This is a genomic window from Mesorhizobium silamurunense (genome assembly GCF_014843905.1).
Lineage (GTDB): Bacteria > Pseudomonadota > Alphaproteobacteria > Rhizobiales > Rhizobiaceae > Mesorhizobium > Mesorhizobium silamurunense.
Genome location: NZ_LPVS01000081.1, coordinates 57,672 through 113,469 on the forward strand (window position 1 = coordinate 57,672; position 55,798 = coordinate 113,469).

54 protein-coding genes (1 of these 54 running past the window's edge) are annotated in these 55,798 nt (G+C 64.9%); 13 read left to right on the plus strand and 41 right to left on the minus strand.

All coding sequences use genetic code 11. The features are described from left to right. Positions 1-173 precede the first annotated feature (173 nt). The 3 genes from AU465_RS23365 to AU465_RS23375 form a co-directional block, all read right to left on the minus strand. Positions 174-2,549 (minus strand): aldehyde dehydrogenase family protein, encoded by a 2,376-nt coding sequence (locus tag AU465_RS23365; protein WP_192253624.1) that lies wholly within the window; start codon positions 2,547-2,549, stop codon positions 174-176. A gap of 163 nt (positions 2,550-2,712) precedes the next feature. Next, the gene (gene deoC / locus AU465_RS23370) at positions 2,713-3,765 is read right to left on the minus strand and encodes a deoxyribose-phosphate aldolase (protein ID WP_192253626.1); all 1,053 of its coding nucleotides are present in this window, start codon (positions 3,763-3,765) and stop codon (positions 2,713-2,715) included. A 166-nt stretch (positions 3,766-3,931) separates the two neighbouring features. Further along, positions 3,932-4,759 (minus strand): ferredoxin--NADP reductase, encoded by an 828-nt coding sequence (locus AU465_RS23375; protein WP_192253628.1) that lies wholly within the window; start codon positions 4,757-4,759, stop codon positions 3,932-3,934. Positions 4,760-4,978: 219 nt separating this feature from the next. Between AU465_RS23375 and AU465_RS23380 the strand changes: the two genes are divergently transcribed. Both AU465_RS23380 and AU465_RS23385 read left to right on the plus strand, forming a co-directional pair. Continuing rightward, a complete protein-coding gene (locus tag AU465_RS23380; RefSeq protein WP_192253630.1) occupies positions 4,979-7,051 on the plus strand; it encodes a hydantoinase/oxoprolinase family protein in 2,073 nt (690 codons plus the stop codon). A gap of 1 nt (position 7,052) precedes the next feature. Further along, positions 7,053-8,747: a hydantoinase B/oxoprolinase family protein gene (locus AU465_RS23385; RefSeq protein WP_192253632.1), complete on the plus strand. Its 1,695-nt coding sequence runs from the start codon at positions 7,053-7,055 to the stop codon at positions 8,745-8,747. On the opposite strand, the gene AU465_RS23390 is transcribed toward AU465_RS23385, so the two are convergent. From AU465_RS23390 to AU465_RS23415, 6 genes are read right to left on the minus strand one after another with little or no spacing between them, the layout of a single operon-like run. Next, complete coding sequence (locus tag AU465_RS23390; RefSeq protein ID WP_192253634.1) at positions 8,748-9,209, minus strand: MarR family winged helix-turn-helix transcriptional regulator; 462 nt, start codon at positions 9,207-9,209, stop codon at positions 8,748-8,750. After that, positions 9,206-9,790, minus strand: coding sequence for an amino acid synthesis family protein (locus AU465_RS23395; protein WP_192253636.1), 585 nt, complete (start codon positions 9,788-9,790; stop codon positions 9,206-9,208). Before AU465_RS23395 ends, AU465_RS23390 begins: the two co-directional genes overlap by 4 nt. Beyond that, on the minus strand, positions 9,783-10,664 hold the full coding sequence (locus AU465_RS23400; protein ID WP_192253637.1) for a UPF0280 family protein: 882 nt from the start codon (positions 10,662-10,664) through the stop codon (positions 9,783-9,785). The genes AU465_RS23395 and AU465_RS23400 overlap by 8 nt, the downstream gene beginning before the upstream one ends. Then, entirely contained in the window at positions 10,664-12,205 is a 1,542-nt protein-coding gene (locus AU465_RS23405) for a 6-hydroxynicotinate reductase (RefSeq protein WP_192253639.1), read from the minus strand. Before AU465_RS23405 ends, AU465_RS23400 begins: the two co-directional genes overlap by 1 nt. After that, positions 12,202-15,135 (minus strand): molybdopterin-dependent oxidoreductase, encoded by a 2,934-nt coding sequence (locus AU465_RS23410; RefSeq protein ID WP_192253641.1) that lies wholly within the window; start codon positions 15,133-15,135, stop codon positions 12,202-12,204. The genes AU465_RS23405 and AU465_RS23410 overlap by 4 nt, the downstream gene beginning before the upstream one ends. After that, a complete protein-coding gene (locus AU465_RS23415; protein WP_192253643.1) occupies positions 15,132-15,989 on the minus strand; it encodes an FAD binding domain-containing protein in 858 nt (285 codons plus the stop codon). Before AU465_RS23415 ends, AU465_RS23410 begins: the two co-directional genes overlap by 4 nt. A 249-nt stretch (positions 15,990-16,238) precedes the next feature. On the opposite strand from AU465_RS23415, the gene pncA reads away from it, so the two are divergent. The 3 genes from pncA to AU465_RS23430 all read left to right on the plus strand — a co-directional run bounded on the left by pncA (position 16,239) and on the right by AU465_RS23430 (position 19,535). Beyond that, positions 16,239-16,853, plus strand: a complete 615-nt coding sequence (pncA, locus tag AU465_RS23420; RefSeq protein ID WP_192253645.1) for a bifunctional nicotinamidase/pyrazinamidase — start codon at positions 16,239-16,241, stop codon at positions 16,851-16,853. 58 nt (positions 16,854-16,911) lie between these two features. Beyond that, a complete protein-coding gene (locus AU465_RS23425; protein WP_192253647.1) occupies positions 16,912-18,312 on the plus strand; it encodes a sodium:proton antiporter in 1,401 nt (466 codons plus the stop codon). Positions 18,313-18,572: 260 nt separating this feature from the next. Continuing rightward, positions 18,573-19,535 carry an ornithine cyclodeaminase family protein gene (locus AU465_RS23430; RefSeq protein WP_192253649.1) on the plus strand — a complete coding sequence of 321 codons (963 nt, stop codon included), beginning with the start codon at positions 18,573-18,575 and terminating at the stop codon, positions 19,533-19,535. 44 nt (positions 19,536-19,579) lie between these two features. On the opposite strand, the gene AU465_RS23435 is transcribed toward AU465_RS23430, so the two are convergent. The 8 genes from AU465_RS23435 to gcvA all read right to left on the minus strand — a co-directional run bounded on the left by AU465_RS23435 (position 19,580) and on the right by gcvA (position 28,740). Further along, the gene (locus AU465_RS23435) at positions 19,580-20,296 is read right to left on the minus strand and encodes an ABC transporter ATP-binding protein (protein ID WP_192253651.1); all 717 of its coding nucleotides are present in this window, start codon (positions 20,294-20,296) and stop codon (positions 19,580-19,582) included. After that, complete coding sequence (locus tag AU465_RS23440; RefSeq protein ID WP_192253653.1) at positions 20,289-21,017, minus strand: ABC transporter ATP-binding protein; 729 nt, start codon at positions 21,015-21,017, stop codon at positions 20,289-20,291. The genes AU465_RS23435 and AU465_RS23440 overlap by 8 nt, the downstream gene beginning before the upstream one ends. Next, positions 21,014-21,976 carry a branched-chain amino acid ABC transporter permease gene (locus AU465_RS23445; protein ID WP_192253655.1) on the minus strand — a complete coding sequence of 321 codons (963 nt, stop codon included), beginning with the start codon at positions 21,974-21,976 and terminating at the stop codon, positions 21,014-21,016. Before AU465_RS23445 ends, AU465_RS23440 begins: the two co-directional genes overlap by 4 nt. Then, positions 21,973-22,854 carry a branched-chain amino acid ABC transporter permease gene (locus AU465_RS23450; RefSeq protein WP_192253657.1) on the minus strand — a complete coding sequence of 294 codons (882 nt, stop codon included), beginning with the start codon at positions 22,852-22,854 and terminating at the stop codon, positions 21,973-21,975. Before AU465_RS23450 ends, AU465_RS23445 begins: the two co-directional genes overlap by 4 nt. A 158-nt stretch (positions 22,855-23,012) precedes the next feature. Further along, positions 23,013-24,317 carry an ABC transporter substrate-binding protein gene (locus tag AU465_RS23455; protein ID WP_192253659.1) on the minus strand — a complete coding sequence of 435 codons (1,305 nt, stop codon included), beginning with the start codon at positions 24,315-24,317 and terminating at the stop codon, positions 23,013-23,015. A gap of 148 nt (positions 24,318-24,465) precedes the next feature. Continuing rightward, entirely contained in the window at positions 24,466-25,926 is a 1,461-nt protein-coding gene (locus AU465_RS23460; protein WP_246506332.1) for a hypothetical protein, read from the minus strand. A gap of 306 nt (positions 25,927-26,232) precedes the next feature. Continuing rightward, positions 26,233-27,537, minus strand: a complete 1,305-nt coding sequence (pncB, locus tag AU465_RS23465) for a nicotinate phosphoribosyltransferase (protein ID WP_192253663.1) — start codon at positions 27,535-27,537, stop codon at positions 26,233-26,235. A gap of 228 nt (positions 27,538-27,765) precedes the next feature. Next, a complete protein-coding gene (gcvA, locus tag AU465_RS23470; protein WP_192253665.1) occupies positions 27,766-28,740 on the minus strand; it encodes a transcriptional regulator GcvA in 975 nt (324 codons plus the stop codon). Between the two features lie 215 nt (positions 28,741-28,955). Here gcvA and speB point away from each other — a divergent pair, with 215 nt between their 5' ends. The 4 genes from speB to AU465_RS23490 all read left to right on the plus strand — a co-directional run bounded on the left by speB (position 28,956) and on the right by AU465_RS23490 (position 32,285). Further along, positions 28,956-30,011 carry an agmatinase gene (gene speB, locus AU465_RS23475; protein WP_192253667.1) on the plus strand — a complete coding sequence of 352 codons (1,056 nt, stop codon included), beginning with the start codon at positions 28,956-28,958 and terminating at the stop codon, positions 30,009-30,011. Positions 30,012-30,085: 74 nt separating this feature from the next. Continuing rightward, entirely contained in the window at positions 30,086-30,886 is an 801-nt protein-coding gene (locus tag AU465_RS23480; protein ID WP_192253669.1) for a transporter substrate-binding domain-containing protein, read from the plus strand. 89 nt (positions 30,887-30,975) lie between these two features. Beyond that, positions 30,976-31,644 carry an amino acid ABC transporter permease gene (locus AU465_RS23485; RefSeq protein WP_192253671.1) on the plus strand — a complete coding sequence of 223 codons (669 nt, stop codon included), beginning with the start codon at positions 30,976-30,978 and terminating at the stop codon, positions 31,642-31,644. Further along, on the plus strand, positions 31,641-32,285 hold the full coding sequence (locus AU465_RS23490; protein ID WP_192253672.1) for an amino acid ABC transporter permease: 645 nt from the start codon (positions 31,641-31,643) through the stop codon (positions 32,283-32,285). The genes AU465_RS23485 and AU465_RS23490 overlap by 4 nt, the downstream gene beginning before the upstream one ends. Before the next feature lie 37 nt (positions 32,286-32,322). Here AU465_RS23490 and AU465_RS23495 read toward each other — a convergent pair whose 3' ends face one another. The 10 genes from AU465_RS23495 to AU465_RS23540 form a co-directional block, all read right to left on the minus strand. Continuing rightward, positions 32,323-33,726: an MATE family efflux transporter gene (locus AU465_RS23495; RefSeq protein ID WP_192253674.1), complete on the minus strand. Its 1,404-nt coding sequence runs from the start codon at positions 33,724-33,726 to the stop codon at positions 32,323-32,325. 153 nt (positions 33,727-33,879) lie between these two features. Then, positions 33,880-35,466: an FGGY-family carbohydrate kinase gene (locus tag AU465_RS23500; RefSeq protein WP_192253676.1), complete on the minus strand. Its 1,587-nt coding sequence runs from the start codon at positions 35,464-35,466 to the stop codon at positions 33,880-33,882. After that, positions 35,463-36,146 carry an HAD family hydrolase gene (locus tag AU465_RS23505; protein ID WP_192253678.1) on the minus strand — a complete coding sequence of 228 codons (684 nt, stop codon included), beginning with the start codon at positions 36,144-36,146 and terminating at the stop codon, positions 35,463-35,465. The genes AU465_RS23500 and AU465_RS23505 overlap by 4 nt, the downstream gene beginning before the upstream one ends. Positions 36,147-36,166: 20 nt before the next feature. Continuing rightward, positions 36,167-37,645 (minus strand): mannitol dehydrogenase family protein, encoded by a 1,479-nt coding sequence (locus tag AU465_RS23510; RefSeq protein WP_192253680.1) that lies wholly within the window; start codon positions 37,643-37,645, stop codon positions 36,167-36,169. Positions 37,646-37,835: 190 nt separating this feature from the next. Then, positions 37,836-38,606 (minus strand): L-iditol 2-dehydrogenase, encoded by a 771-nt coding sequence (locus tag AU465_RS23515; protein ID WP_192253682.1) that lies wholly within the window; start codon positions 38,604-38,606, stop codon positions 37,836-37,838. Then, the gene (locus tag AU465_RS23520; RefSeq protein ID WP_192253684.1) at positions 38,603-39,607 is read right to left on the minus strand and encodes an ABC transporter ATP-binding protein; all 1,005 of its coding nucleotides are present in this window, start codon (positions 39,605-39,607) and stop codon (positions 38,603-38,605) included. Before AU465_RS23520 ends, AU465_RS23515 begins: the two co-directional genes overlap by 4 nt. Before the next feature lie 36 nt (positions 39,608-39,643). Further along, entirely contained in the window at positions 39,644-40,468 is an 825-nt protein-coding gene (locus AU465_RS23525) for a carbohydrate ABC transporter permease (protein WP_192253686.1), read from the minus strand. An 11-nt stretch (positions 40,469-40,479) separates the two neighbouring features. Beyond that, positions 40,480-41,352 carry a carbohydrate ABC transporter permease gene (locus tag AU465_RS23530; protein ID WP_192253688.1) on the minus strand — a complete coding sequence of 291 codons (873 nt, stop codon included), beginning with the start codon at positions 41,350-41,352 and terminating at the stop codon, positions 40,480-40,482. Between the two features lie 140 nt (positions 41,353-41,492). Further along, the gene (locus AU465_RS23535) at positions 41,493-42,803 is read right to left on the minus strand and encodes an ABC transporter substrate-binding protein (RefSeq protein WP_192253689.1); all 1,311 of its coding nucleotides are present in this window, start codon (positions 42,801-42,803) and stop codon (positions 41,493-41,495) included. Positions 42,804-42,973: 170 nt separating this feature from the next. After that, positions 42,974-43,882 (minus strand): LysR substrate-binding domain-containing protein, encoded by a 909-nt coding sequence (locus AU465_RS23540; protein WP_192253691.1) that lies wholly within the window; start codon positions 43,880-43,882, stop codon positions 42,974-42,976. Positions 43,883-43,992: 110 nt separating this feature from the next. Here AU465_RS23540 and AU465_RS23545 point away from each other — a divergent pair, with 110 nt between their 5' ends. Continuing rightward, on the plus strand, positions 43,993-44,178 hold the full coding sequence (locus AU465_RS23545; protein ID WP_192253693.1) for a hypothetical protein: 186 nt from the start codon (positions 43,993-43,995) through the stop codon (positions 44,176-44,178). Positions 44,179-44,218: 40 nt separating this feature from the next. Here AU465_RS23545 and AU465_RS23550 read toward each other — a convergent pair whose 3' ends face one another. Beyond that, positions 44,219-45,178, minus strand: coding sequence for a sugar-binding transcriptional regulator (locus AU465_RS23550; protein ID WP_192253695.1), 960 nt, complete (start codon positions 45,176-45,178; stop codon positions 44,219-44,221). Positions 45,179-45,382: 204 nt separating this feature from the next. On the opposite strand from AU465_RS23550, the gene AU465_RS23555 reads away from it, so the two are divergent. Beyond that, the gene (locus tag AU465_RS23555; protein WP_192253697.1) at positions 45,383-46,015 is read left to right on the plus strand and encodes an HAD family hydrolase; all 633 of its coding nucleotides are present in this window, start codon (positions 45,383-45,385) and stop codon (positions 46,013-46,015) included. Positions 46,016-46,100: 85 nt separating this feature from the next. Here the strand turns inward: AU465_RS23555 and AU465_RS23560 are convergent, their stop codons facing one another. The 8 genes from AU465_RS23560 to ureC all read right to left on the minus strand — a co-directional run bounded on the left by AU465_RS23560 (position 46,101) and on the right by ureC (position 52,291). Then, the gene (locus tag AU465_RS23560; RefSeq protein ID WP_192253699.1) at positions 46,101-46,865 is read right to left on the minus strand and encodes a class II aldolase and adducin N-terminal domain-containing protein; all 765 of its coding nucleotides are present in this window, start codon (positions 46,863-46,865) and stop codon (positions 46,101-46,103) included. 82 nt (positions 46,866-46,947) lie between these two features. Beyond that, positions 46,948-47,580, minus strand: a complete 633-nt coding sequence (gene ureG, locus AU465_RS23565) for an urease accessory protein UreG (RefSeq protein ID WP_192253701.1) — start codon at positions 47,578-47,580, stop codon at positions 46,948-46,950. Next, positions 47,577-48,017 (minus strand): DUF3995 domain-containing protein, encoded by a 441-nt coding sequence (locus AU465_RS23570; RefSeq protein WP_192253703.1) that lies wholly within the window; start codon positions 48,015-48,017, stop codon positions 47,577-47,579. Before AU465_RS23570 ends, ureG begins: the two co-directional genes overlap by 4 nt. Then, on the minus strand, positions 48,014-48,736 hold the full coding sequence (locus AU465_RS23575; RefSeq protein ID WP_192253705.1) for an urease accessory protein UreF: 723 nt from the start codon (positions 48,734-48,736) through the stop codon (positions 48,014-48,016). Before AU465_RS23575 ends, AU465_RS23570 begins: the two co-directional genes overlap by 4 nt. Then, positions 48,678-49,235, minus strand: a complete 558-nt coding sequence (locus AU465_RS23580) for an urease accessory protein UreE (RefSeq protein ID WP_192253707.1) — start codon at positions 49,233-49,235, stop codon at positions 48,678-48,680. The genes AU465_RS23575 and AU465_RS23580 overlap by 59 nt, the downstream gene beginning before the upstream one ends. Beyond that, positions 49,232-49,837, minus strand: coding sequence for a glutathione S-transferase family protein (locus AU465_RS23585; protein WP_192253709.1), 606 nt, complete (start codon positions 49,835-49,837; stop codon positions 49,232-49,234). The genes AU465_RS23580 and AU465_RS23585 overlap by 4 nt, the downstream gene beginning before the upstream one ends. Positions 49,838-49,895: 58 nt before the next feature. Beyond that, positions 49,896-50,489 (minus strand): hypothetical protein, encoded by a 594-nt coding sequence (locus tag AU465_RS23590; RefSeq protein WP_192253711.1) that lies wholly within the window; start codon positions 50,487-50,489, stop codon positions 49,896-49,898. Positions 50,490-50,578: 89 nt separating this feature from the next. After that, the gene (gene ureC, locus AU465_RS23595; RefSeq protein WP_376774890.1) at positions 50,579-52,291 is read right to left on the minus strand and encodes an urease subunit alpha; all 1,713 of its coding nucleotides are present in this window, start codon (positions 52,289-52,291) and stop codon (positions 50,579-50,581) included. A gap of 182 nt (positions 52,292-52,473) precedes the next feature. Here ureC and AU465_RS23600 point away from each other — a divergent pair, with 182 nt between their 5' ends. Both AU465_RS23600 and AU465_RS23605 read left to right on the plus strand, forming a co-directional pair. Continuing rightward, positions 52,474-52,860 (plus strand): hypothetical protein, encoded by a 387-nt coding sequence (locus tag AU465_RS23600; protein WP_192253713.1) that lies wholly within the window; start codon positions 52,474-52,476, stop codon positions 52,858-52,860. Positions 52,861-53,013: 153 nt separating this feature from the next. Beyond that, positions 53,014-53,454 carry a hypothetical protein gene (locus AU465_RS23605; RefSeq protein ID WP_246506334.1) on the plus strand — a complete coding sequence of 147 codons (441 nt, stop codon included), beginning with the start codon at positions 53,014-53,016 and terminating at the stop codon, positions 53,452-53,454. Between the two features lie 20 nt (positions 53,455-53,474). On the opposite strand, the gene AU465_RS23610 is transcribed toward AU465_RS23605, so the two are convergent. The 5 genes in view from AU465_RS23610 to AU465_RS23630 are tightly spaced (at most 36 nt apart) and all read right to left on the minus strand, a layout consistent with a single transcriptional unit that may run on beyond the window. Further along, positions 53,475-53,780, minus strand: a complete 306-nt coding sequence (locus AU465_RS23610; protein ID WP_192253721.1) for an urease subunit beta — start codon at positions 53,778-53,780, stop codon at positions 53,475-53,477. A gap of 7 nt (positions 53,781-53,787) precedes the next feature. Beyond that, positions 53,788-54,381, minus strand: a complete 594-nt coding sequence (locus AU465_RS23615; RefSeq protein ID WP_192253723.1) for a HupE/UreJ family protein — start codon at positions 54,379-54,381, stop codon at positions 53,788-53,790. Positions 54,382-54,412: 31 nt separating this feature from the next. Beyond that, on the minus strand, positions 54,413-54,667 hold the full coding sequence (locus AU465_RS23620; protein WP_192253725.1) for a DUF1272 domain-containing protein: 255 nt from the start codon (positions 54,665-54,667) through the stop codon (positions 54,413-54,415). Between the two features lie 25 nt (positions 54,668-54,692). After that, complete coding sequence (locus tag AU465_RS23625) at positions 54,693-54,995, minus strand: urease subunit gamma (protein ID WP_095805092.1); 303 nt, start codon at positions 54,993-54,995, stop codon at positions 54,693-54,695. A 36-nt stretch (positions 54,996-55,031) separates the two neighbouring features. Then, positions 55,032-55,798, minus strand: partial view of an urease accessory protein UreD gene (locus tag AU465_RS23630; protein WP_210325220.1) — the 3' portion only. It continues 76 nt past the right edge of the window; 767 of the gene's 843 nt are visible here — the last part of the coding sequence; its start codon lies off the right edge, out of view; it ends in the stop codon at positions 55,032-55,034.

The window sequence follows — 55,798 nt, forward strand, 5'->3', positions numbered from 1 at the left end:
GCCGGCGTCGTGCGGCCTACGCTGTTGCTGGTTTCACATATAAAGATGTTTTTTCTCGTTAAAGAACACGAGCACAAGCGTCAAGTCCTAACGCGACCACCTTCGCGGCGGCCAAATGTCTCCGGCGCACCGAATACCGTTGCCCCAAAAGGCGCTGCCGCGCTTCAAGTGATTCAGTCGCCGTAAGGCACCCAGACGTTCTTGACCTCGATGGCGCGGCGCAGGAAGGCCTCGCCGGCGGCTTCGCTCGAGGCCCAGTCGAGGCTGCGGCCATCGCCGGTCCAGACGCGCTTGAGATTGCCGATGGAATCGGCCTCCGCCTTGGCGCAGGTGTCGGCATCGGCAAAGACCCACAGGCCGTCGACGTCGTCATGCTTGGCCAGCACGCCGCAAAGCTCGGCACTGCGGCCGGTGACGATGTTGATGGCGCCGGCCGGGATGTCCGAATACTCGATCACCTGGTAGAGGTCGGTCGCAAGCAGCGGGTGGCGCTCTGACGGGACGGCCACCACCGTGTTGCCCATGGCAAGTGCCGGCGCCACCAGCGAGATGAAGCCCAGCAGAGGCTGGTTGTCCGGCGCCACGATGCCGACGACGCCCACCGGTTCATGCAGCGCAAGCGTCACGACGCGGGCCGGTGGCTGGTGGACGCGACCCTCGAACTTGTCGGTGAGGCCGGCATAGAGGAACAGCCGTTCGATCGACTGCTCGACCTCCTCGCGCGCGGCCTTCGCCGTAACGCCGGTCAGTTGGACGAGGCGCGCCGCGAATTCGTCGGCGCGGCCCGAAAGGTTTTCGGCGAAATAATAGAGCACCTGGCTGCGATTGAAGGCCGTCGCGTCCGGCCAGGCCTTGCAGGCGCGCGCGGCGGCGACCGCATCGCGGATGTCCTTGCGGTTGCCGAGGCCGACCTCGCCGGCAAGCTTGCCCTTGGCGGTGGCGACAGCCAGCGAATAGTTACCGTCCGGCCGCACCTGCTTGCCGCCGATGAACAGCTTTGCCGTGCGGTCGATGGCCGTGCCGTCGGCCTGCTCGACAGGTTGGGCCGAGGCTCGCGCCGCCGGCTTGATAGAAGGCGCCACGGGCAGCTTTGCCGTGAGATATTCGAACATGCCTTCGCGCCCGCCCTCGCGGCCAAAGCCACTTTCGCGATAGCCGCCGAAGCCGCAGGCAGCATCGAACATATTGGTGCCATTGACCCAAACGACACCGGCCTTCAGTTGCGGGGCGACGTGCAGCGCAAGGTTGACGTTCTCGCTCCACACAGAAGCGGCAAGGCCATAGCGCGTGTTGTTGGCAAGCTCGATCGCTTCCTCGGTGTTGCGGAAGCTCATCGTCGCCAGCACCGGGCCGAAGACCTCTTCCTGCGCTAGGATATTAGCCGGCGAAACAGAAGTCGCGAGCGTCGGCAGGTGATAATAGCCTGTTGTCGGCAGTGCGGCGTCGGGCTGCCAGCAGACGGCACCCTGCCTGGCGCCTTCGGCGATCAGGCCCCTGACGCGGTCGAGTTGGGTGCGGTCGACGAGCGGGCCGATGTCGGTGTTCTTGTCGAGCGGGCTGCCGACGCGCAGCCGGCTCATCCTGACTTTGACCTTGGCGATGAAGGCCTCGGCGACGCCTTCCTGCACCAGGAGGCGCGAGCCGGCGCAGCAGACCTGGCCCTGGTTGAACCAGATGCCGTCGACCAGACCTTCGACGGCGCTGTCGAGATCGGCATCCTCGAAAACGACGAACGCCGACTTGCCGCCAAGCTCCAGCGACAGCTTCTTGCCCGATCCGGCCGTCGCCTTGCGAATGATCTTGCCGACTTCCGACGAGCCGGTGAAGGCGATCTTCTGGACGCCGGGATGATTGACGATCGCAGCACCCGCCTCGGGCCCGCCCTGGACAATGTTGACGACGCCTTTCGGCACGCCTGCCCGCTCGCAAATCTCGGCAAAGAGGATCGCGGTAAGCGGCGTGAATTCGGCCGGCTTCAGCACCACGGTGCAGCCGGCGGCAAGCGCGGGCGCGATCTTCCAGGCCAGCATCAGCAGGGGGAAATTCCACGGGATGACCTGGCCGACAACGCCAACCGCCTTCTGATCGGGAAAATCCTTCTCAAGCGTCTGCGCCCAGCCTGCATGATGGATGAAGTGGCGGATCGCCAAAGGCACGTCGATGTCGCGGCTCTCGCGGATCGGCTTGCCGTTGTCGATCGATTCCAGCACGGCGAACAGGCGCTGGTGGCGCTGCATGGCGCGGCCGATGGCATAGAGCACCTTGGCTCTACTGTAACCCGAACTGGCGCTCCATTTGGGCAACGCCCTTGCGGCCGCCGCGACCGCGGCGTCGATATCGGCGGCGCCCGCATCCGACACCTTGGCGAGCAGCTTGCCGGAGGACGGTTCGCTGGTATCGAAGGTCTTGCCGCTCGCCGCCGCCTTCCAGGCGCCGTCGATGAACAGCGCTTTTGCGAAATCGCGCGAGGCTAACCAGGCATCGGCTTCGTTGCGGGCTTCCGGCGCCGGGCCGTATTCCATGGCGCGATAGCGTTCGAGGATGTTCATGGGGCGGCTCCTTTACCCTCCCCCTTGTGGGGAGGGTCGATCGGCAGAGCCGATCGGGGTGGGGGTAAATGGCTAGTGGATTGGTGCATTTGACAGGTTGATTTGTTTTCTTGACCCCCACCCCGCCGCTTCGCGGCGACCCTCCCCACAAGGGGGAGGGCGCTCAAGCCATCGCGTGGCGATGGTTGGCCGAGTAGTGGCCGGTCAGGTGATGCTCGAGCTGGCGCTCGATGTCGGTAAGCAGGCTGGACGCGCCGAAGCGGAAGAGGTCCGGCTCGAGCCAGGGCCGGCCGAGCTCTTCCTTCATCAGCACCAGCCAGTCGAGCGAGACTTTCGCTGTCGAAATGCCGCCCGCCGGCTTGAAGCCGATGAGATAGCCGGTCTCCTCGAAATAGGCGCGGATGGCGCGCACCATGGCGAGGCCGATGGGAAGCGTGGCGTTGACGCTTTCCTTGCCGGTCGAGGTCTTGATGAAATCGGCGCCCGCCATCATCGCCACCATGGAGGCCAGCATCACGTTGCGCAGCGTGGCGAGGTCGCCGGTGCCGAGGATGACCTTGAGATGCGCCTCGCCGCAGGCGGCTCGCATGGCGACGATCTCGTTGAACAGCTCGCGCCACTTGGCGCCGTAAACCAGGCCGCGCGGGATGACCACGTCGATCTCGTCGGCGCCGTCGCGCACCGAGGCTTCGATCTCCTGCAGGCGTGTCGAGAGCGGCGCAAGCCCGTGCGGGAAGGCGGTGGAAACGGCGGCGACATGGACGCCGGTGCCGCGCAGCGCGTCGACCGCGGTGGCGACGAAGGGATGGTAGACGCAGACCGCTGCCGGGCGGATCGTCTCGCCGGCGATGCCGAGACCCTCGACGATATCCTTGCGTAGCGGATTGATCGCCTTGGCGCAGAGCCGGCGCACGCGCTCGTCGGTATCGTTGGAGTTCAGCGTGGTGAGGTCCATGCAGGCGATCGCCCGCAGCAGCCAGGCCGCCTGGTTGTCGGCCTTGATCGAGCGCCGTTTGGTCAGCGTGGCGACACGGCGTTCCAGCGCCGAGCGATTGACGCTGCGCACCGATTCGAGGAAGCCGAGATCGAGCTTCATGCCGGGATTGCGGGCGATGCCATGCTCGGATGGCATCGGCATGTTGGCGGCGGCACGCGCCGGCAGCGGCATAACCTTGGACGCACCGGCGCCTGCGCCGGCCTCGCGGATCGTGCTCATCTCCTGCCCTTTCACTCAGCGACCTCAGCCGAAGATAACCCGCGAAGGTGTCCTTCACGAGTCCTTCAGTGGCTCATAGCGGAAAAAGACAGCAAAAGCAGTAGATTTTTGACCGTATGGTCAAAACACCGATATTGACTGGATGGCGACTGGATGGCGACGCGCCTCAGCCGACGAAGGCGCGCTCGACGACGAAGCTGGCCGGATGGCTGAGCGAGCCCTCCTGGAAGCCGAGGCTCTCGGCAAGCTCCTTGACGTCCTTCAACATGTGCATCGAGCCGCAGATCATGATGCGGTCGGTCTCGGGATTGAGCTTGTCGATGCCGAGGTCGGAATAGAACTTGCCCGAGCCAATCAGCGCCGTGATGCGGCCCATGCGCGCCGATTCCTCGCGGGTCGTCGAATTGTAGAGCGTGACCCGGCCGCCGGTCAGCTCGCCGATCAGCGGATCGGTCTCGAGCGCGGCCACCAGCTCCTGGCCGTAGGTGAGCTCGGCATTGTCGCGGCAGGTGTGGGTGAGGATGACCTGGTCGAACTTCTCATAGGTGTCGGGATCGCGAAGCAGGCTGGCGAAGGGCGCGATTCCGGTGCCGGTCGAGATCATGAACACGCGCTTGGCGGGCGTCAGCGCATCGAGCACCAACGTGCCCGTCGACTTCTGGCGCATGATGACCGTGTCGCCGACCTCAATCTTCTGCAGCTCGGAGGTCAGCGGACCATCCGGCACCTTGATCGAGAAAAATTCGAGCTCGTCATCCCAGGCGGGGCTGGCGACAGAATAGGCGCGGAAGATCGGCTTCTCGGCATTGGGCAACCCGATCATGACGAACTCGCCGGAGCGGAAACGCAGCGACTGCGGGCGAGTGATGCGGAACGAGAACAGCCGGTCGGTGTAATGCTTCACCGACACCACGGTCTCGGCATAGACATTGGCCGGGATCGGGAACTGCAGTGGCTTTGCGCCGGCAACATTCAACGCGGATGTCGTGTTCATCAACCCAACTTTCCGGCGCGGACGCGAGACGCTGGCGCCAAACTTTCTCCTGCGCGCCCGAACGGTCAGGTTCCGGCGTGCCCTTCGCACACTGCCAAGCGGTAAGCTCTTGTGTCGGGAATTTATTAGTATACAAATGATCTTCAGGTCAAGATGGCAGCGTAAAACGCCTTTCCAAACCGAGGCATATCCGTAGTCCTGGCATTTCGGGTTTCGGCAATGAATGAGAAATTTTCGGCGTTGGCGGGAAGCGTCGTTGCCGGCATCGATGTCGGCGGAACCTTCACCGATCTGCTTTTGATCGATGGCAAGGCGGGCGGCAAGGTGCATATCGCCAAGACGCCGACGACAGTTGAAAATCAGGCCTTTGGCGTGGTCGCTGCGCTTGGCGCCACCGGCTTTCCGGTCGACGGCATCGACCTCATCGTGCACGGCACGACCACGACCACCAACGCCGTGCTGGAGCGCCGGCTGGCGCGAACCGGCATGATCACCACGCGCGGCTTCCGCGACGTGATCGAGCTTGGCAGGCGCACCCGACCGCAGCCCTACGGCATGACCGGAACCTTTGTCCCTATCATCTCCCGCGACCTGCGGCTCGAAGTGTCGGAGCGCGTCGAGGCCTCCGGCGCTGTCCGCGCCCCGCTCGACGAGGCGGAAATGCGCGATGCGGTGAAGCGGCTGCTCGTCGCCGGCTGCGAGTCGCTCGTCATCCATTTCCTGCACTCCTACGCCAACCCCGCGCATGAGCGGCGCGCGGCGGAGATCGCGGCGGAACTCTGGCCGAACGGCCACATCACCACCGGCCATGCGCTGCTTTCGGAGGCGCGGGAGTTCGAGCGCGGCGTAACGGCCGCGGTCAACGCCTCGGTGCAGCCGATCCTGGAACGCTACGTCGAGCGGCTGCGCAAGGAACTCGCCGCGAAGGGCTATGGCCGCGACTTCCTGATCATGAACGGCAATGGCGGCATGATCTCGGCCCGTTTCGTCACGCTGGAATCAGCAAAGACCGTGATGTCCGGGCCGGCCTCCGGCGTGATCGCCGCCGCCTATACCGGAAAGCGCGCCGGCTTCGGCAATCTCGTCACCTACGACATGGGCGGCACCTCGACCGACGTGGCGCTGATCCGCAATGCCGAGCCCGCCGTCTCGAACGAGATCGAGATCGAATATGCGATGCCGATTCACGTGCCGATGGTGGCGGTGCACACCGTCGGCGCCGGCGGCGGCTCGATCGCCCGCGTCGATGCCGCCGGACTGATCCAGATCGGCCCGGAAAGCGCCGGCGCCAATCCCGGTCCGATCTGCTACGGGCGCGGCGGCACCGAGCCGACCATCACCGACGCCAATCTTGTGCTGGGGCGCCTGGCGCCGAAGAAGTTGCTCGCGGTCGACAATCCGGTCACCGTCGAGCGGGTCACGGGCATATTCGAGGACAGGATCGGCAGGCGGACCGGCCTTTCCGGCGTCGACGCGGCGGGTGCGGTGCTGAGGCTCGGCAACATGAAGATGGCGGGCGCCATCCGCATGGTTTCGGTGTCGCGCGGCCACGACCCACGCGACTTCGCCCTGTTCGCCTTCGGTGGCGCCGGGCCGCTGCATGCGACGGCGCTCGCCCGCGAACTCGGCCTGCCCCGGGTGCTGGTGCCGGCGCGCCCCGGCATCACCAACGCCCTCGGCTGTGTCGTCGCCGACCTCCGCCACGACTTCGTCAATACGGTCAACCAGCCGGTGGCGAGCCTCGACGAAGCGAAGCTTCGCGAGGTATTGGAACGGCACCGGAACGAAGGCGAGGCGCTGATCGCCAAGGAAGCGGTGAAGCCGGACGCGATCCGCGTCACCCATTCCGCCGACATGCAGTTCGTCGGCCAGACGCATATCATCAACGTGCCGCTGCCCTCCTCTTCGGTCACTCGGGCAACGCTGCAGCAGCTGTTCGAGAAGGCCTATTTCGCCCGCTTCAAGGTCGAGTTGCCGGAGATCCGCGCCAACCTCGTCAACCTCAACACCTCGGTGACCGGCGTGCGGCCGCAAATCGACCTGTCGAAGCTGATCGACCCGGCGGGGCGCGCGGCGATGCTCGATGACGCGCGGCGCGAGATCCGGCCGGTCTGGTATCACGGCAGCTGGCACGACACGCCGGTCTATGCCCGCGAAAAGCTGCCGCTCGACGCCGTCATCGAGGGGCCCGCGATCCTGGAACAGATGGATGCCACCACCGTATTGGAGCCCGGCGACCATGCGCGCTCGGACGCCGACGGCAACATCATCATCGACATCGGCGAGGCCTAATATGGCAAAGCTCGACACGATCACGCTTTCGGTGCTGCAGGCTGCCCTGCAGCAGGTCTGCGACGAGATGGATTTGACGTTTTCCCGCGCCGCCTTCTCGCCGGTCATCGCCGAAGCCAATGACCGCTCGGACGGTATCTATTCGGCGGTCGATGGCTCTCTGATCGCGCAAGGCAGCCAGGGCCTGCCGGTGTTCGTCGGCGTGATGCAGTATTCGACGAAGACGGTGATCGAGATGATCGCCGACGGCCGTTGCCTGCGGCCGGAACCCGGCGACATCTACATCGTCAACGACCCCTATCTCGGCGGCACGCATCTGATGGATGTGCGCTTCGTCATGCCGGTCTACAGGGACGGCAAGATCTTTTGCTGGCTTTCCAACACCGGCCACTGGCCGGACATCGGCGGCTCGGTGCCGGGCGGCTTCTCGGCTTCGGCCACCGCGGTCGAGCAGGAAGGCTTGCGCCTGCCGCCGGTAAAACTGTTCAAGAAGGGCGTGCTCGATCCGGAGATCTACGCCATCATCTGCTCGAACATCCGCGTCGCCGACCAGCGCATCGGCGACATCCGCGCGCAGGCGGCGGCCTTGCTGATCGGCCAGGACAGGCTCAATGAAATCCTTGACCGTTACGGTGACGAAACTGTTGTCGAAGCGATCGCCGAACTGCGCCGGCGCGCCGCCGACCAGATGCGCGCCTCGATCGCGGTGATACCGGACGGCGTCTACCGCTCAAAGGCCTTTGTCGATTCCGACGGCGTGGTGAACGAACCGCTGATCATCAATCTGGCTGTCGAGAAGAAGGGCGATACGCTGACCTTCGACTTCGCCGGCTCGTCAAAGCCCTGCGCCGGGCCGATGAACAGCGTGCTGGCGACGACCTTGTCATCGGTCTATCTCGCCATGCGCCATATCTTCCCGGAAGTGCCGATCAGCGCCGGCGCCTTCGAGCCGCTGAATGTCAAGCGGCCGGAGGGCACCTTCCTCGACGCGAAATATCCGCGTCCGGTGTCGGGCTGCGCGGCTGAGGTTTCGCAGCGCATCGCCGAGGCGGTGTTCGCGGCCATGGTGCAGGCGCTGCCGGACAAGGTGACGGCGGCGCCCGCCGGCTCCAGCGGCAATTTCGCGCTCGGCGGCAACGATCCGGCGCGCGGGCGCGACTATGTCATGTACCAGATCTCAGGCGGCGGCTATGGCGGCAATGCCAACCATGACGGCTTGAGCAATGGCTGCTCGACCATCGGCATCTCCAAGTCGCCGCCGGTCGAGATCATGGAGCAGGCCTTTCCGGTGCTCTACCGGCATTATGCGCTGCGCGAAGGCTCGGGCGGCGCCGGCAAGCATCGTGGCGGCTTCGGGCTTGCCTATGAGGTCGAGATCCTGCGCGGCGAGGCACGCGCCTCCTTCGTCATGGACCATGGCCGCTTCGGGCCGCAAGGCGCGCTCGGCGGCAGGGACGGCGCGCCGAACAGCGTAACGGTGTTTAGAGGCGGCGAGGCGCATGTGCCGCCGCATCTTTCGAAGGAACAGGACATCGCGCTCAAGGCCGGCGACCGCGTGCGCGTCGGCACGCCAGGCGGCGGCGGCTATGGCGATCCGCGCCAACGCGACCCGCAGCTGATCGCCGAGGATGTCAGGCTCGGCTACTATACGGCAGAGCAGGCCAGCGAGATGTTCGGGATCGATCCCACCGGTTAATCAAGCCAGCTTCGCCAGCAGCCGCAGGAAGGTCGCGGATTCCTTGGCGGTGAGTGGCGCGAGAGTCTCCTCGGTGATGGTGCGGGCGAGCGGGATCAGCCGTTCGATCGCCTCGCGGCCTTCCGGCGTCAGATTGACCAGCAGCCGTCTTTTGTCGACCTCGTGCTTGGAAAGCTCGACCAAACCGCGCGCCTTCAGCCGGTCGATGACGCCCTTCACGGTGGCGGCGTCCATGGCGATCAGCGTGCCGAGCTGGTTCTGCGAGGTCTCGCCGATGTCGTAGAGCTTGGCGAGGGCAGCGAATTGCGGCGGCGTCAGGTCGGCGATGTGCGAAGCAAAGATCGCGACATGGCGCTGATGCGCCTTGCGCAGGATAAAGCCGACCTGGTCCTGCAGGTGATAGTTGTTTTCGTCCGGTTCATCGGCCTCGACAAGCCGCAGCAGATTGTCCTCGCCGCTCATCTCAAACCGTCCCATGCCTTGATGTCGCTTGCAGCGAGACCGCCCATGCGGTTGTGGACGCGCGGCCCGCAGGTCATGGCCAGGCAGAACAGGATCTCGTCCGGGCGCGGGCCATCGCTGAGGCCGACCTCCATGGCGTCGAAATGGCTGCGCACATAGGCGGCGTTGATGTGGCCGAGCGGCACGTCGAGCCGCGCGCCGAAAGCGCCGACCTTCTTTGCCGAGGGCACGATCGCCTTGGCGTCGCCCAGACGTTCCCGCATGGCGTAGCCGCCCGGCACATGCCACAGCGCGCCGTGCTCCAGTTCGCCGGCGCAACCGACGATGGCGCCCTTGCCGTAGCCGTCGATCTTCTTCACGTCGCCGCCAAGCGCTGCGATCAGTCTGTCGGAGAGCAACAGCCCGAGCGGCTTCAGGTCCTCCATCGCGCCCTGCAGGTCCTCGACATAGCGGCCGGCGAACGGATTCTTGACCACGGCGAGAGCGGCCGCGCGGCGGCGCGGTTCTTTCGCCACGGGGCCACCGTCATGGAAAATCTCCTCGGTCAGAACCGAGACCTTGCGGATCGGGAATTCAGGCATGGGCAGTTTCCTTCGCTTTATGCTTGTTGGGCGCGGCGAGCGCCACTGAACCACTGATGCGGGTTTGACCGGCAAGGAACAGCGCTGAGGCGGCGATCAGGCTGCGTCGGCGAAAATCTTCAGCGACGGCAAGGCCGATGTCCAGCGCCCGCGCCGCCTCGCCGGGTAAAAGCGCGCCTACGCTTTGCGTGACCAGCCGGTCACCGAGATCGCTGTCGGGCGCCAGATCACGTGCCGGCACGCGCTGGATCGCCGGATGTCCAGGCAGGTCGACGGCATTGGCAATCAGCGTCGCCGCCGCATCAGCCTCGGCGCCGGTCCGTGCCAGCACGGTGACCGCGTCGGCGATGCCCAGCGAAAATGAACGGCCGCGCCAGCCGCTGGTGGCGATGCCGCACACGCCATCCTCGGCGTGGATGGTGATGCGGTCAGCGAGGCCGTGCCCGGTGCCGGCGATCGCCAGCGTCATCGACTGGGCTTCGCTGAGATGGATGGCGCTGTCACCGCCATTGTTGACATAGGCGCGATCGAGCCGGCGCCCGGCGCGCAGCGAGCTTAGAATTTCGTCGGCTACCGAACCTGCTACGGCAGCCATGGGCGTGATGAAGCTTTCCGCCAGCGGCACGACGGCAGCCTCCATGCGCCGTGCCGTCGGGCCGGCGAATGTTCGTGGTTTCAATGATGCCGGGCGACGCAGTTCGGAAAGCTCCTCGACCAGCTCGGTCAGGATCGTCTGGAAGCGCGCGACGGCCTGCGCATAGGCGGCACGGCATTCAGCCACCTCGCCAAAGACCTCGACGATAAGGTCGATCGGCCCATGGTTGAGATGAAGCCGCCTGCCGTCGGCAAGCCAGTGCGCCTGTGGGCCGTTCATCAGCCGGCCCCGTTCGCCGCGGCACGCCGCAGCTGCGCCAGCGGCGGCCAGGGGTTGTTGACCGGCGCGCCGGTGCCGCGGCGCGGATTGAGGTACTCGCCGCCCCTGGCGAGGATGTCCTCGACGCTCCGGATCTCGTTCTCATAGCCGCCGAGCCGGACATAGTCGTCGCGGCGCATGGTGAATTCGATCGGCGCGACCAGCGCCGGCGTCGGCACATAGCCGAAGCCGCCTTCCGGCACGCGGGTGACGTCGACCATCAGCGTGATGCCGCCGCCCGGCCAGACATAAACCGGCGCGCCGCCGACCGTCACATAGGTCTTCAGGCCCTGCACCGAGCGGGTGAGGTTGATCGGGTTTTCGGTGACGCCGGCGCGCAGCGAACCGCCGGCGCCGCCAATGAAGAGAACGGTGCAAAGCGCCGGCTCGCAATTGTCCTCGATGAGGCCGACGGATTTCTGCAGCCGCTGCGGGAACGCCTTCTCGACCGGCTTCAGCTGATCGTCGAGCTCGTAATAGGCGAATTGCTCGCCGGTGGTCGAAACCATGAGCAGCGACAGGCCAGGACGCGCGCCCTTCTTGGCGTTCCAGTCGCCAAGGATCGACAGCGGGTCGGAAATCGTGGTGCCGCCCCAGCCGAGGCCGGGCTCCGAGACCTTGAAGTAGCGGCCCGGGGTCGAGCGGCGGCCGATGATTTTTATGCCCGTGTCCTCCCAGCCCAGCACCTTACCGGCCTGATGCTCGGAGACGACGCCGGTGATGTGGTCGTCGACCACCACCACCTCGTCGACCAGCCCGCGCCATTGCGTGGCGAACATGCCGATGGTGGCCGAGCCGCAGCCGACGCGCATGCGGTGCTCGATCTTGCCGTCGATGACCGGCGCCTTGCCGGCCTCGACGATGACCGTGGCCCCACCATCGATGGTGAGCTCGACCGGCTTCCTGTTGCAGAGGTTGAGCAGCGCATCGCAGGTAGCGCGTCCCTCCGCCTTCGAGCCGCCGGTGAGGTGATGGACGCCGCCGAGCGACAGCATCTGCGAGCCGTATTCGCCTGTGGTGACGTGGCCGATCGCCTCGCCTTCCGACCGCACGGTCGCCGTCTCGTCGCCGATGTGGCGGTCGGTGTCGATCTTCACCTTGACGCCGCAGTAGGAGAAGATGCCTTCGGTGACGACGGTGACCAGATCGACGCCTTCGACCTCCTGGCTGACGATGAAGGGCGCCGGTTTATAGTCGGGATAGGTGGTGCCGGCGCCGATCGCGGTAACGAAGCGCCGGCCGGTGTTCACCAGTTCGCCGTTCCACGCTTCGCCCTCGGCGACGAAAGGCACGACCGCGCCGCCGGTCTCGGCCGCATGATCGAGGATGGTCAGCGGATCCATGCGCACGATGCGGCCGCCGACATTGCCGTAGCGGTCGCAGGCGCCGGTGCGGCCGTCGGCGATGTAGCACATCACCGGGCAGGCATCGCAGCGGATCTTCTCCGCCACCTGCTTCTCGCCCGGATCATGGGTTTCGAATCGTTCGGCAAGCTCGCTCATCGGCGCGCCTCCTTCTCGCGGATCGCCGCCAGGATGCGGCTCGGCGTCGCCGGCACCTTGGTGACCAGAACGCCGGCGGCGTGACGTATGGCGTTGAGGATCGCCGGCGCGGTCGGGATCAGCACATGCTCGCCCAGGCCCTTGGCGCCGAAGGGTCCTTCCGGATCCGGAACCTCGATGAGGATATGCTCGACCGGCGGCACGTCGCCGATTGTCGGGATGAGATAGTCGTGCAGGTTCTCGGTGCGGCCGGGGATGTATTCCTCCATCAGCGCCATGCCGATGCCTTGCGCGATGCCGCCCTCGATCTGGCCCTCGACCAGCAGCGGGTTGATTGCCTTGCCGACATCATGCGCGGCGGTGATCTTGATCAGCTTCACCGTGCCGAGCTTGAGATCGACCTCGAGCTCGGCGATCTGCGCGCCGTAGCCATAGACGGCGTAAGGCTTGCCCTGTCCCTTGGCGTCGAGCGGCAGCGTCGGCGGGTCGTAGGTTTCCTCCGTGACGAACACCAAACCGTCGGCATCAGCCTTTAGTGCCGACAGATCGATGCGCCGCGCCGCGTCGCCTTCCTGGATTGAGATACTTGCGCCATCGAGCGCGATCGAAGCCTGATCGGACACATTGGCAAAGCGCAGGATCTTTTCGCGCAGCGCACGCCCTGCTTTCTCGGCGGCCTTGCCAGTGACAAAAGTCTGACGCGAGGCGGATGTCTTGCCGGCGTCGGGCGTGATGGCGGTGTCGGCGCTCTTCAGCCGGAATTTGTCCAGCGGCAGGCCAAGCGCGTCGGCGCAGATCTGCGTGATGACCGTGTTCGAGCCCTGGCCTATATCAACGGCGCCCTGATGCAGCACGACGTCGCCAGCGGCACAGATGCCGACCTTGATCGTCGAGGGATTAGGCAGCGAAGTGTTGCCGCAGCCATACCAGCAGGAGGCGACGCCGACGCCGCGTTTGCTTGCCCCATTGGCGGCGTTGAAGGCTTCGGCCTCGGCAAGCGCACGTAACCAATGCGGGCGAAGCGCTTCCAGGCATTCGCCGATGCCGACGCCGGACTCCAAACGCTGTCCAGTGACCGTTTCGGAGCCGTTCCGAAGGCAGTTCTTCAAGCGAAAATCGATGCGGTCCATGCCGAGCTTGCCGGCAAGCTCGTCATAGAGCGTCTCCTGCATGATGGTCGACTGTGGCACGCCGAAGCCGCGGAAGGCGCCGGCAATCGGACCGTTGGTGTGGATCGCGTAGCCCGTCGCCCGGTAGTTCGGCGTCAGATAGGGACCGGAGGCATGCACCGGCACACGGTTGGCGACCGTCGGGCCCCAACTGGCATAGGCGCCGGTGTTGAAGTCGCCTGAGAACACCATGCCGGTAATGCGGCCTTCGGCATCCGCGCCGATGGTCGCCGTCATTTCGGCGGGATGGCGCTTGGTGGTCGACATCATCGATTCATTGCGCGTGTAGGCAAGTGCTGCCGGCCGGCCCGTTTTCATCGCCACCAGGCCGATGAGAGGTTGCAGCGAGACGTCGAGTTTCGAGCCGAACCCGCCGCCGGTGGCGGTCGGCACGATGCGCACCTTCTCGACGGCGAGGCCGAGCACCTTGGCCGTCTCGTCGCGGTCCATGTAGGGCGCCTGCGTGCAGGCGACCACGACGAGTGTGTCGCCGTCCATGTAAGCATAGCCGGCTTCCGGCTCGATATAGGCATGCTCGACGAAGGACGTCTCGATGGCGCCGGACACGGTGACAGCGGCGGCAGCCAGCGCAGTTTCAGGATCGCCCCGCTCGACCAGGCCCGAGGTGAGCAGGTTCGCCGGTCGGTGGCTGTGGATCAGCAAGGCGCCGTCGGCTTTCGCCTCGGCGGGCTGCAGCACTTGCGGCAGCTCCGTCCAGCTGATCGGAAAATCCGTCAGGTCGAGATCGAGGATCGCTTCGCGCTCGCCCGCCACCAGCGCCACCGCCTCGCCGCGGAGACGCACAAAGCCCTCGGCGAGCGCGGGCTGGTCGGCAAAGGGGCCGATGGCCCCGAAGCAGTTCTTGCCCGGAATGTCGGCCGCGGTGAAGACGCCGGCGATGCCGGGACGCGCGTCCGCCCACGCCTCCAGATCGCCGAAGCTGAAGCGGGCGTGATAATGCGGCGAGCGGACGACGAGCACGGCCAGCGCATCGGCCGGGAAGCTGTCGCCGCCGAACTTCTCGTCGCCCGTAACCTTGGGCACGCCATCAAGGCGGACGGGAGAGGCGCCGACAGCGTGGCCGACCTCGGGCAAGCGAAAGTCGAGTTTGCCATCAAATCCGCAAAGCTGGGGCTGCCCCTCACCCTTACCCTCTCCCCGCGAAGAACGGGGAGTGGGGGGCGTCGGCGATGGAGTTCGTCCCTTCTCCCCGTCATTATACGGGGAGAAGGTGTCGGCAGGCGGATGAGGGGCAGCGCCGAACGCCGATGGTTCGCCCGCCGACCGTCCTGCACTCATGACCGCGGCAATGATCTTCCGATAGCCGGTGCAGCGGCAGAGCACGCCGCCGAGCGCATCCTGCGTCTCGGCCTCGCTCGGCGTCGGGTTGCGTTCCAAAAGCGCGGTGGCAGCCACCAGCAGGCCCGGCGTGCAGATGCCGCACTGCGCTGCGCCGTGCTCCAGGAACGAGACCTGCAAGGCGGAGAGCCTGCCATTGGCGAGGCCCTCGATCGTGGTGACACAAGCTCCGGAGACGGAGGCCGCTGGCACCAGGCAAGCGCAGACCGGATCGCCGTCGATCAGAACGGTGCAGGCGCCGCAATCGCCGGCGTCGCAACCGACTTTGGTGCCGGTCAGCCTCAGCTCTTCGCGCAAAACCTGCGACAGCCGCCGCACCGGCGGCACCGAGACGCTGACGGCGGCGCCATTGACCTCGAAGGCGATGTCGGTGCGTTCCATGCCGGGCTGGTCCATGTTCATGCCGCCACCTTGCTTTCGCCGAGGCCGACGGCGGCACGCACGGCGCGTGCAACGATCTCGCGCGCCGCATCTTGCCGATATTCGGCGCTGCCGCGCACATCGCCGATCGGCGATAGTTCATCGATCGGCGCGGAAAGGACGGTGTCGGCAAGCGCGGGCGCGACCGGCTGGCCGCGCAAAGCGGCCTCGACGCCGGCCAGACGGCGGGCGACGGCGGAGCAGGCGCCGACGGCGATCGCCGCATCCGCGACCGCGCCATCCTCGATCACGAGACGCGCGGCAGCCATGGCAATCGAGATGACCAGATAGCGCCGGGCGCCGAGCTTGACGAAGGCCGATGTGCCGACGGCCAAACGCTTCGGGACGCGGATGGCGGTGACCATCTCGCCCGGCTGCAGCGCAGTGCGGCGATTGCCGAGAATGAACTCGCCAAGCGGCAAGTGGCGCGCGGCTTTTGCCGACCGCAATTCGACATCGGCGTCGAGCACCAGCAGCGCCGGAACGCCATCGGCAGCGGGCGAGGCATTGCAGAGATTGCCGGCAACCGAAGCAACATTCTGGATCTGGACGGAGCCGACTTCGCGCGCGGCCGCCTTCAGCGCGTCGAACGCCGCCGGCAGCGGCTGGCGCACGACGTCGGTCCAGGTCGTGCGGGCGCCGATCCGCCAGTGATCGTCGGTCTCGGCGATGCCGCGCAGCGCGGCAAGGCCGTTGATGTCGAGGATATTGTCGCGGAAAGGTTTTGCGCCCTGCGCCGGATAGAAATCCGTGCCGCCGGCGAGGATGCGCCAGCGGTCCTCGCCAAGCAGAGCGAGCGCCTCGTCAACCGTGGTGGGTTTCGCGTAACGGGTCACGCTTTGCCTTCCCAGAAAGGGGCCTTTCCGAGGGAACCTGCCGGGCATCAGGCCGGGGCAAATTCATTCGTATGCAAATGATATCAACTTCGCCGCAATTGTCAAAGCGAAGCCGCCGGCCAGGGCTGTCACAAACAGGCCGCTACGGCTTTGTTATGCCAGTGGAGGTTGACGCCGTCGGCCATCTGGTCAAGGTTCCGTGTCCGGTCGCGTCAACTGGACCCCAAGCCGAGACAGAAGGGAGGCCGCATGGCCGAGGAAGCGCTCATCGTCATCGACCTGCAGAACGATTTTTGCCCAGGCGGCGCGCTGGCTGTTGCCGGCGGTGACGAGATCGTGCCGCTGGTCAACGACCTGATCCGACGGACCGATCATGTGATCCTGACGCAGGACTGGCACCCCGCTGGCCATTCGAGCTTCGCTTCCAGCCATCCCGGCAAGCAGCCCTTCGAGACCATCGAGATGCCCTACGGGCCGCAGACGCTCTGGCCGGATCACTGCATCCAGGGCAGCCTCGGTTCCGATTTCCACTCCGGGCTTGCCTGGACCAAGGCCGAGTTGGTGATCCGCAAGGGCTTCCGCGCGGCGATCGATAGCTATTCGGCCTTCTTCGAAAACGACCATACGACGCCGACCGGCCTCGCCGGCTATCTGGAGGAACGCGGCATCGATGCCGTCACCCTGGTCGGGCTCGCCACCGATTACTGTGTCGCCTATTCGGCGCTCGACGCGGTCAAGCAGGGCTTCAAGGCGACCGTGCGGCTCGACGCTTGCCGCGGCATCGACCTCAACGGCTCGCTCGACACGATGATCGCGCGCATGCGCGAGGCCGGCGTGACGCTCGAAGACCATTTGTCGGACTGACCGGACCGTGGGGCATCGCGGGGGCTTCACGACATTCGCGAAGGCGTTGGCGGCAGGCATGGCTGGCGCACTCCTGATCGCTTTTCCGCAACCGGCTTTCGCCGCCGAGGCTCACGAACTGCCGGGCGCGGCGATGTCGTTGTGGTGGGCGCTGCCCTTTGCCGGGCTGCTGCTCTCGATCGCAACCGGACCGCTGCTGTTCCATCATGTCTGGGAGCATCACTACGGCAAGATCGCCGCCGCCTGGGCTGCGCTGGTGGTGCTGCCGCTGGCGATCGCCTTCGGCGTGCCTATGGCGGGCGAGGCGGTGCTGCACACGCTGCTCACCGAATACATGTCCTTCATCATCCTGTTGTTCGCGCTCTACACGATTTCGGGCGGCATCCTGCTTGCCGGCAACATCCACGGCACGCCATTGGTCAATGCCGGCCTGCTGCTAATCGGCGCGATCCTCGCCTCGATCATCGGCACCACCGGCGCCTCGATGATCCTGATCCGGCCAATGCTGCGCGCCAACGACAACCGGCCGTTCAACGCGCATGTGGTGATCTTCTTCATCTTCCTGGTCTCCAACATCGGCGGCTCGCTGACGCCGCTCGGCGACCCGCCGCTGTTCGTCGGCTTCCTGCGCGGTGTCGACTTCTTCTGGACGACAGCCAACCTCTGGCGCGAGACACTGTTCACCGGCGGGCTGGTGCTCGTCGTCTTCCTGGCGCTCGACATCGTCCTGCATCGCCGCGAGGGCGGCGTGCCCAAGATCAAAGATCCTACGCCGGACACCAAGGTGCGCCTGCGGGGCCTCGCCAACCTGCCGCTGCTCGCCGGCGTGATCGGCGCGATCCTGCTTTCCGCCAGTTGGAAGCCAGGCGTCAGCATCCCGATCCTCGGCGTCGGCCTCGAACTGCAGAACCTCGTGCGCGACGCGATCATCCTGGCGCTGGTCTGGCTGTCGCTTCGCGTGTCTTACAAGAGCCACCGCGAAGCGAACGGCTTCACCTGGGGGCCGATCGCCGAAGTGGCGAAATTGTTTGCCGGCATCTTCATCTGCATCGTGCCGGTCATCGCGATCCTGAGGGCAGGTCACGACGGCGCGCTGGCGCCGCTGGTGTCGCTCGTCACCTCCGCCGACGGCCAACCGAACAACCTCGCCTATTTCTGGCTGACCGGAGCGCTGTCGTCCTTCCTCGACAACGCGCCGACCTATCTGGTGTTCTTCGAGCTTGCCGGCGGCGATGCAAGGCACCTGATGACGGAGGCTGCCTCGACGCTTGCCGCGATCTCGGTCGGCGCTGTGTTCATGGGCGCTAACACCTATATCGGCAACGCGCCCAACTTCATGGTCTTTGCCATCGCCAGGCATCGCGGCTTCAAGATGCCGGGCTTCTTCGGCTACATGGCGTGGTCGGGCGTGGTGCTGATCCCGACGTTTTTGATTGCGGGGTTTTTGTTTTTCGGTTGAGCCGAAAAACCATAACCGGTTCGCTCTGCCCCCTTTAAGGCGATCACGCGGAGCGGTCGGGCGGCTGTCAGATCGCGTGATCAGCGTATCGGTTTCGAAGCTGGGATCGGCCAGCGGCCGCCGGCATAGAGCCACCAGTAGGAGATAGCGCTTGCGTATGCGCGGTCATCAATTTCTGCTATTAGCAAAGAGAGGTGCGGGATCAGGTTCGATTGAACCTGAGGAATGCTTATCGAAAGCAAGCTATTCTTGGGGCGCCAATGACCATCCAAACCGAGAGCCTGCCCTATCTGTCAGCCGAATTCCTGGATAGCCTAACGATTTCGACGTCCGATGTAGTCGACGAAATCGAGCGACAGATCATCGGTCAGCGGCGGGGCGAGGTATGGTGTGCGCCGAAGGCGGTGGTGCTGCCAGGCGACGACCGCTACATCATGGCAACTCTCGGTGTCGCCACCGAGCCCCGGGTGCTGGCGACCAAATCACTGGTCGTCAACCCCCGTAACCCCGAGCGGGGACTTGCAACCCTGAACTCGCTGGTCACCCTTCTCGACGGCGAGACGGGACAGCCGCTTGCTGTGGTCGACGGCAATTGGGTTACTGCGAAACGCACGGCGGGTCTAAGCGCCGTGGCGGCCAGGCGTCTGGCCCGGGCCGACTCGGCGTGCGTCGCGTTCATCGGATGCGGCGTTCAGGCGCGCGGTCATCTCGAAGTTCTGGCCGATCTTTTTCCGCTGCAGGAGATTCGGGCCTTTGGTCGGGGCAAAGACAGTCGTGACGCACTGTGTCGGATAGCTGAGAGGCGTGGTCTGACCGCAGTAGCGAGTGATACCGCCAAAGCGGCGATCGAATCTGCTGACATCGTGGTGACGACAGTCACTTTGATACCCGAGCCGGTTCCATTTTTGGATGCGCGTTGGCTGAAGGCCGGAGCCTTCGCAACCATGACCGATCTGGCCCTGCCTTGGTTGCCTGAGACCATGGCTGTCTTCGATCGCATCGTCATAGACGATTTGGCGCAAGAGGCGCATATGAGCAGGCCGATGGTGAGGCCCGAACTCGTCGCCGGCGACCTGACAGGTTTGGTCGGCGGCGACGTGCCGGGTCGTCAGAGCGCAAATGAGCGAACAGCATTCGCGTTCCGCGGCATGGCGGTTGGCGATCTCGCAATTGCCGGGCTGGCATTTGTGCGCGCGAAAGCGAGCGGCGCGTTGGATGATTAGAGTTCGATGTGAAGGCCCCTTGACGGGTCTGCGTAAGGGCCAAGTCATCCTACGCCGACATAACGGCGCACAGCCGATGGGTCGGCGCGCAATGCCTCGACATCGACGGTCTCGCGGTTGCGACCGTTCTCGATGAATGAGACGCGGTCAGCGACTGAAAGCACGGCATCGACCCGCTGCTCGACCAGGATGGTCGAAACGCCGAGGTCGCGCAGCTTCGCCACCGTCTCGCGGATCTTGGCGATCATCGACGGCATCAACCCCTCGGTCGGCTCGTCGAGCAACAGCACCTGCGGCTCGAGGCAGAGCGCGCGCGCCATGGCCAGCATCTGCTGCTCGCCGCCGGAGAGCGTGCCGGACCGCTGCTTCAGCCGCTCTCGCAGCAATGGGAAAAGGTCGAGGACTCTTTCACGCGTAGCCCTGTCCTTGCCGCGCGCCATCAGGCCGATCTCGATGTTTTCCGCCACCGTCATGTCGGCAAACAGCCGCCTGCCCTGCGGCACATAGGCGACGCCCGCCTTCGGCACGTCATGCGCGGTGAGCCGGGTCAATTCCGTGCCGTTCAGCCTGATCGAGCCTGCCGTGGCCGGAACCAGCCCCATGATCGCCTTCAGCGTCGTCGTCTTGCCGGCACCGTTGCGGCCGAACAGGCAAAGCACCTCGCCCTTGTTGAGCGTGAGGTCGAGGCCGTAGAGCACCTGCACCTCGCCATAGAAGCAGTCGAGGCCGGAAATGGTGAGCGCCTTCGATGCCTCAGCCATGCGTCGCTCCGAGATAAGCATCCTGGACCTCGGGGTTGGCGCGGATCTGCTCCGGCGTGCCCTCGGCGAGGATCTTTCCCGAATTGAAGACGGTGATGCGGTCGGCAAGCTGCATGACGACCGGCATGTTGTGCTCGATGAGCAGCACGGTGGCGTTCCTGGCGATCTCGCGCACCAGGGTGACGAAGTTGTCGATCTCGCTGTCGGCTAGGCCTTGCGTCGGTTCGTCGAGGATCAGGAGTCTTGGCTTCAGCGCCAGGCCCATCGCCACTTCCAGCAGGCGCTGGTGGCCGTAGGACAACTGCCCGGCCAGCGTGCCGGCGCGGTCGGCGAGGCCGGTGCGCTCCAGCGCCGCCATGACGCCGGTCCTGACCGCGCCTTTCGAGCGGCTGTCGGTCAGCGTGCGCTGCACCGGTAGCGCGACATTGTCGAATGCCGTGAGATTGGCGAAGACGCTGGTGATCTGGAAGGTGTAGGCGACGCCGAGGCGAACTCTTTTGTAAGCGGGCATGGTCGTGATGTCGGCGCCGTCGAAGACGATCATGCCGGAGGACGGGCGGATGCGGCCCGAGAGCAGGCTGACGAAAGTGGTCTTGCCGGCGCCGTTGGGCCCGATGATGGCGCGGATCTCGCCCGGGATCAGCGCGAAATCGACGCCGTCGACGGCGCGCAGCCCGCCGAAATGGCGCGACAGCCCCTTGGTGGTGAGCAACGGCGTCACGGCAGCCACCCCAGCCAGCGCTGGCGGATGGAGCCCAGAACGCCCTTCGGGGCAAACAGCACCAGCAGGATCAGCGCGACGCCGACGATCAGCAGATAGGCGGAGGTGAAGCCGCTGGTGATATCGGTGACATAGTACATGAACAGCGTGCCGATGAGCGGTCCGAGCGTCGTCGCGGCGCCGCCGAGCAGCACCCAGAGCAACGGCAGGATCGAATACTGCACCGAGGCGAAGCTGGAGCCGATATAGCCGAACAGCAGTGCATAGGCAGCACCGGACGCGGCGCAGATGGCGCCGGAGGCAACGACGGCTGCGAGCTTGTTGGCGACGGTGTGGTAGCCCAGCATCTTGGTGCGCTCCTCATTCTCGCGGATGGCGACCAGCACGCGACCGAAGCGGGAGCGGACGATGGCAAGGGTGGCGAGCAGCACGACCGAGAACAGCGCCAGCGCGCTCATGTAGCGCACGGTGGAATTGGTCAGGTCGAGCGAAGCGCCGCCGATCGTGATCATTCGCGACGCCTGCTGGACGACCAGGCCCTGGTCGCCGCCGGTCCAGGCGGCGAAATAGAGGATGAGCAAATAGAAGACCTGCGCGAACATCATGGTGACGATCATGAAGGCGACGCCCGAGGTGCGCAGCGCAAGCAGCCCAATGACCAAGGCGAGGACTGCGCCGCAGGCGATACCGGCAACGAAGGCTTCCGGCACGCCCCAGCCGAGATGGTAGACCGCGAGCCCGGCGCCGTAGAGGCCGGCCGAGAAGAACATCGCGTGACCAAGGCTGAGCAGCCCGACATAGCCGAAGAGCAGATTGTAGCCCATGGCGAAGACGGCCAGCGCCATGATGCGCGCGAAGAGGCCCTGGTGATAATCGGGCAGGACGAAGTTCAGCGCGAACAGAAGCGCGAGGACGCCGATATGCAGGGCGTAGATTTTTGCCGGCGAATCATTCCTCATCGCTGGGTGGTCCCGAACAGGCCTTGCGGCCGGAACACAAGAACCATGGCAACCACCAGCGTGGCGATGATCTTGGCCAGTGTCGGCGAGAAGAACATCGAGACGATGCCGTCGGCGAGGCCGATCAAGATGGCGGCGACCACGGTGCCGCGCAGCGAGCCCAGCCCGCCGATGATGACGACGATGAACGAGAGCAACAGCGGGTCCTGCCCCATCAGGTAGTGCGCCTGGCTGATCGGCACGATCAGCACCGCGGCGATCGCCGCCAGCATGGCGCCGACGGCGAAGACACCGGCGTAGATGCGCTCGACCGGAATGCCGAAGGCCTGCGCCGTCTCGCGGTCATACTGGGTCGCCCGCATGATCAGGCCGATCCTGGTGCGGGTCAGCACCAGCCAAGTCAGCACGAGCAGGATGGCCGACGCAGCAACCACCGACAGCTTGTAGCCGGAATAGCCGAACCACGGCAGCAGGATGCGGTAGCTGAAGGGCGGCTCGACCGGGCGCGCCTCGGGGCCGTAGAAGGTGAGCGCCAGCTGCTGGATGATGTAGAGCATGCCGATGGTGGCGACGATGGTGCTTTCGGGATTGTAGTTCAGCCGGCGCAGCACCAGCCATTCGGCAAGAAACGCGACCAGCCCGACCAACAAGGGCGCGATCACAAGTGCGGCGACGAAGCCGACCGCCGGATGGCCCGATATCGCCGTCGAGATCGCCCAGGCGAGCACCGCGCCCAACATGAAGAACTCGCCATGGGCGACGTTAACGATGCGCATGACGCCGAACACCAGCGACAGGCCGAGCGCCGTAAGCGCCAGCACGGCGGAGGTGACGAGGCCTTCGAGGGCAGCGAGGAGAAGGTGGGGTCCGAAGTGCATTCAGGGCGCCCTTGACCCTCCCCCTCGTGGGGAGGGTGACCGCGCAGCGGTCGGGTGGGGGGTGGGGCATGGGCCGTCGCAGCCCCCACCCCGTCTCATAGGCTTCGCAAAATGCGAAGCCTATCGCCGACCCTCCCCACAAGGGGAGGGTGAAGCGTTCACAGCGCCTGCGTCGTGTAATCCCCTTCCGGCTCGTAGAGGCCGTCCTCGATCTTGGTCTTGTGGACGACCTTGAGCTTGCCGCCCTCGACCTTGGAGATGTTCTGGATGCCAAAACACTGGTGGATCTTGCCGTTGAAGGTCTTTGGGCCCTGCGGATGCTCCGGCCCTTCGGCGAATTCCTTCAGCGCCTCGGTCGCCTCGACCAGCTTGGCGCGATCCTCAGGCCCCTTGTAGCCGGCATCCTCCATCGCCTTCTTGACGACGTAGAGCGTCTCCCAGCAGCCGAACATGTGCGAGGCGGTGGAGACGTCCTTGGGATCGCCGACGGCGGCGCCGTTGTCGTCGATGCCAACGGCGGCGCGGTAGGCTTGCTGCGCGGCGGAATCGTCCGGCTGCGCATAGCGCGGCGACCCTTCCCAGAAATGGCTGCCGTCGAGGAATTCAAGGCCGGGGCTGTTGATGTCGACGGCCTCAAGCGAATCCATGAAGCCGAAGAGCTGCGGCCTTTGCGAGCCATAAAACTCGCCGAGTTCCTTGACGAAGGTGAGCACGGCCGGGCCGACCATGACGTGGTAGATGACTTCCGTCTCGGCCGGGATCTGCGGGAAGTATTTGGTGAAGGAGCTCTCCGTCGGCGGGATGGCGATCTGCGCGATGACGTCGGCGCCTTGCGCCTTCAGCGCCGGCGGCAGGTAGTCGCGATGGTCGTAGCCGAAGGCGAAGTCGGGGAAGATCTGCGTCACCTTCTTGCCGGCGTTCGCCGCGATCCAAGGCGCCATCGACTTGATCTGGCTCTTCACGTCGGTGATGCCCGGCTGGAAGACGTAGCGGTTGAGCTTGGTGGAGGCGACGTGATGGCCTTCGCTGACCACGAAATAGGGGATCTTGTTCTCGCCGGCGGCGGGCGCCGAACCGATCACGACATGCGAGAACAGCGTGCCGAAGACGATGTCGGTCTTGTGCTGTTTGGCGAACTTGCCGACCACCTCGGCGCCGCGGGCGGGATCGGTGCCGTCATCCTCGATGACAAGCTCGACCTTGCGGCCGCCGATGCCGCCGGCGTCGTTGATCGCCTTGACCGCGGCGGCGCTCGTCTTCTCATACCAGCGGCCATAGGCGGCGCCGATGCCGGTGCGATGCGACTGGAAGCCGATCTTGATCGGCGCCGAGCTCTGCGCCTGGCTGTAGCGGACGAAGCCTGGCGCCAGCGCAAGGCCGGCGCCGGCGGCCATGCCTTTCAGCGCGGTGCGGCGCGAAAGGGTGGTCTTGGAGAGGTCGAAAAATCCGTTCTTGTCAGCCATGTCCGTTCCCCTGTTTTTCAGTCTGACCAGCGATAAGGCGGCTCGATCCTCCGCGCTTGGAGGACGCGAAAATTGCATGTGTACAAACTAAATCACCAAAGCCATGACGTGGCAAGCGAGCTTCCCTCGCGTCATGACGGCCCTTGTCTCATCCCGCCGTCGGCGTGGCAAGCAGCCATAGGCCGAATATCGTGTAGGCGATCATCAGAAGCGTCAGCGGCAGCTGGCTGAGCCCCGCGCGAGAGGCTTGCGGATGCAGTCGCCAGGCGAGCCCATGCGCGATCAGGACCGCCAGCACGTGGCCGGCGATGATGACGCCGGCCCGCAGATTCCACAGCCACCAGGCCGACCCGGCGCCGGCCACGACGCCCGCCTCGACCATCATGTCGGCGGTGCCGATCAGGTTCCAGCCGAGCGCGAAGGGATCGGACAGCGCAACCAGCGCGTACTGGCCGTCGACGAGCAGCGCTGTGAGGTAGTGTGCGACGTGATAGGCCAGCGCGATCGGCACGATCGACCACACCAGCAGGCCGGCGGCCTCACCGAATGAATGCTCGCCGCCGGCAAGGCGCTGGCCGAGGAAGACCGCCAGCGCGAAGATCGCCGCCAGCAAGACAAAAGCCAGCACCAGGCCGAAAGTGCCGATGCCTATCAGCGCGGTGCGGCCGGGAAACTCCAGCGGATTGATGCCGAACAGTCCGAGCCAGAAGAAGGTTTTGGACAGGCCGTCGAAGGATACCGACGACAAGGCCAGCAAGAGAAAAGCCGTGCCGCTTGCCGGCAACGAGGAGGCGGCAAGCAGCTCCGAACCCGGGCAGCAGAGGCTGAGCCGGCCTTGTTCGCGCTGGAAGGGCGCGAAGCGGGCGACCATGGAGAAGAAGATCGTCAGGAATTCGCCGCGCCGACTCCAGTCTTCGTAACCGAAGGCCAGCATGGCGGCGACGCTGAACAGCCAGTAGATGCCGGCGGCGAGAGCCAAGCGAGATGGATCGTCTGGCGCCGGGTCGATCAGTTCGAACCAGGCGAAGGCGAAGAACAGCGCGAAGGCTGGCCAGAGGCCGAGCCATGACGGCAGGCGCGATGGCTGGGTCCCGTCACCGCCTCCGCCGCCCGGCCGGCCCACGATGCGCCAAAATCCGTACCACGGGTTAAGCCAAGACCAGAGGTCGCCGAACACGCCCTGCAGCAGGGTGAAGCCGGCCCAGAGCAGCGTCCAGATCACCAGCGGAAGCGGGTTGGAGAGCGGATCGCGGCTGCCGAAAATGCCAGCCGCAATCAGCAACGCGAAGCCGGCAAAGGAAAGCAGGCTGACGATGGTGCGCGGGCCGTCGCCGAAGGCGAACAAGGACAGGTGCCTGCGCCAGATCCGGTCGAGAGCGGCGGGCGGCAGCAGCGCCAGGACGAGGAAGCTGACGGCCACCGCCAATGCGCCGCCGGCGATGTAGTAGCCGGTCGGCAGAAGCAGGACATGGCCGCGGTCGGAGGCGTGCGCGAAGGCGGGGGTGGGGAGGAGTGGCGTCAGCGCCAACGCGACTGCGAGGGATCGAGGCCCGAGGGGATTATCTGCAGCGTCGCGATCCTTCGCACCCCCCTCTGTCCTGCCGGACATCTCCCCCGCAAGGGGGGAGATTGGCTGTCGCCGCCGCTTTCGCCAATCGCCAGCGTCCCAGGAGAAGCGCCCCCCGGATGAACTGTCGATCTCCCGTGTCGCCGCCGCTTTCGCCAATCGCCAGCGTCCCAGGAGAAGCGCCCCCCGGATGAACTGTCGATCTCCCCCCTTGCGGGGGAGATGTCCGGTCCACCCTTCGCAGCTGCAGCGCAGCTGCTGCGGAGGACGGGCAGGACAGAGGGGGGTGGGCGGGAACTCAACTTATGCGAAATTCCATATGACTGGCGCGACCAGATCAGCCAGTGCTCACACCTTGACCAGCTGCCTTACGCGCCCCTTCTCGCCAAAGATCCTGAGATACCTTTTGATCTCCTTCTCATCCCCCGTCGCCTTGGCCGGGTTGTCGGAGAGTTTCACCGCGGGCCGGCCATTGGCTTCGCTGACCTTGCAGACCAGCGAGATGGCATCGAGGCTCTTGGTCTCGGTCGGCGCACAGCCTTCGAAATCATTGGTGAGGTTGGTGCCCCAGCCGAAGGACATGCGCACCTTGCCCTTGAAGTGACGATAGGCCTCCTCGATGGTCTCGACCTCGAGTCCGTCGGAGAAGATGAGCAGCTTCTGTTTCGGGTCCTTGCCCTTCTCGCGCCACCAGGAGAGTATCTTCTCGCCGCCTTCGATCGGAGGCGCGCTGTCGGGGCGGAAGCCGGTCCAGTCGGCGATCCAGTCCGGCGCATCGCGCAGGAACGCAGCCGTACCAAATGTGTCCGGCAGCACGATCAGAAGGTTGCCGCCATAGTAGCGCTGCCAGTCCTGCAGGACCTTGTAGGGCGCTTCGCGCAACTCCTCTTCGGAATTGGCAAGCGCGCCAAAAACCATCGGCAATTCATGCGCGTTGGTGCCGAGCGCCTCGAGGTCGTTGTCCATGGCCAGAAGCACGTTGGAGGTGCCGGTGAAGGCCTCGCCGATGCCTTCCTTCAGCGCCTCGACGCACCAGCGCTGCCACAGGAAAGAGTGGCGGCGGCGCGTGCCGAAATCGGAAATGCGAATGCCGGGCAGCGCTTTCAGCCGCTCGGTCTTGTCCCACATCTTGGCCTTGGCGCGGGCATAGAGCACGTCGAGCGCGAACGGACCGAAGGAGCGCATGGCGGCACGTGAGCGCAACTCGTTGATGATGGCGAGTGCCGGGATTTCCCAGAGCGTCGTGTACATCCAGGGACCGGGGAAGGACAGTTCGTACTGGCCATCGCGCTTGGTGAGTTCGTAGTCGGGCAGCCGGAAATCCTCCAGCCAGGCGAGGAATTCCGGCTCGAAGATCTGCTTGCGGCCATAGAAGGTGTTGCCGCCCAGCCAAATCATCTCCTTTTTGGAGAAGCGCAAGGTGCGGGCGTGGTCAAGCTGCTCACGCAATTCGCCTTCGTCGATCTCGTCGGCGAGACGGACCGAAGTGGTACGGTTGATCAACGTGAAGGTGGCGTCCACCTCGGAGTACATGCCCCAGATCATCTGCAGCATCAAAAGCTTGTAGAAATCGGTGTCCAGCAGGCTGCGGACAATCGGGTCCAGCTTCCAGGTGTGGTTGTAGACACGCCGCGCTATATCGGTCTTTGCCATGTCCTGCCTTCACTGCTCAGGCTTCGCCTTGTTGTTGAGCAATTCCGGATGGAAAACCGCTGCGCACTTTCCTGGAATTGCTCACTCTTGCCTTCACGCAATTCCGGACGGAAAACCGCTGCGCACTTTTCCTGGAATTGCTCCGAAAGCCTCTTAGCATCGAATTTCCGAAAGTTCTGCCCGCTTTGCCGGCTGGCCTGACAAAAAGCAGCGATGCAAGTCCAGCAGTCAGGACGCCGTCCTGGCGCCGATCACCTTGAGCGCAGGTCGCTTCCTGCGGCTCGGCACACGGCCGGCCACCGGCGCATCGGCCCGACCCTCATCCTGTTCCTTCTCGGCGAACAGCCAGTCGATGAAGAGCTGGACGATCGGCGCCGAGCGCATCTCGTTGCGGCAGACGACATAAAAATCGTCGACCGCCGGCACCGAGAGGGTGAAGGGCGCGACGAGCATGCCCCGGGCCAGCAAGGCGCGCGCGGTGACGGAATCGCCGAGCGCCACACCATGGCCGTGGACTGCCGCCTCAGTCGCCATGCGCGCATCGCCCAGATGATGGCGGCGGCCGCGCTCCAGGTCGAGTGCGTCTGCGGCGGCGAGCCAGGTGTGCCATTCACGGCCGTCGTCGCCATGCAAGAAGACGTGATCGGCGAGATCGCGGATTGTGCGGATCGGCCGGTTGTTGATCAGCGTCGGGCTGACCACCGGAAAGAGCTCGAGGCCCGACCATTTGCGTATCCAGCAGTCGCTCCAGCTGCCGTCGCCATAGTGCACGCAAACATCGATGTGCGGCGCGCGAATGTCCCTCGCGTCGTTGGAGGGGATCAGCGTGAGCTGGATGTCGGGATATTGCGCGGTGAAGGAGCCGAGCCGCGGCGTCATCCACAAAAGCAGCAGCGCCGGCACGCAGGATACCGACAGCACGCCGGCGCTTGCCGGCCTCGTCATGCGCTGGGTGGCGGCGGCGATGCCCTCGAAGGCGGCCGAAACCGCCGGCAGGAACTCGGCGCCATGCGGCGTCAGCTTCACGCGCTGACCGGTGCGCTCGAACAGCTTCACGCCGAGCGATTGTTCGAGCGCCTTGATCTGATGGCTTACGGCGCCATGGGTGACGCTGAGCTCGCCCGCCGCTTTGGTCAGCGAGGCATGCCGCGCCGTTGCCTCGAAGGCGCGAAGCGGGTTCAGCGGCGGCAGGCGTTTGGCCATGGACAACTCCCAACTTTGTGAGATTTTCTCACAACAAAGACCCTAACAATATCAATTGATTTTTCAATGCGGCTGCCGGACACTTTTGCCCGGAACAGCTTCAAGAGACGTGAAATCCGCAGGGCAGCCGGCGGGCAACGATCCGACCGGCAACGGCCGGCTTGGCAACCGTCCATGCGGGCGGCGCTGCAAGCAATCACAGAGGAGGACCGGACATGGGTTACGATCGCGGCAAGCTCGAAGCGTTGCGCCGCAAATATGGCGAGAGCCATGGCGGCGAGATGTTCGACCCGAAGTTCCGCAAGGTCGCCGACAAAATCTTTTCGAAGAGCGGCACGCGGCTCGCGCCCTATTCCGGTGTCCCGACCTTCCTTGCCGCGCCCTACCGGCAGGTGGCCGCCGGCAATCCGGATTTCGGCGATTTGCAGGTGGCGATGATCGGCGTGCCGATGGACCTCGGCGTCACCAACCGGCCGGGCGCGCGCTTTGGGCCCAGGGCGCTGCGCGCCATCGAGCGCATCGGCCCCTACAACCACGTGCTGGAATGCGCGCCGACGCACGAGCTACGCGTCGCCGACATCGGCGACACGCCGTTCCGCAGCCGCTACCGGCTGGAGATCAGCCATGAAGACATCGAACACCGCACCAACCAGATCGTCGATGCCGGGGTCCTGCCGCTCTCGGTCGGCGGCGACCATTCGATCAGCCATCCGATCCTGAAAGCGGTCGGCAAAAAGGCACCGGTCGGCATGATCCATATCGACGCCCACTGCGACACCAGCGGCCTGTTCGACATGACCAAATTCCATCATGGCGGACCGTTCCGCAACGCGGTGCTGGACGGCGTGCTCGATCCCACCCGCACGATCCAGATCGGTATTCGCGGCTCGGCCGAGTATCTATGGGAGTTCACCTATGAATCCGGCATGACCGTGGTGCATGCCGAAGAGGTGACCGGCCTCGGCATCCCTGCCATCATCGAGAAAGCGCGGAAAATCGTCGGCGACGGGCCGACCTACATCTCCTTCGACGTCGACAGCATCGACCCGGCCTTCGCGCCTGGCACCGGCACGCCGGAAGTCGGCGGGCTGACGACGCGCGAGGTGCTCGAGCTGCTGCGCGGCATGAAAGGCCTCAACATCGTCGGCGGCGACGTCGTCGAGGTGGCGCCGCAATATGACGCGACCACCAACACCGCCCATGTCGGCGCCCAGGTCCTGTTCGAGATTCTCAGCCTGATGGTGTTCAGCCCGGCGATCAAGAAGGTCTGACGCGAACCAATACGGCCGTCGCGCTGGAGCCGGCGGCCGGTTTCAACAAACAAGCTTCCAGCAGGGGAACCACAATGACACTTCGCAACGCACTGAAATCCGCGCTCGCGGCAATGCTGATACTCGGTGCGGCCGGCCTCGCCACGCAGGCGAGAGCCGACGCCATCGACGACATCACCAAGGCAGGCGCCATCAATGTCGGCATCTTTTCGGACTTCCCGCCCTTCTCGTCGGCCAGCGCCGACATGAGCATCAAGGGCTATGACATCGACGTGGCGCAGGCGATCGCCGATGCATTGAAGGTGAAGCTCAACCTCGTCAGCGTCACCGGCCAGAACCGCATCCCGTATCTCACCGACAAGCGAGTCGATATCCTGATGAGCGTGGGCTACTCGAAGGAGCGTGAGCAGGTGATCGACTTCGCCGCCGCCTACGCGCCCTACTACATCGCCGTCATCGGCCCGGCCGAGCTTGCCGTCAAAGGCAAGGAAGACCTCGCCGACAAGTCGATCGCCGTCAACCGCGGCACGCTTGAGGACACCTCGCTGACCCAGGCGGCACCCGCTTCGGCCGACATCCGCCGCTTCGACAACTACAATTCCGTCATCCAGGCCTTCATCTCCGGCCAGACGCAGTTGATGGTGGTCGGCAATGATGTCGGCGCGCAGGTGCTGGCACGTCAGGAAGCGCTCAAGCCCGAGCAGAAATTCCAGCTGCTCACCTCGCCCTCGCATATCGGCCTCAACAAGAACGAGGACCGGCTGAAGAAGGCGGTGAATGACGCGGTTGCCAAGATGCTGGCCGACGGCAAGCTGGACGAGAGCTCGAAGGCATGGCTGAAGACGCCGCTCAATCCCGACAACCTCAAGGATTGACCTACCGAGCGGTTCAGCTCGCCATGAAGCGCTGAACCGCTCCCGCACTTGTTTCTTGCGCTACGCGCTTTCCAACAGGGCCAATCGTCATGGGCTACAGCCTCGACTTCGGCTGGCTTGCGGGTGCAGCAGGCGCGATCGCGCGCGGCGCGGCGACGACGGTCCTTCTGATCGCCGTCACCACGCTGGCGGGGACCTTCCTCAGCATCCTGGGCGCTGCCGGCAAAAGAAACGGCCCGAAGCCGCTGAGGCTGGCGATCGCGGCCTATGTCGAGGTGATGCGCAATACGCCGTTTCTGGTGCAGCTCTTCTTCATCTTCTTCGGGCTGCCCAGCCTCGGCGTCAGGCTCGATCCGATCCTGGCCGCCATGCTGGCAATGACGCTCAACATGGCCGCCTACACGATCGAGATCGTCGGCGCAGGCCTGGACGCCGTGCCGCGTGGGCAGACGGAGGCGGCACTGGCGCTCGGCCTCAGGCCCCGACAGGTCTTCATCAAGATCGTGCTGCCGCAGGCGCTGAAAGTGATCTACCCAGCGCTGACCAGCCAGATCGTCATCATGATGCTGGAATCGGCGGTGGTGTCGCAGATCGCGGTGCGCGAGCTGACCTATGAGGCCGACATGCTGCAGGCACGCACCTTCCGCGCCTTCGAGACCTATCTGGTGGTGACCATGGTCTATCTCGGCCTGTCGATGGGGCTGCGCCGGCTGCTGGTCAGCGGCGGGCGCCGAGCACTCGGAGCCGGCGTGTCATGATCGAATTCACCTTCTGGGACATATTGCGCAACCTCTTGCTCGCCGCCCGCTGGACGGTGCTGTTGTCGCTGGCCGCCTTCGTCGGCGGCGCGCTGGTCGGGCTGGCGGTGCTGTTCTTCCGCATCGCCAAGAACAAATGGATCAAGCGGGTTGCCTCGGGTTACATCGCGCTGTTCCAGGGCACGCCGCTCCTGATGCAGCTCTTCCTTATGTTCTTCGGCCTGCCGATGCTTGGGCTGCGCATCGAGCCGTGGACGGCCGCGATGCTCGGCCTCACCTTCTTTGCCAGCGCCTATCTGGCCGAAATCTGGCGCAGCGGCGTCGACGCGCTGCCGCGCGGCCAGTGGGACGCCGGCGCCAGCCTGGGGCTGCACTACCTGCAGGAGCTCAGGCTGATCATCCTGCCGCAGGCGTTCTCGATCACCCGCGCGCCGACCGTCGGCTTCCTGGTGCAGCTGATCAAATCGACGGCGCTGACCTCGATCATCGGCTTCGAGGAACTGGTCAGGACCTCAAACGCCATCAACAATGCGACCTTCGAGCCGTTCACCGTCTACGGAATGGTGGCGCTGATCTTCTTCGTCATGTGCTTTCCGCTGACGCAATACGCGCGGCGGCTCGAGCGCGCGGCAGCGCATTGAACCGTGAAATAGACCGCCGGTCGACCAGCGGTCCTTCTCAGTGACTGAACGACAGCACCGGCGCGATGCGGTCGCGCCGCAGCCAGCGCGCGAGCAGAAGCGCCGCCACCACGGCCAATCCCGACGCCAGGCCGATCCAGATGCCGACGCCGTTGAAGCCGAAATGGAAGGCGAGCAGCACGCCGAGCGGCAGGCCGACGCCCCAATAGCCGATCGCGGCATAGATCATCGGCACCTTGGTGTCGTGCAGGCCGCGCAGCATGCCGGCAGCCACCGCCTGCGCGCCGTCGAAAATCTGGAAAAGCGCTGCAAACACCAGGAACGACACGGCAAGCGTGATCACCCTGGCATTGGCGGGATCGGCGAGATCGATGAAGGCGCTGATCAAAAGATGCGGCCACAGAATCATCACCAGCCCCATCAGCGCCATGAACGAGACGCCGATGACAAAGGCGGTCCAGCCGGCGCGCGAAACGCCTTCCGGATTGCCGGCGCCGTGCGCCAGGCCGACGCGCACGGTCACCGCCTGGTTGAGGCCGAGCGGCACCATGAAGGAGATCGAGGCGATCTGGATGGCGATCGCGTGCGCGGCCAGCGAATCCGCATCGATCAGGCCCATCAGCAATGCTGCCGCGTTGAAGATCGTCACCTCGAAGGCGAGGATGCCGGCGATCGGCAGGCCGAGCCTCAGCAGGCCGCGGAAGCGCGGCCAGTCGGACCGCCAGAAGCGGCCGAACAGGCGATAGCGCCGGAATTTTCTCTCCAGCACGACCACGGCCGCCAGGCCAACGAACATCAGCGTGCTCGAAAGCGAGGTGGCGAGCCCCGAGCCGGCAATGCCCATGGCCGACACGCCGAGATTGCCGAACATGAACACCCAGTTGAAGAAGGCGTTGCAGGCAACCGCCACGAAGACGATGATCAGCGCCCAGCCCGGCCGCTCCAGCGCCGAGATGAAGGAGCGCAGCACGATATAGCCGTAGAAGGGCAGCACCGCCCATTGCAGCCAGCGCAGATAGATGCCGGCCTGATGCGCAAGCTCCGGCTTCTGGCCCATGGCCAGAAGCACCGCTTCGCCATGCCAGAGGAACAGCCAGATCGGGATCGAGACGAGAACCGCCAGCCACAGGCCCTGGCGCACGGTGCGGCGCAGGTCGCGCACCGAATGGCGGCGGCGGCCGAGTTCCGTCGCCATCATCGGCGAGGTCGCCAGCATCAAGCCGAGGCCGAAGATCAGCGGCATGAAATAGAGGTTGGAGCCGAGCGCGCCGGCGGCCAGCGTGTCGGGCCCAAGCCGGCCCATCATCATGACGTCGGTCGCGGTCATGGCGGTCTGGCCGAGATTGGTGAGCACCATCGGCCAGGCAAGCGACAATGTCGCCCTGATTTCCTGACGCCAAAGATTTTCCGGCGCGCGAGCGCCGGCTTCGATCGCAGACATTTTCCGCTCTTCAGACCGCGGCGCGTCGGGACCAGGCCCGGAAGCCGCACTTTAACGGCGCAAAATGGCGCCGTTTGCGCCGTCTATTGAACGAAATGCGACATGTTGGCAAGGGAGGAGGAACGGCCAGTCATTGATCCAGTGGCCGGGACGTCAGGCGATCGCGTCGAGCGCCCGCCGCTGCCGGTGCATCTCGAGGAAGACGCGATAGTCGTGGTCAAAGCGGGCGCCGGCGGCCGGGTTCGAGGCTCGCGTCTTGCCGCCCTGCTGCATGGCCACGCAGGCCGTGTTCAGATCGGGGTAAAGCCCGGCGGCTGTCGCGGCCACCATGCCGGTGCCGAGCAGCACCGCCTCGTCGGCCAGCGGCTCGATGACCGTGCAGCCGGTGGCGTCGGCATAGAGCTCCATCAAAAGCGGGTTCTTGGTGTGGCCGCCTGTGACATGCAGCGTGTCGATCAGATAGCCGTTCTCGTTGAGCGCCTCCAGCACATGGCGCACGCCAAGCGCGATGCCGACGGCGGTGCGCCAATAGAGCTTGCACAGGCTGTCGAAGGAGGAATCGAGCGTCAGCCCGCTGACCACACCGACCGCATGCGGGTCGGCGAGCGGCGAGCGGTTGCCGTGGAAATCGGGCAGCACATGCAGCCGCGCCGCCAGCGCATCGCCCTCCGCGGCGCGCAGTTCGGCGACGCGCCTGGCGATCCTGGCATGCATCGCGGCATCCGGCTCGCCGCCGGCGCCATGCCAGCGGATGATGTGGTCGAGCAGCGCGCCGGTCGCCGACTGGCCGCCTTCCGACAGCCATAGCTTCGGCAGTGCAGCGCCATAGTAAGGGCCCCAGACGCCGGCGAAAGGCTGCGGATCCCGGGACATCGCCATGACGCAGGACGAGGTGCCGGCTATCAGCGCCAGGTGCCGGCTGATGTCCGTCTCATCGCCGGCAAAGCCGCCCAGAACACCGAGCGCGCCGGCATAGGCGTCGATGACCCCGGCCCCGACGCGACATTTCTCAGTCAGGCCCAGATCAGCAGCCGCTTGCGTGGTCAGCGGGCCGATATCGGCGCCGACTGGGCTCGCTTTTTCTGGGAGATTGCCGTGCTCGAAGAGGTCGCCGAGGCCGACGAGCTCGAAGAAATCGCGCCGCCAGCCCGTCTTTTCATGCGCCAGATAGGTCCATTTGGCGGTCAGCGTGCATTGCGAGCGGGCGAGCGAGCCGGTCGCCTTCCAGGTTAGGAAATCGGCGAGATCGAACAGATAGCCGGCTTCGTTCCATGTCCCCGGCAGGTTGCGCTTCAGCCACATCAGCTTTGGCGTTTCCATCTCCGGCGACATCACGCCACCGATATAGTCGAGCACGGCATGTCCGCTTCTCGTGCATTCGTCGGCTTCGGCGATGGCGCGGTGATCGAGCCAGACGATGGTGTCCCACCGCTTTTCGCCGGTAACGGAGATACTGAGCTGGCCACCCTGCCTGTTTCGCACTACAAGCGAGCAGGTGGCGTCGAAAGAGATGCCGACGATATCCGTGGCGGCGGCGCCGGCTTTCTCGCGCGCGGCACGCACGGCGGCACAGACGGCCGACCAGATATTTTCCGAATCGTGCTCGGCGTGATCGGGCCTGGGCTGCTGCATGGCGATCGGCCGTTCGGCGCGACCGAGCAGATTGCCATGCGAGTCGAGAATGCCCGCGCGGGCGCTCCCGGTGCCGACATCGACCGCGCAAACGAAACTTGTCGTCAAGATGCTTTTACTCTCGCTCCCAGGCCTGCAATCAGATCGGGCAATTGCAGCATGTCAGCGAATATAAAGTCCGGTTCGGTCGACGCAAGCCGCGCCTTGAGCGCCGGGTTGTCGGCATGCGATCCGCCGGTGAAGGCAAAGACGCGCATGCCCGCCGCCCGCGCCGCGGCGATGCCGGCGGGGCTGTCCTCGATGACCAGGCATTTGCGCGGTTTGGCGCGCATGATGTCGGCGGCATGGAGGAACAGGTCCGGCGCGGGTTTGCCGCGCGTCACCATGGCTGCGCTGAACAGATGCGGCTCCAGCAAGCCCAGCAGGCCGGTGACGTCGAGCGCGTAGCGGATGCGCTCCAGCGTGCCGGAAGAGGCGACGCAATAGGGCAGGCCAAGCCTTGGCAGGATCTCCTTGATGCCGGGGATCGGCTTCAACTCCTCGCGGAACTTGCGCATCAGGTCGACGCGCATGGCGGTGAGATGCTGATCGCTGATCTCCAGCCCGAAATCGCGGCCGAGAATCTCGCGCACGCTCTTCATGCTCTTGCCGAGGAAGTGCTCGTAGGCGGCATCTTCGCTGACTGTGCCGCCGGCGAGCTCGATCATGCCGAGCAGCGCAGAGACCGAGAGCGCCTCGCTATCGACCAGCACGCCGTCACAGTCGAAGATGACCAGTTCGGGCGTCATCCAATCGGCTTCCGGTGCCTTCAGAGCTTGCCAGCGAGATAGCGCGTCAAGGTTTCGCGCGCGCCGTTTGCCCAGAGCACATCGAGCGCATGGGCAAAGGCTTGCGCGAAAACGGACGAGCGGCCGACATCGCCATAGATGTCGTCCATGGCAAGCCAGGCGCCGGGCGCGTTCTTCGCCGCCTTGGCGGTCGCCTGCATCCGGTCCCAGTTCGGATCGTTGGGCTCGATGACGGCGCCGCTGTCGGTGGTGCCGAAGCAGTAGCGGCACCAGAGCGCCGATTCCAGCGCCAGCCCCGCGACGCTCTTGCCCGCCTTCAGCCGGTCGGCAATGGTCGGGATGATGAATTTCGGCTGCCGGTTGGAGCCGTCGAGGCAGAGCCTGCGAATGGTGTCGCCGATCTTCGGATTGGAAAAGCGACGCTCGATGAGCTGGTAGTAGTCCTCCAACACCGTGTCCGGCACCGGCGGCACAGTCGGGATGATCTCGTCCCGTTCAAGCTTGGCGAGGAAGCTGCGCACCAGCGGCTCTTGCATGGCCTCATGGACGAAATGGATGTCCATCAAGCCGGCCGGATAGGCGATGGTCGCATGGCCGCCATTGAGGATGCGGATCTTCATCAGCTCATAAGGCGAGACATCCCTGACGAACTGCACGCCGGCATTTTCAAGCGGCGGCCGGCCGGCGGTGAAATGGTCCTCCAGCACCCATTGCTTGAACGGCTCGCAGAAGACCGGCCAGTTGTCCTCCAGCCCGAAATCATTCGCCAGGATGCCGCGCTCGCGGTCGGTGGTGGCCGGCGTGATGCGGTCGACCATGCCGTTCGGGAAGGCGACGTTGTCCCTCACCCAGTCGGCCAGATTCTCGTCGATCAGCCGGGCAAGGCCGATAACGCCGTCGGAGGTGACGTGGCCGTTGTGGGGGATGTTGTCGCAGGACATGACGGTGAAGGGCACGATGCCGTCGGCGCGCCGGCGCACCAGCCCGGCAAGGATGATGCCGAAGACGGTATTCGGCGCGGCGCCCGGCTGAGCATCGGCCACAATATCCGGGTGGGCCGGGTTGAACTTGCCCGAGGCCGGGTCGATGAAATAGCCGCCTTCGGTGATGGTCAGCGACACGATCTTGATCGCCGGGTCGGCGAGCCGCTCGATGATCGCGGCCGCATCGCCGGGCGTCAGGAAATCGATCATGGCACCGGTGACGCGGGCGCTCATATGGCCCTGGTCCTGCTCGACTACGGTGGTCAGCCAGTCCTGCGCCTCGAGCATGGCGCGGCCGGCCTTCTCCCCCTCGAACACGCCGGCGCCGATCAGCGCCCAGTCGTGGCCGAGGCCGGAATTGAACAGGTCGTCGAGATAGACTGCCTGGTGCGAGCGATGGAAGTTGCCGACGCCGAAATGTACGATGCCGGCCTTCAGCGCGGCGCGATCGTATTTCGGACCGGAAACCTTCGAAGGAAGCTTTGCGAGGTTCGAGGAAGAGAGTTTCACGGTCATCTTGCTTACCCTTTGGCCGATATGCAGCCCAACGATCCACGCCCAATTCACCGATCCACGCCCAATTCACCCGCTTGGGGCGAGCGGTGAGGGGCGGCATCCGGTTTGCCAGTAAGCTGCCCCTCACCTGCCCCGCGACGCGTCCTCCCCGGAGGAAGGGAGACGCGCCTTCCCCCTCAACTCATCCGCTTCAACTCATCCATTGGCCGCCATCGACGTTGTAGGTCTGGGCGACAATGTACTCGGCCTCGTCGCTGGCGAGGAAAACCGCCATGCCGGTCAGATCCTCCGCCCTGCCCATGCGGCCGTAAGGCACGCTTTCGCCGACCAGGCGTTTCTTCTCGCCCTTCGGCCGGTTCTCATATTTGGCAAACAGCGAATCGACGTGGTCCCAATGCTCGCCGTCGACGACACCCGGCGCGATGGCGTTGACGTTGATGCGATGCTTGATCAGGTCGAGCCCCGCCGACTGGGTGAGGGAGATGACGGCGGCCTTGGTGGCGCAGTAGACCGCGACCAGCGCCTCGCCGCGGCGCCCGGCCTGGCTCGCCATATTGATGATCCTGCCGCCCTTGCCACGCGCAATCATCGAGCGGGCAGCCGCCTGCAGCATGAACAATGTGCCGGCGACATTGACGGAGAAGAGCCTGTCATAGCTCGCCCGGCTGATCTCGACGATCGGCGCCAGGTCGAACAGGGCCGCGTTGTTGATCAGAATGTCGAGGCCGCCGGCCTTGGCCTCGACCGCCTTAACCGCTGCCTCGATCGAGGCCCGATCGGTGACATCGAGCCGGACCGCATGGGCGGCCGGACCGATCGCCTTCGCGGTGGCTTCCGCCGCTTCGAGGTTGATATCGGCGATCGCCACCGTGGCACCTTCGCGCACATAGGCTTCGGCGAAGGCCCTGCCGATGCCGCGCGCCGATCCGGTGATCAGCGCCGATTTGCCTTTGAGCCTCACTGTGCCAGCGCCTTGCCGTCGGCGCCGAAGCGATGGAGCTTGGACTTGTCGGGCGTCAGATAGACGGTGTCGCCGTGCTTCACGGCGACCTCGCCGTCGGCGCGCACATTGACCGTGCCGATGCCGTCCGTCTGGACATGCAGGAAGGTGTCGGAGCCGAGATGCTCGGCAACGCCCACCGTCGCCTTCCAGTCGCCGGCCGTGGTCGAGATGTTGATATGCTCGGGCCGGATGCCGATGGTCTTGGCACCATATTTGGCAGCCGGCGCGCCCTCGATGAGGTTCATCTTAGGCGAGCCGATGAAGCCGGCTACGAACAGGTTTTTCGGTGTCTTGTAGAGCTCCATCGGCGAGCCGACCTGCTCGATGTTGCCGGCGTTGAGCACGACGATCTTGTCGGCCATGGTCATGGCCTCGACCTGGTCGTGGGTGACGTAGACCATCGTCGTCTTCAGCTGATGATGCAGCTCGCTGATCTCCAGCCGCATGGTGCCGCGAAGGGCTGCGTCGAGGTTCGACAGCGGCTCGTCGAACAGGAAGGCCGAAGGCTGGCGCACGATGGCGCGGCCGATGGCGACGCGCTGGCGCTGCCCGCCCGAGAGCTGGCCGGGACGACGCTCGAGATAGTTGGTGAGGTTCAAGATACGCGCCGCGTCCTTCACCTTCTTGTCAATGGTCGCCTGGTCCTCGCCCGCCATCTTCAGCGGGAAGGCGATGTTCTTGGCGACCGTCATATGCGGGTAGAGCGCGTAGGACTGGAAGACCATGGCGAGCTTGCGCTTGGCCGGCGCCTCGCGGGTGACGTCGCGGCCATCGATGCTGATGGTGCCGCCGCTGGTATCCTCGAGACCCGCGATCAGCCTGAGCAGCGTGGACTTGCCGCAACCCGACGGGCCGACGAACACGACGAACTCGCCGTCCTCGATATTGAGGTCGATGTTCGGAATGATCGTCGTCGACCCGAAGGACTTGGAGACGTTCTTGAGTGTGATGTTTCCCATGGTTTCCTCCCGGATTTCGTCCGCCGCTTCCGGCGCTTATTTCACGGCGCCAAAGGTCAGGCCGCGCACCAGCTGCTTCTGGCTGAACCAGCCCATGATCAGGATCGGCGCGATCGCCAGCGTCGAGGCCGCCGAGAGCTTGGCCCAGAACAAACCTTGCGGGCTGGAGAAGGAACTGATGAAGGCCGTCAGCGGCGCTGCGTCGGTGGTGGTCAGACGGATCGTCCAGAACGCCTCGTTCCAGGCCAGGATGATGTTCAAGAGCATGGTCGAGGCGATGCCCGGGACCGCCATCGGCGTCAGCACATAGATGATCTCGTTCCACAGCGAGGCGCCGTCCATGCGCGCCGCTTCGAGGATCTCACCCGGGATCTCGCGGAAATAGGTGTAGAGCATCCAGACCACGATCGGCAGGTTGATCAGCATCAGCATCACCGTCAGGCCGATGCGGCTGTCGAGCAGGCCGGTGTCGCGGAAGATCAGGTAGATTGGGAACAGCACCGCGACGGCCGGCATCATCTTGGTGGAGAGCATCCACATCAGGATGTCCTTGGTCCGCTTGGTCGGCGAGAAGGCCATCGACCATGCCGCCGGTACCGCGATCAGCAGCGCCAGAACGGTCGAGCCCACCGACAGGATCACCGAGTTCAGGAAGAACTTGAAATAGCCGCTCTGCGCCTGCACTTCCGAATAGCTTTCGGTGGTGCCCGACGGGATCAGAGCGAAGCCCTGGATCGCCTCCTGCTCCGACTTGAAGGAGGTGATGATCGTGTAGAGGATCGGGAAGAAGATCAGCAGGGCGACGATCCAGGCCGCGGCCGTGGCGATCGTCTTGTGCTGTGTGGTGACTGCGCGTGCCATCTTATCCTCCCTTACTTGTCCAGGTTCTTGCCGACGGCGCGCATGACGAAGAAGGCAACGATGTTGGCGAGAATGACGGCGATGATGCCGCCGGCGGACGCCTGGCCGATTTTGAATTCCAAAAGCGCCTTCTGGTAGACGAGGAAGGGCAGGTTGGTGGAGGCGTAGCCGGGGCCGCCATTGGTGGTGACCAGGATTTCGGCATAGACCGAGAGCAGGAAGATCGTCTGGATCAGGATGACGACGGTGATGGCGCGCGACATGTGCGGCAGCGTCAGGTAGATGAAGCGGCTGAGGAAGCCGGCGCCGTCCATCTCGGCCGCCTCCTTCTGCTCGCCGTCAAGCGACTGCAGGGAGGTGAGCAGGATCAGCGTCGCGAAGGGCAGCCACTGCCAGGCGACAATGAGGATGACCGCGGTCAGCGGATGCTGGCCGAACCAGTCAATGGGATTGACACCGAAGAAGCGGGCAATATCGGCGAAGACGCCGTATTGCGGGTGCATGATCATGTTCTTCCAGACAAGCGCTGCCACCGGCGGCATGACGAAGAAGGGCGAGATGACGAGGATGCGAACGATCCCCTGACCCCAGATCGGCTGGTCGAGAAGCATGGCCAAGAGGATGCCGCCGATCACGGTGATGACCAGCACGCTGACCACGATGGCGAGCGTGTTGAGGATCGACTGCAGGAAGGCCGGGTTGGAATAGAACAGCGCGTAGTTGGAGAAGCCGACGAAGCCGTCGCGGATCGGGTTCAGCGGATTGTACTGCTGGAACGAGAACCACAGGGTGAAGGCCAGCGGCACGATCATCCAAATGAACAGCAGGATCACCGACGGCGCCATCATGAAACGGGCGAGCGAACGGGTTTGCTGAGTAGCCATGATGGTCACCCTCCAAATGTCAGCCGGATCTTAGAGTCGTGCCACAATTTTCCTGATTGTGAAGGTGGCCGCCCGAACTGGGTTTCGGGCGGCCAATGCCGGTCATGATGCGCTTCCGGCGTTCGGCACCGGGAGGAGCCTTACTTGATGTAGCCGCCTTCCGTCATCGCCGCGGTGGCGGCGTCCTGGGCCTGCTTCAGCGCGTCGTCGACGCTCGACTGGCCGGCAAGAGCGGCGGAGAAGAGCTGGCCGACGGTGGTGCCGAGGCCCTGGAATTCAGGAATGGCCACAAACTGCACGCCGACATAGGGCACCGGCTTGACGGTCGGATGCGTCGGGTCGGCAGCGTTGATGGAGTCCAGCGTCATCTTTGCGAAGGGCGCTGCCTTCTGGTACTCCGGATTGTTGTAGAGCGAGGTGCGCGTTCCGGGCGGAACGTTGGCCCAGCCTTCCTTCGAGGCGACCAGTTCAGCATAGTGCTTGCTGGTGGCCCAGGACACGAACTTCTCGGCGGCGTCCGCCTTCTTGGTGCCGGCGGGGACAGCGAGCGACCAGGCCCACAGCCAGTTGCCGCGCTTGCCGAGGCCGGTGTCCGGCGCCAACGCATAGCCGACCTTGTCGGCGACCTTCGAGGCCTTCGGGTCCGAGACGAAGGAAGCGGCGACGGTGGCGTCGATCCACATGCCGCACTTGCCCTGCTGAAACAGCGCCAGGTTCTCGTTGAAGCCGTTGGACGAAGCGCCTTCCGGACCGTCGGCCTTCATCAGGTCGACATAGAACTGCAGTGTGTTCTTCCATTCCGGCTGATCGAACTGCGGCTTCCAGTTCTCGTCGAACCAGCGGGCGCCGAAGGAGTTCGACATGGCGGTGAGGAAGGCCATGTTCTCGCCCCAGCCGGCCTTGCCGCGCAGGCACACGCCGTTCACGCCATTGGCGCGGTCGGTCATCTTGTCGGCGGCCTGCTTGATGAAGTCCCAGGTCGGCGCATCGGGCATCTTGAGGCCGGCCTTCTCCATCAGATCCTTGCGGTACATGACGAAGGAGCTTTCGCCGTAGAAGGGCGCGGCATAGAGCTTGCCGTCGACCGAGAGACCGCCGGCGATGGCCGGGATGATGTCCTTGACGTCGTAATCGTCGCCGAGCTTGTCGAGCGGCAAGAGCCAGCTCTGCTTGGCCCAGATCGGGACCTCGTAGGTGCCGATGGTCATCACGTCGTACTGGCCGCCCTTGGTGGCGATGTCGGTGGTGACGCGCTCGCGCAGCACGTTCTCTTCAAGCGTGACCCAGTTGAGCTGGATGTCGGGGTTAGCCTTGGTGAAGTCGTCCGTCAGCTTCTGCATGCGGACCATGTCGCCATTGTTGACCGTGGCGATGGTGATGGATTCGGCATGCGCGGCGAGCGCAAGGGCGCTGGCCGACAACAGGCCCAGGGTGAGCGTGCGAAGTTTCATCAATTCCTCCCTAAAACCAAGATGAGCATTTGCCTTGGCTGTGGGCAATTACTCACTAAATGTGAATTATGTCAAGCCGGAATCGATGCTGCAGCGCAGCACAAAACGATACCGCGCCCGGCAGGGCAGCGCGGCGAAGATCCGGCTCGGAGGTTGGTTGTCTCGTCCGGTTACTGGCAGGCGATCTCGGCGAGGATCCAGTCGCGGAAGGCACGTATCTTCGGCACGTTGCGCCGGGCCGTGGGATAGACCAGCCAGTAGGCATGGCCGTCATCGCCGACGAGATCGAAGGGCTGGATCAGCCTGCCGTCGGCAAGCTCGTTCTTGAACAGCGCCCTGGTCAGGATCGCCACGCCGTGGCCGGCCATGGCGGCGTTCGCCTCGTAGGCCTGCGCGCCCATGCTGGAGCCCGGCCGCTTGGCGAGGTCGTGCCCAGCGACACCGGCGGCCTCGAACCATTGCGCCCACCAGACATCGCCAGGATCAAGGATCGGCAATCGCAAAAGATCCGCCGGCTCCTTGACGCCGCCAATGCTCGCCGCAAGCTTCGGGCTCAGCATCGGTGTGAAATCGGCGTCGAGCAGTTTGTGTGCCTCCAGGCCCGGCCATTTGCCGCCGCCAGAGCGGATGGCGAGATCGACATCCTCGCGCGCGAAATCGGTCAGGCGGCTCGACGTATCGAGCCGCACGGCAAGTGCTGGATGAGCAAGCTGGAAGGAGCCCAGATGCTGCGCCAGCCAGTTCGAGGCAAAGGTCAGCACGGTGGTTACGCACAGCAAGCCGTCGGCGCCGCCACGCGCGGCGGCGTAGGCCTGACCCAGAATGGCAAAGGCCTCGCTGACGGCGGGCGCCAGGCGCCGGCCGGGCTCGGTCAGTTCGATCTGCTTGGGACGGCGCAGGAACAACGGCGCGCCGATGCGCTCCTCGAGCAGCTTGATCTGGTAGCTGGCGGCGGCCTGGGTCATGCCGAGTTCCTGCGCTGCCCTGGTGAAGGAGAGATGCCGGGCCACGGCTTCGAACACCCGGATCGCCTGCAGTGGCGGTAGCGGCGCGAGCTGCGGGGAGCTCAGATCGGGCATAAAACCTCCTTATGGGTCATGATCGAGGTTTAATTGGAAGCGTGAAGCTGCCAACCCGATATTTGGGGTCGACGATCAATCCAGTTCAAGCATGGCGAAGGCTGACGATCATGACCACGATGCAGGAAAAAATCGTTTCGACCCCGGCACGCAGTTGGATTTCGCTGCTGGCGCGTGAATTTTCATTGTTCGCCAGCCGCAAGCGCGGCTTTATCGATGTGCGGGAATTGTCGGAACACCTTCAGCGCGACATGGGATTTCTCGACGGTAACGATCCGCGCGGCCGCTCGCAATAGCCGGCTCCTTTTATCGGTCGCGTGAATTGCTCGGCTCAGATCATGCGCCGGCAAGCAGGGCTTCGGCCGTCCGCTCATCGGTGATGAGGCCGTTGACCAGCCGCCGGTTCACGGCGGCGAGGATGCCCGGCAGCTTGCGCTCGCCCATGGCCAGCGCGATGACCAGCGATTTCTCGCGCGACGGCAAGGCGGCGGACGACACGCGGTCGTTGGTGATGCCTTCGATCATGCGGCCCTCGCGGTCGAACACCCAGCCGACGATCTCGGCGACGCCGCCGGCCTTCTGCAGAGCCTTGAGCTCCCCTTCCGAAATGAAGCCGTCCTCGTAAAGCGGCGCCTTCGGGCCGAGATCGCCGATGCCGACGAAGGTGACGTCGGCCTCCGCGGCAAGCGCCAGCGTCGGCTGGATCATCGGCTGGCTGAGCAGCATGTCGCGCTCTTCCGGCGAGGAGGCGATGACCGGCAGCGGCATCGGGAAGGACCGCGCCTTGACGCGGTCGGCCATGGTGAAGATGACGTTGTAGAAGGCGGCCGAGCCGTCGGGCGAGATATTGCCGGTCAAGGACACGACCTTGTGCTGCGGGCACTCCATCGGCGGCAGCTGCTCGATCGCCGCCTTCAGCGTGCGCCCGGTGCCGATCGCCATGACGATGGGGGTCGCCGAACGCAGCCGCCGTTCGATCTCGGCCGCGGCCGCCTCGGCAACACCGGTCGTCGTCGAGGACGAGGTCGGGTCGCTCGGCACAACTTCCACCAGGTCGAGCGCGAAGCGCGACTTCAGCCGCGCGGCAAGGTCGAGGCAATTGGCGATCGGATGATCGACGCGGACCTTGATCAGGCCCTCCGACATCGCCAGCGACACGAGCCGCTGCGCCGTCTGCCTGGAAATGCCGAGCTTGGCGGCGATCTGATCTTGCGTGTTGCCGGCAACATAGTAGAGCCAGCCGGCGCGCGCGGCGTCGTCCAACCTGGTGCTGCCGGTTTCCTGTCGCGAGTTCACATCCTGCCTCCCCAGCCCGCGCTTTGGCGGGCGCTCTAGATTACAGCGAAAGCGGTTATGCGCAATTGTCAATTGAAAGGGCAATTGCTTGCGGCGTGCAGCAACCACGAACGGACCAATTCGCCCTTGCATCGACCATTTGCCGGACGGACGGTTTATCTCGGCCGGGAAACCGATTAAGGGGATCGGCAAAAGGAGCCTTGCATGACGCCGAAAGCGGTTTTCTGGGATATGGACGGAACGCTCGTCGACAGCGAGCCGCTGCATGAGGCAGCACTTGTGGCCGCGTTGCGCAGTGTGGGCATAGCGCCGCCGACCGACCTCCACGAACGGGTGCTTGGCGTCGCGGCATGGCCGGTCTACGAGATGCTGCGCGACCAGTTCGGCCTCGCCCTGCCCTTCGACGACTGGATCGTGCGCAAATACGACCACTACCTGCCGATGGCCGAGACGCTGAGGCCGCGCCCGGGCGCGATCGAGGTGTTCAACGAATTGCGGGCGCTGGGGGTCGAGCAGGCGGTGGTGTCCAATTCCGACCGGCTGATCGTCGACGCCAATCTCGGCGCGGTCGGTCTCGTCTATCCCGGCATGCACACGGTGAGCCGCAACGACGTGCGCCAAGGCAAGCCGCATGCGGAACCCTTCCTGCGCGCCGCCTATCTCGCCGGCGTCGATCCGGCCCACGCGGTCGCGGTCGACGACAGCCGCACCGGCGCCATGGCCGGACTGGCCGCGGGCATGAAGACGATCTTCTGGCCGGAAGCGCCGATGGAAGGACCGCCCGGCGCTATCGTGATCAACAGCGCCGATGAGCTGCGGGCGCAGTTGGGGCTCTGAACAAACTTTCCGGGCGTTGGCGCTGCCCCTCATCCGCCTACCGGCACCTTCTCCCCGTGAACGGGGAGAAGGAAGAAGTTTGATGTCAGTTCCGGTAGACCGGCTCTTCCTCGTCGAGGATCGCCTTCAGCTCGGAAAGATGGCGCTCGGCCTGGCCGGGATAGTCGTCCATCTCGCTTGCCGTCTTTTCCGCGATCTCGTCGGAGAGCGTGCGCAGCGGCCGGCCGGTCCACAGCGCCTTGATGTAGGTCTCGGCGGCACGCTCGAAATAGTACATGCGGTTGAAGGTGTCGGCGACCGTGTCGCCGATGACCATCACGCCGTGATTGCCCATGACCATCACCTTGACCTTGGGATCGACGAGCAGTTTCGAGCAGCGCTCGCCCTCCTCCTCGAAGGCGAGCCCGCCATAGTGCGCGTCGACGACATGGCGGTTGAAGAACATGGCCGAGTTCTGGTCGATCGGCGGCAGCGTCGAGTCGGCCAGCGAGGCAAGCACGGTGGCATGGATCGAATGCACATGCATGGCACAGCGCGCATGCGGCACGTTGCGGTGGATGGCGCCGTGCAGGCCCCAGGCGGTCGGGTCGGGCGCGTTGGGGCCGGACAGCGTGTCGGGATCGTTGGCGTCGATCAGAAGCAGGTCGCTCGCCTTGATGCGCGAGAAGTGCACCTGGTTGGGGTTCATCAGGAATTTCGTGCCGTCCTCGTTGACCGACAGCGAAAAGTGGTTGGCCACCGCCTCATGCATGTTGAGCCGCGCCGTCCAGCGGAAGGCAGCGGCGAGATCCACGCGCTCCTCGTAGTAGGGCAGGTTGGTCAGCGGTTCCTTCAGGCGCGCAACGCTCATGGATAATCCTCCGGGTTTTCCGAAGAATGCCGCGCGGAGCCATGGCCAGCAACCGCAAACTGGTAGGTCAGGCTCCTCCGCGTCAGGCTGCGGGCCGCGCCGTCTGCAGCCCGCCCTGCTCGACGATGAAGCTGATCACCTCCTGCAGGCCCTTGCCGCGCGACAGGTCGGTGAAGCCGAAGGGCCGCTTGCCGCGCATGCGGGCCGCGTCCGCTTCCATGACGTCGAGGTTGACGTTCACATAGGGCGCAAGGTCGCTCTTGTTGATGATCAGGAAATCCGAGCGGGTGATGGCCGGGCCGCCCTTTCTCGGGATTTCCTCGCCCTGGCAGACCGAAATCACGTAAAGCGTGAGGTCGGCAAGATCCGGCGAGAAGGTGGCGGCAAGATTGTCACCGCCGGACTCGATGAAGACGATGTCGAGGTCGGGGAATTTCTTGTTCAGCTCGGCGATCGCCCGCAAATTGATCGAAGCGTCCTCGCGGATGGCGGTGTGCGGGCAGCCGCCGGTCTCGACGCCGACGATGCGCTCCTCCGGTAGCGCCTGCAGGCGGGCCAGCATCATGGCGTCTTCCTTGGTGTAGATGTCGTTGGTGACAACGGCGATCGAAAACTGGTCGCGCAGCGCCTTGCAGAGCTTTTCGGTGAGCGTCGTCTTGCCGGAACCGACGGGACCGCCGATGCCGATACGCAGGGGACCGTTGGCTTGTGTCATGCCGGAAACTCCGTGATGGCGAGGACTGCGAAGCCCAGCCCGATCAGCAGGCAGAGCGGCGAATAGAGGCGCTGGTCCAACCGCGCGAAAGGCTGCTCCGGGGTCAGCCGGCGCCACCAGGGCGTGAAGCCGGCGATACCGCGGCCGAGGAAGACGAGGCCGATGAGCAGCGCGGTGGCTGCGAGCCCTTCTTTCGGGAAAGGCGCAGCGAAGACGCCTGCGAGCGCCAACGGCCACAGCGTGGCGAGCGCCAGGCACGCGGCCACGGCGAAGCTCGCAAAGGCCGAGGGCATTTCATCGACACCGTGGAAGCCGACGACGGCACGCGCGCAGGATGCCGAATCGGTGCCGGGCCAGATGCCGCCTATGCCCCAATAGACATGCAGCGTGGTGATCAGGAGCAGGACGAAGGAGAGGAGGAAGGCGAGAATGGTCATGAGCGAAACAGCCGCGAATACTGCGTTTCGTGCTTCATCGCCATGATGTCGGACATGAAAGTCGAGCCGCCGAGATCATCCAGTGAGGACTTCGCGGCACGGGCGGCCGTGGTGATGGTCAAAGCCTCGAAGCCGGCTAACAATTCGACGGCATCGGTCTGTCCGACAACGCCAAGCCTGATCGCGGCCTGCACGAGATTGGAGAAGAATGCTTGCAGGAAGGCGGACAGCGCATCCGCAAGGCCGATGCCGTGGCTGCCGGCAACCGCCCCGACGGCAACGCAATAGGCGCAATCGGCAGGCAAGCGGTCCAACGCGGGACACGGCCAGGCGGACGCCGCCTTGAGGAAGGCCGCGCCCTGCAGCATGGTTTCGAGGTGCCGTTCCTGCGAGCCGGCGAGCGCTTCGGCAAGCGCGGCAACTTCGTGGAGATCACCGCCGTCATGCGCGCGGCGCCAGCTTTCGGCAAACAGCACCGCATCGTTCCAGCCGGAGCCCATCTCGACCAGCGTTTCCAGCCAGGCAGCGAGATCCTGGCGGTCGGCAACAAGCCCGTCATGCACGGCGCGTTCCAGGCCATGGCTATAGGAGAAGCCGCCGACTGGAAAGGACGGCGACAGCCAGGCCATCAGCCGCAACAGGGCGATGCCGGAAGGCTGCTCAATCATGGTGATGGTGGTGACCATGATCATGGTGATGATGGTCGTGATCGTGACCATGATCAAGTGCGTGATGATCATGACCATGCCCATGGCCGGAATAGGCGCCGCGCACCGGACTGAACGGCAGCAAAACCTCGCTCACGGTGGCGCCGAGCCCTTCCAGCATCGCCTTGATGACATGGTCGCGCAGGATGAGGATGCGATCCGCCTCGATCGCCGCCGCGAGATGACGGTTGCCGATATGCCAGGCAAGCTCGGTGAGATGCACTGCGTCGCGGGCGCGGATGTCGTAGACCTCTTCCGGCGCCGCGACGATCTCGAGCTGGCGGCCGTCCTCCAGCACCAGCCGGTCGCCATTGTTCAAAGCCACCGGCTCGGGCAGATCGACCAGCACCTTGTCGCCGCCGGCGGTTTCGACGACGCGGCGGCGCAGATGCCGCTCGTCATGCGGCAACACAGCCTTGTCGTAGGGCGCGGCCGCTCCCGCCTTACCGGCTGGGAGCACCGAAACGGCGCGGGGAAATTTGGTGAAATCAGTGGTGATGTTGAGCTTCATTTCATGGATCCCCCATTGGCTTGCGCCCTTGCGCGGGCGGGGCGCGCCAAAATACGGTCGAAATAGGCATTGACCCGTTCGGATTCCATCGGAAACCTGCCGGCGCGCGCCCAACCGCCCATATCGCCGAGCAGCACGTCGACGGCCGAGAACCGCTCGCCCAGCGCGAAGGGCTTGTCGCCCAGGCGGCGATCCAGTGCCTTGAGTTCCGACGCGAAATCGTAAGCCGCGGCAGGGCCGACATCGACGCGCATTTCCTTGGGCAGCAGGAAGCGGTGGCGGAGCTTGTTCCACAGCGGCGCTTCGAGCTCGCTTTGGGCGAAATGCATCCAGGAATCCATCTCGGCGCGGCCGGCAAGGCCGGGATTGGCGCCCATGCCTTTATCGGCATGCTTGTCCGCCAGATAAACGCAGATCGCCGCCGAATCCGTGACCGTCAAATCGCCGTCGATCAGGATCGGCACCTTGCCCGAAGGGTTCAGCGCGTAAGCTTCCGGCGAGCGCAACTTGACCTCGACGAACTCATAGGGCTGCCCGAGCTCCTCGAGCATCCAGAGCACGCGGCTGACCCGGGAACCTCGCGATCCGACGGCCTTGTACATGGTTGAACCCTGTCTTTTACCGGACCCTAGCCCATCGCCACGTTAAGCCCAATGGCGCTCAGACGATGGTGTCGAAGAGCCGCAGGATGAAGGATATCTGGTAGACCAGGGCGGCCGCGACGAAGGCAATGTGGAAGCGGCGATCGCGCACCAGGATCGCTACCAGGCAAAGCGCCACGAAGACCGGCGTGCGGAACAGATATTCGTTGCCAAAGCGGGCGAAATGTTCCGGGCCTTTGAGCAGCGTGTCGATGACGTCGAGCAGATAGGTGGCACCAAGCAGGCCGAAGAACCAGGCGCGACGCGAGTAGAAGTAGTCCTCGTAGCTGGTGTAATCGAGCATCGAATCCGGAAACAGCAGCGCGCACATCAGGAAGAGCGTGATGGCGTAGAAGATGATGAAAAGGTACTTGCCGAAGGTCCAAGACTGGATGGCGTAGAGCCCGAACTCCCACCACCAGAAATGCACCAGCATCAGAAGCACCGAGCCGACCCAGGCGAGATGCACGGGATAGAGCTTGTACTGGCCGGGATGCTGGACGAGGCGGGCGACGCCGGACAGCAGGCGGGTGACGCCGAGGCCGATCACCATGCCCATGACGATGCGGATATGCGGAAAGATGTCGTGGGGCGAGGCGATTTCGGTAGCCATGGTTGTCCGCTATGCAGTTGCTCAACCGCATAGTGCAAGGTCCACCATCCAGCCGCAACGGAATTTGCCCGTTCACCGGAAACGCTACGTCAAAACAGAAAATACCGCTGCGCCATCGGCAGCACCGTCGCCGGCTCGCAGGTCAGTAGCTCGCCGTCGGCGCGGACCTCATAGGTTTCAGGGTCGACCTCGACATGCGGCGTGGCGTCGTTGAGCACCATCGAATGCTTGCCGATGCCGCCGCGCGTGTTCTCGACCGCGACCATGGCCTTCTCCACGCCCAGACTGCCCTGCAGGCCGGCATCGAAGGCGGCCCTCGAGACGAACGTCACCGAGGAGTTTGTCAGCGCCTTGCCGTAGGCGCCGAACATCGGCCGGTAGTGCATCGGCTGCGGCGTCGGGATCGAGGCATTGGGATCGCCCATCGGCGCCGCGGCGATGGTGCCGCCGACCAGCACCATCTCCGGCTTAACGCCGAAAAAGGCCGGGTTCCACAGCACGAGATCGGCGCGTTTGCCGACCGTGATGGAACCGATCTCTTTCGACAAGCCGTGCGCGATGGCCGGGTTGATGGTGTATTTGGCGATGTAGCGGCGGACGCGGAAATTATCGTTGTCGCCGGCTTCCTCAGGCAATGCGCCGCGCTGGCGCTTCATCTTGTCGGCGGTCTGCCAGCAGCGGATCGCGACCTCGCCGACCCGGCCCATGGCCTGACTGTCTGAGGAGATGATCGAAAAGGCGCCGATGTCGTGCAGGATGTCCTCGGCCGCGATCGTCTCCTTGCGGATACGGCTTTCGGCAAAGGCGATATCCTCGGGGATCGACGGCGACAGATGATGGCAGACCATCAGCATGTCGAGATGCTCGGCCAGCGTGTTGACGGTGTAGGGCCTCGTCGGATTGGTCGAGGACGGGATGACGTTGGGCAGGCCGCAGACCTTGATGATGTCGGGCGCATGGCCGCCGCCGGCGCCTTCGGTGTGGAAGGCGTGGATGGTGCGGCCCTTGATTGCCGCGACCGTGTTCTCGACGAACCCTGACTCGTTCAGCGTGTCGGTGTGGATCATCACCTGGACGTCATAGGCGTCGGCGACCGACAGGCAGCAGTCGATGGCGGCCGGCGTCGTGCCCCAGTCCTCGTGCAGCTTCAGCGAGCAGGCGCCGGCGAGCACCATTTCCTCCAGCGCCGCCGGCCGCGAAGCATTGCCCTTGCCGGACAGGCCGATGTTCATCGGGAAGGCGTCGAAGGACTGGATCATGCGCGCCATGTGCCAGGGGCCCGGCGTGCAGGTGGTGGCCAAGGTGCCATGCGCCGGACCGGTGCCGCCGCCGAGCATGGTGGTGATGCCGCTCATCAGCGCTTCCTCGATCTGCTGCGGACAGATGAAGTGGATATGCGCGTCGAAGCCGCCGGCGGTCACGATCTTGCCTTCGCCGGCGATGATCTCCGTGCCGGGGCCGATGATGATGGTGACGCCATCCTGCGTGTCCGGATTGCCGGCCTTGCCTATTGCCGCGATGCGGCCGTCCTTCAGGCCGATATCGGCCTTGATGATGCCCGCCAGCGCATCGACGACCAGCGCGTTGGTGATAGCAGTGTCCACGGCGCCCTCAGCCCGCGCGACCTGGCTCTGACCCATGCCGTCGCGAATGACCTTGCCACCGCCGAATTTCACCTCCTCGCCATGGACGGTGAAATCCTTCTCGACCTCGATGAAGAGCTCGGTGTCGGCAAGCCGCACCTTGTCGCCAACGGTCGGGCCGTACATCTGCGCATAGGCGGCGCGGGTTAATCTGGCCATCAGCGATTGCTCCCGAAAGTGAGGTTGCCGAAAGTAAAGTTAATTGGGCGTGGGGCGCACATTGTCGCCATCCAATGGTCACGCAATGACCCGCTCGGAGACACTTTCCGATCCCATTTGGCGGTTGAGGTGGGCGAGTCAGCCCAAAACGACCGTTTGCCAAACCGATGGAAGGAATATCCATGCGCAAGACGATACTTTTCGCGGCCGCTGCCAGCTTGGCGCTGGCGGGCGCGGCCAGCGCCCAGCAGCAACCCGCGCCCCAACCAAGCCCGGCGCCGGCCGCACCTGCTCCCGCCGCGCCCCAGGGCCAGACGCCCAAGCCGCCGACGATCGAGAGCGTCAACATCGTCGACATCACGGAGCTGCCCAAGGACACGCAGACGCAGGTCAACCAGATCGTGGCGCAGCGCGGCGACGCCGGCCTGCAGACTTTGCGCAAATCGATCGACGCGACGCCCAAAGTGAAGTCCGCGCTCGAAGCCAAGGGGATAAGTTCGGCGCAAGTCATCGCCGCCAGCCTGCAGCCAAATGGCGCGCTGACCCTGATCACCAAGAAGGCGAGCTGAATATCTATGCTGACGGGCCGATTGCAGGCCCGTCAGCAGCATCCCCAAGGGAACCTCCTGTCGACAAGACTCGTTTCGCCTTTTTCGCCCCGCCACAAGTTCAATCAGGAGCGAGCGATGACGAGCGCCCCATGCCTCGGAACCGGATTTGCCATGGCCATGCTTCTCGTGGCCGCCGCCCCAGCGTTCCCGGCGCAGCCTCTGGACAGCAACAAGCCGGCTTCGACGATCGTCGATTCGAATATTCGGGAGGAGGAGGCGCTGTCGAAGACGGAGGTCGGCAAAGTCATCTCGGCAATAGACCGCACGCGCGATAACATCGGCACGGTGCGCAAGACGACCAAGCTCGACACCGTGGACATTGTCTTCCTGACGGATGCCGCGCGCAGCGAGGGCGGCCCGCCGCCTGCGATCGAGAACAAGGTGAAGCAGCATCAGGACGACGTCGCGGAACTGCGCCAGGAAATCGAGGCGAACGCGCTGCTCTTCAACGCCATCGATTCGAGACGCGTGCTCGCCGAGGACGTGCTCGCCGTCGAGTTCGACAATCCCGGCAAGATCGTCATCTATGCGGCCGCCAAGCCTCCGAAGTGATTTGAGCGCGCCGCCGGACCTCACAGCTTGCCCATCACCTTCTGCTGAAATCCATAAACCTCGCGCTTGCCGCCGAGCGGCACCAGCGTGACATCGCGTTCCTGGCCCGGCTCGAAGCGCATGGCCGTGCCGGCGGCGATGTCGAGGCGCATGCCGCGGGCGCGTTCGCGGTCGAATTTCAGTCCTTCGTTGGTCTCGAAGAAATGATAGTGGCTGCCGACCTGGATCGGACGGTCGCCGCTGTTGGCGACCTTGAGCGTCACCGTCGGCAGGTCCTTGTTCAGCTCGATGTCGCCCTTTGCCGTGATGACTTCGCCCGGGATCATCGCGGCCTCACAGCACGCCGAAGGCAAGGCCGACGCCGACCGCCGCGCAGGCGGCGCCGGCAACACGCGCCAAGGCGCGGAAGCGGTGCCCAAGGCGGAGCGCGGCCGCGATGCCGATGGCATGAAGAAGCACCGTCGCGACGGCGAAACCCGCCATATATTCGAGGCCGCCGGCATTCTCCGGCACTTCGGTGCCATGCGCATGGCCGTGGAACAGTGCGAACACGCCGATGATGGCCACACCCGCCGAGACCCGCAGGTCGACCGCCAGCGCGACCAGCAATCCGAGCGCCACGACCGAGGCGAGGATACCCGGCTCGACGAAGGGCACCGGCACATGCAGCATACCGAGCGCGCCGCCGACCAGCATCACGCCGACAAAGGCGAGCGGCCACGCCAACACCGCCCGGCCGCCCTTCATCGCCGCCCACAGACCGACCGCGATCATCACCGCCATATGGTCGAGGCCGGACAGCGGATGCGCGAAACCGGTGGCGAAGGAAGAAGTCGCGCCGATGCCGACATGGGCGTAAGCCGGCATAGCGGCTGCCAGGAAGAGGATCGCGGCGAGCGTGGCGCGTTTTGTCGATACGGAGATCATGGGCGGGTCTTTCCTTCTGAACGTTGCCAGGTCAGGCGGCCTTGCGGGGGCCGCAGCCCTCGGCCTTGAGCACACGCTTGGTCGAGGCCGGATATTTCTTCAGCATCGCCGCGGGGCGGATCGGCCGCGGCGCAAAATTGCCGCCGCAGTTCGGGCACACGCCGCCGAGGACATTCTCCGCGCAACTGGCGCAGAAGGTGCATTCGAAGGTGCAGATCAGCGCATCCGTCGCCTCCGGCGGCAGATCCCTGTCGCAGCATTCGCAATTGGGCCTGAGTTCCAGCATCGGTCCTCCCTTCGCCTTATGGGCCTCACCGGATCGGTTCGTGCACGGTCACCAGCTTGGTGCCGTCGGGAAACGTCGCCTCGACCTGGACGTCGTGGATCATCTCGGCAATGCCGTCCATGACCTGGGCGCGGGTGACGACATGGGCGCCGGCCTCCATCAGTTCCGCCACCGGGCGGCCGTCGCGAGCGCCCTCGACGACGAAATCGGTGATCAGCGCGATCGCCTCGGGGTGGTTGAGCTTGACGCCGCGCTCCAGCCGCTTGCGCGCCACGATTGCCGCCATGGCGATGAGCAGCTTGTCCTTTTCACGCGGCGTCAGATTCATGCGTCTTCCCGGTATTCAACATCAACGTATTCGAGATCAGAGTGACCATAATTTGGGCAGGCCCGCCCGCCCGTTGAGCAGTTCGACGAGAGGAACCAGCCGCTTGCGGAGATGGTAGCCGTCGCCGGCGGTGAGCCTCGCAAGAAGCTTGCCAGATTGCCCGACGCTCCAGAAACTGGCGCCACCCCAGCCACCGATGATGGGGTCGCCGATGATCGCGCGCGCCGGCTCCAGCAGGGTTTCCGCACGCGGGGAGACAAGAAGCATCGTTGCAATTGCGCGCGCGCCACCGGCAACCGCCCGACGCCGGAGCCTGGCTGCGATATCCGGCCCGATGCGAAAATCCTCGGCATGGATGAGCCTGCCGTCCTGATAGACCCGCCAGCGATCGTGGAAATTGCCCTGGATCGTCTGTTCGCCCATCGCCAGCCGGCCAAACAAGGTCGCCTCCAACAGCAGCGCTTCGGCGCTGCCCGCAAGCTTCACATCGAGCGTCCTTGCAAAGGCCGCCCGGTCGAAAACGATCGTTTCCTGCGGCAGCCAGGCGATCCGACCGCCGGCGCCGACATCGAGGCTGACCGTCGTCTCGGCGCGATCGGATGCCGCGCGATAGACCTTCTCGCAGGCCTGGGTGGTGATCGAGGCCGAGGCGCCCTCGCCGACTTCGATCGCCCAGCCGAGCCGATCGCCGCCGGTCAATCCGCCGGCCGTGTTGATGAGCACCGCCTCGAGCGGGTCGCCTTGCACCGCCGGCATGCGAATCTTGGCCGAACCGTCCTGGTAGAGACGTTGAAGGCGGGTCC

Excerpts from the sequence above, each read along its gene's own strand:
- AU465_RS23590 (WP_192253711.1), bottom strand. The coding sequence starts at position 50,489 with ATGGCTACCGAAATCGCCTCGCCCCACGACATCTTTCCGCATATCCGC.
- AU465_RS23435 (WP_192253651.1), bottom strand. The coding sequence starts at position 20,296 with ATGGCTGAGGCATCGAAGGCGCTCACCATTTCCGGCCTCGACTGCTTC.
- AU465_RS23620 (WP_192253725.1), bottom strand. The coding sequence starts at position 54,667 with ATGCTGGAACTCAGGCCCAATTGCGAATGCTGCGACAGGGATCTGCCG.
- AU465_RS23430 (WP_192253649.1), top strand. The coding sequence starts at position 18,573 with ATGACCATCCAAACCGAGAGCCTGCCCTATCTGTCAGCCGAATTCCTG.
- pncB (WP_192253663.1), bottom strand. The coding sequence starts at position 27,537 with ATGGCAAAGACCGATATAGCGCGGCGTGTCTACAACCACACCTGGAAG.
- AU465_RS23385 (WP_192253632.1), top strand. The coding sequence starts at position 7,053 with ATGGCAAAGCTCGACACGATCACGCTTTCGGTGCTGCAGGCTGCCCTG.
- AU465_RS23530 (WP_192253688.1), bottom strand. The coding sequence starts at position 41,352 with ATGGCTACTCAGCAAACCCGTTCGCTCGCCCGTTTCATGATGGCGCCG.
- AU465_RS23580 (WP_192253707.1), bottom strand. The coding sequence starts at position 49,235 with ATGAAGCTCAACATCACCACTGATTTCACCAAATTTCCCCGCGCCGTT.
- AU465_RS23450 (WP_192253657.1), bottom strand. The coding sequence starts at position 22,854 with ATGCACTTCGGACCCCACCTTCTCCTCGCTGCCCTCGAAGGCCTCGTC.
- AU465_RS23520 (WP_192253684.1), bottom strand. The coding sequence starts at position 39,607 with ATGGGAAACATCACACTCAAGAACGTCTCCAAGTCCTTCGGGTCGACG.
- deoC (WP_192253626.1), bottom strand. The coding sequence starts at position 3,765 with ATGAGCACGATCCGCGAGGCCGGCGCAGGCGCCGGTGCGTCCAAGGTT.
- AU465_RS23585 (WP_192253709.1), bottom strand. The coding sequence starts at position 49,837 with ATGTACAAGGCCGTCGGATCGCGAGGTTCCCGGGTCAGCCGCGTGCTC.
- AU465_RS23545 (WP_192253693.1), top strand. The coding sequence starts at position 43,993 with ATGACCACGATGCAGGAAAAAATCGTTTCGACCCCGGCACGCAGTTGG.
- AU465_RS23445 (WP_192253655.1), bottom strand. The coding sequence starts at position 21,976 with ATGAGGAATGATTCGCCGGCAAAAATCTACGCCCTGCATATCGGCGTC.
- gcvA (WP_192253665.1), bottom strand. The coding sequence starts at position 28,740 with ATGGCCAAACGCCTGCCGCCGCTGAACCCGCTTCGCGCCTTCGAGGCA.
- AU465_RS23455 (WP_192253659.1), bottom strand. The coding sequence starts at position 24,317 with ATGGCTGACAAGAACGGATTTTTCGACCTCTCCAAGACCACCCTTTCG.
- AU465_RS23495 (WP_192253674.1), bottom strand. The coding sequence starts at position 33,726 with ATGTCTGCGATCGAAGCCGGCGCTCGCGCGCCGGAAAATCTTTGGCGT.
- AU465_RS23390 (WP_192253634.1), bottom strand. The coding sequence starts at position 9,209 with ATGAGCGGCGAGGACAATCTGCTGCGGCTTGTCGAGGCCGATGAACCG.
- AU465_RS23365 (WP_192253624.1), bottom strand. The coding sequence starts at position 2,549 with ATGAACATCCTCGAACGCTATCGCGCCATGGAATACGGCCCGGCGCCG.
- AU465_RS23605 (WP_246506334.1), top strand. The coding sequence starts at position 53,014 with ATGGCCATGCTTCTCGTGGCCGCCGCCCCAGCGTTCCCGGCGCAGCCT.
- AU465_RS23460 (WP_246506332.1), bottom strand. The coding sequence starts at position 25,926 with ATGTCCGGCAGGACAGAGGGGGGTGCGAAGGATCGCGACGCTGCAGAT.
- AU465_RS23555 (WP_192253697.1), top strand. The coding sequence starts at position 45,383 with ATGACGCCGAAAGCGGTTTTCTGGGATATGGACGGAACGCTCGTCGAC.
- AU465_RS23610 (WP_192253721.1), bottom strand. The coding sequence starts at position 53,780 with ATGATCCCGGGCGAAGTCATCACGGCAAAGGGCGACATCGAGCTGAAC.
- AU465_RS23560 (WP_192253699.1), bottom strand. The coding sequence starts at position 46,865 with ATGAGCGTTGCGCGCCTGAAGGAACCGCTGACCAACCTGCCCTACTAC.
- AU465_RS23490 (WP_192253672.1), top strand. The coding sequence starts at position 31,641 with ATGATCGAATTCACCTTCTGGGACATATTGCGCAACCTCTTGCTCGCC.
- ureG (WP_192253701.1), bottom strand. The coding sequence starts at position 47,580 with ATGACACAAGCCAACGGTCCCCTGCGTATCGGCATCGGCGGTCCCGTC.
- AU465_RS23525 (WP_192253686.1), bottom strand. The coding sequence starts at position 40,468 with ATGGCACGCGCAGTCACCACACAGCACAAGACGATCGCCACGGCCGCG.
- AU465_RS23535 (WP_192253689.1), bottom strand. The coding sequence starts at position 42,803 with ATGAAACTTCGCACGCTCACCCTGGGCCTGTTGTCGGCCAGCGCCCTT.
- AU465_RS23425 (WP_192253647.1), top strand. The coding sequence starts at position 16,912 with ATGGCTGGCGCACTCCTGATCGCTTTTCCGCAACCGGCTTTCGCCGCC.
- AU465_RS23540 (WP_192253691.1), bottom strand. The coding sequence starts at position 43,882 with ATGCCCGATCTGAGCTCCCCGCAGCTCGCGCCGCTACCGCCACTGCAG.
- AU465_RS23570 (WP_192253703.1), bottom strand. The coding sequence starts at position 48,017 with ATGACCATTCTCGCCTTCCTCCTCTCCTTCGTCCTGCTCCTGATCACC.
- pncA (WP_192253645.1), top strand. The coding sequence starts at position 16,239 with ATGGCCGAGGAAGCGCTCATCGTCATCGACCTGCAGAACGATTTTTGC.
- AU465_RS23510 (WP_192253680.1), bottom strand. The coding sequence starts at position 37,645 with ATGACCGTGAAACTCTCTTCCTCGAACCTCGCAAAGCTTCCTTCGAAG.
- AU465_RS23380 (WP_192253630.1), top strand. The coding sequence starts at position 4,979 with ATGAATGAGAAATTTTCGGCGTTGGCGGGAAGCGTCGTTGCCGGCATC.
- AU465_RS23625 (WP_095805092.1), bottom strand. The coding sequence starts at position 54,995 with ATGAATCTGACGCCGCGTGAAAAGGACAAGCTGCTCATCGCCATGGCG.
- AU465_RS23575 (WP_192253705.1), bottom strand. The coding sequence starts at position 48,736 with ATGGTCACGATCACGACCATCATCACCATGATCATGGTCACCACCATC.
- AU465_RS23400 (WP_192253637.1), bottom strand. The coding sequence starts at position 10,664 with ATGAACGGCCCACAGGCGCACTGGCTTGCCGACGGCAGGCGGCTTCAT.
- speB (WP_192253667.1), top strand. The coding sequence starts at position 28,956 with ATGGGTTACGATCGCGGCAAGCTCGAAGCGTTGCGCCGCAAATATGGC.
- ureC (WP_376774890.1), bottom strand. The coding sequence starts at position 52,291 with ATGGCCAGATTAACCCGCGCCGCCTATGCGCAGATGTACGGCCCGACC.
- AU465_RS23485 (WP_192253671.1), top strand. The coding sequence starts at position 30,976 with ATGGGCTACAGCCTCGACTTCGGCTGGCTTGCGGGTGCAGCAGGCGCG.
- AU465_RS23375 (WP_192253628.1), bottom strand. The coding sequence starts at position 4,759 with ATGAACACGACATCCGCGTTGAATGTTGCCGGCGCAAAGCCACTGCAG.
- AU465_RS23395 (WP_192253636.1), bottom strand. The coding sequence starts at position 9,790 with ATGCCTGAATTCCCGATCCGCAAGGTCTCGGTTCTGACCGAGGAGATT.
- AU465_RS23405 (WP_192253639.1), bottom strand. The coding sequence starts at position 12,205 with ATGAGCGAGCTTGCCGAACGATTCGAAACCCATGATCCGGGCGAGAAG.
- AU465_RS23615 (WP_192253723.1), bottom strand. The coding sequence starts at position 54,381 with ATGATCTCCGTATCGACAAAACGCGCCACGCTCGCCGCGATCCTCTTC.
- AU465_RS23600 (WP_192253713.1), top strand. The coding sequence starts at position 52,474 with ATGCGCAAGACGATACTTTTCGCGGCCGCTGCCAGCTTGGCGCTGGCG.
- AU465_RS23480 (WP_192253669.1), top strand. The coding sequence starts at position 30,086 with ATGACACTTCGCAACGCACTGAAATCCGCGCTCGCGGCAATGCTGATA.
- AU465_RS23410 (WP_192253641.1), bottom strand. The coding sequence starts at position 15,135 with ATGAACATGGACCAGCCCGGCATGGAACGCACCGACATCGCCTTCGAG.
- AU465_RS23505 (WP_192253678.1), bottom strand. The coding sequence starts at position 36,146 with ATGACGCCCGAACTGGTCATCTTCGACTGTGACGGCGTGCTGGTCGAT.